Origin of the sequence: Bacteroides sp. 3_1_23 (genome assembly GCF_000162555.1) — a bacterium.
In the GTDB taxonomy this organism is placed as follows: Bacteria; Bacteroidota; Bacteroidia; order Bacteroidales; family Bacteroidaceae; genus Bacteroides; species Bacteroides ovatus.
The window spans coordinates 162,366-220,036 of the sequence record NZ_GG774949.1; the positions used below are offsets into that span (position 1 = coordinate 162,366).

Sequence of the window (57,671 nt, forward strand, 5' to 3'; positions counted from 1 at the left end):
TACTAATCACGCGCCATCCTTTTTGCGGGTAAGCAAACAAGTAATCGATCTTAATCACAGGTTTCCATGCCGGCATTCCAAAATCATCGTTGCTTGCAGCAAACCAGCTATCCATACCACGTATTGCCTCGGAGTAATGACGCGCGTTGAAATCACCTCCCAAAATTACAGGATATTTATAATTTTTGAAATGCCCGGTAATAAATTTTATTTGCTCCGCCCGTGTTTCTTGAGAGTTGACGTCCAGATGCGTAGAGGTAAAAACAATGGTATCATTACCCATTTCGAATAATCCCTCCAACATGGCCCGTCTCTCATGCTCTTTGACCGGATGGGGCAACATTATCTTTTGGACAGAAATATATGGATATTTACTTAACATCCCAATACCGTAATAACCGGTAGAATAGTCAATCGTTTTTCCGTAAAGCCCAAACATCCCTGTATGATAGGCAAGTTCGGATATAAAATCCTTCCCCTTCTGATGCGGGGTACGCTTACGGTCTGTTTTGCTATCCACTTCCTGAAGCGCCACAAAATCAGGTTTGAAGGATTTGATGTGATGAGCAAGTTCCTCTAAAGATGCCAGTTCGCCAAATCTTAAATTATAGGTCATTACCCGCACCCGTAGAGTATCTTGCGCATAGGCAACACCCAAAGTCAGGCATAAAAACAATAATAAATATTTCTTCATTGAATACATGGTTTCTATTTTTTAATGATTACTTTTCCCAGCCCGGATTTTGTCCTAACAGAGGATTCTTCTGACGCTCGGGATTAGGCACGGGCCACAAATAATGTTTCGTTGCGTCGAAGTAGCGTGCTCCGCCTTCCGCAGTAGACTTTTCGTAGATAACATCACCAAACTCATCTACTCCGGTATCGGGATATGGGTTAGCGCCCAAATCATTCATACAAACTTTCAGGCTGGGACCGGTGATGGCACGTCCAAAGCGAAGTTCGCCTTCACGCCAGCGCATCACATCGGCGTATCTTGTTCCTTCACCTGCCAACTCAATGCGACGTTCTCTTCTCAATTCGGTTTCGAGATCCATCCCCCATGCGCTAAGTTCGTCAAGGTTCATACGATGCATATTCACACGATCTCTAAGCCTGTTGATGGAGTAATCAATCTGTGTTTGTGTCAGTTTCTTGCCTTGTAGTTCGAAAGTGGCCTCGGCATAAATCAGCAAGATTTCGGCAAAGCGGATGACATTGAGATTTCCATGCCCACCCACACTTGAGCCGGCCAAATCAATATCGTTATACTTTTTCAGATAGAAACCTGTACGGCTATTTGCCCCCACACGGTTATTATCTTGCAATGAAGCAAAACGAGGCAGATTAAATATCTCGTTGGCCTTATCCGTATCAGGGTCACCGTCATCTCCTCCCGGCCATTTGTCACCCGGAGCATATAAAGTCATCTTCATTCTAGGATCTCTGTTCTGGAAGTAATCCACATAATGCTCTTCAGGCGACTTGTATAACGATGAGGTCTGCACACCGGTCTTTTTATAATATTCCAATCCGGTTTTTGCCGGTTTACCGTCCGTACACAGATAGGCATCCACTAATGACTTCGTTGGATTGAGACGTATATAGTCTGTCGGACTGCAAGTTTCATTGGGCAGACTTTGTGTACGGATTTCAGGTACAAAAAGGCTATATACGATGGCTTCGATATTTTTCGGATCATTCTCGACATCCCCTTCGTGATGAAATAGTTTTTCATATTCATACAGACCATAGGGACTGTTTTCGATGATATATTCACTCGTTTTTGCAGCCAGTTCCCATCTTTCGTTTTGCAAAGCAATACGTGCCAATATGGCTAAAGCGCCCCAGCGGTCAAGCCTTCCCAGCTTATCGCCTGTATACCTTTCTTCAGGCATGCGCTCTGCCGCCCATTTCAAATCCTCGACGAGCTGGTCAATGACTTTCTCTCTGGGAGTACGTTCGATATATGCATCTTCGGGCTGAATGACTTCTCCTACCCAAGGTACATCACCCCAAAATGTCGTGAGGTAAAAGTACATAAGCGCCCGGATAGTTTTTACTTCTGCGGCATAAACGTCCTTCTTATTTTGAGCTACCTGCGCTTTATTATAGTTGTCCAGAAAATTATTGCAGCGATAAATATAGCTATATGCTCCTGTCCAATAGGTAGTGAAGGGGAAGCCGTCAGTATAAGAGTGCTTGCCTCCCGAAACCTTACTTAGTCCACTAGTAATATTCCCCCACATAACAGTTTCGGCCGTCGATTCACTCCAATTCACGAGATAGTCTTTTTGTAAAGCTTCGTAACAGGGAGGCAAGGCATTTTTAAGCTGATCTTCATTTACCCAGAATGTTACATTGTCCGGCTCGTTAGGGTTCGTTCTATCCAGAAAATCGCTACATGAGGTAACTATACCAAAGAAAGCAATGATTAAAAAGTATTTTGAGTATTTCATCTTTATAGTCGTTTAATAGGTTAGAATGTTATTGATAATCCAAAAACATAGGTTTTTACTTGCGGATAGACATCTCCGCTGGTGGTTCTCACTTCAGGGTCATAAGCTCCGAAGTAATCGGTTTTAGTAAACAAGTTATCTGCCGAAGCATATACTCTAAGACTATTAATGCCAAGAGGTGCCACCATTCGGGCAGGAAAACGATAACCTATCTGAATATTCTTCAGACGCAAGTACGATGCATCCTCTTTCCAGTAGTCACTGAAGAGCCTGTTGTGCTCCTGCGACTGATAAAGTCTGGGATAAGAAGCATTTGGATTCATAGGCGTCCATCTGTCAAGATGCTCTTTTTTAGGGATTGAGTAGTCATTGATAAACGCATGCCGAGCCTCATCCTCAAGGTAACCGGCAACTTTGCCTACGCCTTGCAAATAGAAACTGAAATCAATGCCTTTCCATTCTAAACCACCCTTGATTGCATAGGTGTAATGGGGTTCTTTCTCGCCAAACACCACTTTGTCGTAGTCATCAATTACCCCGTCAGGAGTGCCGTCAGGACCACTGATGTCCCGATACTTAATATCTCCGGGCTGTACAATGCCGTTTTGTGATGCAACAAGAGGAAATTTTGGTTTCTGGTACTTACCTGTAGTTGTATTCACTGATTCAAAGTCATACACTTGCGCCAGCCCATCAGTCAGATAACCATAGAAAGCACCTATCGGATCACCTACCCGACGATACGAACCGGAAGCCGTACTGGTCAGCGACTCCGGAGTTCCACCCAAATCGGTAATCTTATTACGAGCGTCCGACAGATTGAACCCGAGATTGTAATTTACACTTCCGATCTTATCACGCCATGACAAATTAAGCTCCCATCCTTTGACATCAATCTTACCAAGATTGACATAACCTACGTTACTACTGGAAACCCCGACAATAGCCGGAACATCGGGACGAACCAATGCATCAATATTTTCTTTCTTATACCAATCAAAGTCCACATTCAGTCTATTGTTCAAAAAACTAAGGTCTACCCCGAAATTAAGCATGCGGATGGTTTCCCACTTGATGTCGGGATTACCGATTTTATTTTGCCAAAGTCCCATAACAGGTGTATTAGAAGCTCCGATAGGATAAGACTCTTCGGTTATGATAGGTGACAAGTAAGGGTAGTAATTACCGGGAATGTTCTGATTTCCCAACTCACCCCAGGAAGCACGCAGCTTACCCGAGCTCAATACCGAAGTAGCGAACTCCATGAATTTTTCACGTGAAAAGTTCCATCCTGCCGAGAACGATGGAAAATATCCCCAACGATTGCCCTTGGCAAATCTTGAAGTTCCATCGGCGCGCAGGTTAGCTTCAAACAGGTATTTACCGTCAAAAGCATAGTTGACACGACCAAAGTAAGAACGCAAAGCCCACTCGTCTTTTGTTCCGCTATTCATAAAATTAATCATTCCGGCACTAATAACGTGAATATCCTCAACCATCACATTATCACGCGTAGCACCCAGTGTGCTTCTGTTTTCCCACTCTTGCGAAAATCCCAACAATGCTCCCAACTCGTGGCGTCCTATGGTTTTATTAAAGTTCAGGGTGAATTGCAGCGTTTGGGTCATAACGTCAAGATGGCTTTGTGAGATATAGTCCTTGGCATCTTCATTTGCTTTCAACGGGCTACCGTCCGAGTAATAAGACAACATCTTCGGGTTAAACTCATCCACCTGGCGGGTATATATATTAGCAGAGTACTGCATACCTGCATTCAGTCCGTCTATAATTTTGAGATCTGCATTGAAAATACCATTGAGCACACGTGTTTTCCGTTCTTCCATTCCCGACTCATAGGCTACCTGCAAGGGGTTACGCACCGAACCGTACGACCAGTTCTCACTATCTACCATCCGGCCATTCTCATCAGGAATTTGCCACATGACGGGAAGTAACGGAGACATACGCTGTGACAGGCGAAATACTCCTGATGTGCCGCTATAACCTAAGTCCTTTTTATAGAAATCGACATAGCTCATCTGTCCGGTCAGTTTCAAACGATCATATACCTCCGTGTTTACACTGATACGCGCATTATGTCTTTTGGAACTATATCCGTCACCTACAACCAGTCCATCCTGATCCAGGAAACCATACGACATAAAAAATCCGGTTTTCTCGCTTCCACCCCGTGCGCTCACATTATGCCCCGTTTGAAAAGCCCGGCTTTTGTATATTTCGTCAATCCAGTCTGTATTGGAATATTCGTTGGGGTACAATCCCGAATCATATTTATCGAAAGCCTCTTGTGTATAGGGCTTGGAAAATCCGGCAGCACTCATGGCTTCATTGGAGAGTTCCATGTATTCCCTTCCATTAACAAGTTCGGGCAATGCTGTGGGAGTCTGGAATCCGGCATATCCGTTATATTGGAATACTACGCGCTCTTTCTTTTCTCCCTTTTTAGTCGTTACAAGAATAACACCGTTAGCGGCACGTGCTCCATAAATAGCTGATGAGGCGGCATCTTTCAGTACTGATACGCTTTCGATGTCCGAAGGATTCAATAAGTTGATGTCTCCCCCGGCTACTCCGTCAATCAAGATCAAAGGTGCTGTACTACTATTGATGGTTCCCGTACCACGAATGTTGATGCTGGGCACAGCACCCGGCTGCCCCGAAGAGGAAACGATACTAACTCCAGGCAACAATCCTTGCAGACCCGTAGTTACGTTAGTAATAGGTCTGTTCTCAATAGCCTCCGCTTTAACCATAGATACGGCACCTGTTACATTCACTTTCTTTTGCACGCCATAGCCTACAACTACTACATCTTCCAAGCTGACAGCATTTTCTTTCATCACTACGTTTACTGTCGTTGCTTTCGCTATGACGCTTTCTTCACGGTAGCCGACGTATGAGTACCGAAGTGTACTTCCATAGGGTACCTTAATGGAATACTGACCATTGACATCGGTGATTGTACCTGTAGTCGAGCCTTTTACCGATACGGTGGCTCCGATGATCGGCTCCGCATTCTCGTCAGTAACTTTACCTTTCACATACAGTTCCTTTTTCTCTCCTTGCGAATCAACAGGTTCAGTTTTATTTTGATATTCTTTATTATAAAATAAAATACTGTCATCCAGGAAACGGAACCCAATGTTAGTCCCTTTTAGCAAAAGAGTTAGCGCTTTGTTTACCTCTGTGTCTTTTACCTCCAATGACACTTTCCTACTCGTATCCACAAATTCTTTGCTATAGGCTACATTCATCGATGCCTTCTCTGCTATCTGACTGATAGCCTCTTTAAGAGGAAGCTCTTTGATACTAACCGATATTTTTTGCTGTTGTGCATAAACAAAAGCAGTGACAAATATGCACATTAGGGTTACAATACACCTTCTGCCGGTGGATGAAAAAGGAGAATCTTTTTCCATAATATTAGTCTTTAAAGTTAATAGTTCAATATCTATTAGCTAATACACAAGAGATATTAAAAAGTATTACGGCAAATAAGTTAATGAATATTAATTCGGAAAATATAGGAGAACTTGCCGGAAATCAATCCATACTTGATAAAAAGAAAGAAAACACTTCAAAGGTATCGTTTTTAATAGCAAAAATAGAAAGGGGTAGATAGTATTTTCTCATTTAATGCATAAATTAGTGTCTTTACCTGAAATAATTAATACCTTTGAGTGCACGAATTAACTCGTCGGACTATAGTTTATCTTTCGAAGAACTATAGTCCAACGAAAGGAATACTATAGTCAATGTTGCGTCGGACTATAGTCCGACGAACAAAATCATGCAGCCGGAGACTATATTTACTGAATAACTAAAAACAAAATAAAACATGAGTGTTTATTACGATCTTTATGCCAGTGGCAACCCACAAAAAAAGGATGAGCAACAGCCACTTCACGCACGAGTGATTCCATCGGGAACTCTTGATGCCAAGAAATTCATAGAGTTGGTATCTAAAAGCAATGGTTTCAGCCAAGCCACTATTGAAGGATGCCTGCAAGCAGTTACTGATGAATTACAGCATTGGTTAAAGCAAGGCTGGATTGTGGAAGTCGGAGAATTAGGCCATTTCTCTTTATCGCTGAAATGCGGACGACCAGTAATGGAAAAGAAAGAAATCCGCTCTCCTTCCATTCATCTGAACAAAATAAACCTTCGCGTCAACAAGAAATTCCGCGAAAACATGGAGCTGTTACAGTTGGAACGTATGGAATCTCCCTATCGCAACGATAGCAAACCCGATGAAGACAACTGCCGCGCTGTCCTTATACAACACTTGGAAAAACAAGGTTGCATCACCCGAGCTGATTTTATGAGATTGGCTGGAATAAACCGGGACAAGGCTATCGGACTATTAAATAAATACATAGAAGAAGGAATGATACGAAAGTATGGAGGAGGTAAGACGGTAGTATATTTAAAGAAATAAAGCGACTAAAAAATGTGTCAAAAGTGAAGCTATAGAAAAATGCTTCAGGCTTTTGACACATTCATTTTTTACTATTCAAAGCGAACTTCAGAGATACCTACGGATTTTCCCTGTTGAGCATCTATATTCAAGCGTATAGCCTCTACCTCAACATTACTACTCGGATGGATAACATTAAACCTGTCCTTACCCAACTGATAAGAATCCGTAACATATAATTCAAGAACTTTCCAGATTCCTTTTGATTTATATTCTACCTTCCAGCTTACAGGTAGCAGAACGTTTTCTTGAGGATTCTCCAACCAATATACGGAAAGAGAGTTTAAAGTATACGGAGTTTTAAAATCGAACGTCAATTGTTGTCCTTTTCCATTCTCTGCAGGAATAGAGACCCATCTCTCCAAACTAAAATCAGCAGAAGAAGTAGCCACTTTCCCATCGCAAACTGCCTGCTCTGATATTGCATTCCCACTTGCGACAGACGAAGCCGATATTTTCCCAATCGAATCCATATACTTCATTTCTCCTTGTTGCAACCCTACAGTCGAAACCTCCTTATTCAGCCAGACAAGCATTGTACGATTATCTCCTCTGTTACACCAGGCATAATAAGGCACTAAAGAAATTCCGCCCACTTTTATAAAATCAAGCCCCTTCAGTTCACCGGTTTCTTCAATCGTAACCTGTGCCTTTTCTTCCGTCGCATCGCCCAGGAATAATTGCTGAACAGGTCTTCCATTATCTATTTCTTCCGCACAATAAACCAATGGACCACGTGTCACAGCAGTTTTCCCCACATTATCCTTCACTTCCGGAATACAGTCGACAAAACGAACAGGCATTGGCAATTCAAGCTCTACTATATCGCCACTCACCCAGTCACGTTCTATTACTGCGAAACCTTTCTTCATCACATACTTCACTTTTTCTCCGTTTACACGCATCTCAACTGGCAGGTGCCGCTGTTCTTCGTAAGGATAAAGTCCGCCCGGCACAAATTCATCTTTCGTTGCCCAAGTAGGAATACGCATGCTTATTGAAAAACGTTCTTTCTTCTCCGGAATAACAACAAGGCGTACTTTTCCGTCAAATGGATACCCTGACTCTTGCTCCAAAGCAACTCTTCCTCCTTTCAAAGGAATCGTTGTCCTGCTTCCACCATAAAGAGTAAGATAGATATTATCTTTACTATAAGCATACATATATCCCGGAACTTGCAGGATGAGGCGAGAGATATTAGGAGGACAGCATGCGCATCCGAACCATTCGGCCCGGCCACCATTACCATGATTAAAACGCCTTTCTCCATCAGCTTCCAAAGGGTTCACATAGAAGAAACGATCCCCCTTCAAGTTAATTCCGGCTAAAGCATTATTGAATAAAGACAGCTCGGCAATATCCCAGAATTTCGCATCACCGCTACCTAGAAATAATCCTTGATTAAAAAACACATTTGCTACAGCAGCACATGTCTCGTTATAAGCTGTCAGATTAGGTAACTCATAAGGAGCACCGAAACCCTCCATACCTTCTACTGCCCCCAGCCCTCCGGTTATATGCATACGTGTTGTTACCAGATTATTCCATATAGCCTGAAGTGCCTTGTCATAATCATGGAGTCCGGTCAGTGCGTCCACCTGTGCCATAGCCGTATAAAGATAAGCCGCCCGCACGGCATGTCCCACCGCTTCCGTCTGTTGGCTGACCGGTGCATGTTGTTGTGCATAAGTAGCTGCCATCACCCCTTCTCCCTCCGGACGGTAAGTAACTCCGCGAATCTCCAGAAATTTTTTAGCCATATCAAGATACAATGGATCATTCGTCACCCGATATAATTTACAAAGAGCCAGTTCTATTTCCTCATGTCCGGGGGCCTGATTAACCGGTTTTCCATTATTATAATTTGGATCTCCTCCTTCAAAGAAAACCTTATTCACATGTTTGGCACTCTTAATAGCAACATTTAACAGTTTATCTTTACCCGTTGCCTGATAATAAGCAACAGCGGCCTCATACAGATGCCCTACATTATAGAGTTCATGGCTATGCACCAACCAAGAATAAGGTTTCTCTCCCATCTCACGAGGATCGGGATTACCACAAATATGAGAAATGTACAGATACCCGTCTTCTTGTTGCGAAGCAGCGATCAACTCTGTCACATCATCCATGAACTTTTCCAGTTTCTCATCCGGCTGTATCATAAGTGAGTAGGCAACTCCCTCCATTACCTTATATAAATCTGAACTGATGAAGCGATGTGTTTCCGGCAGTTCGGTGGGTTTACCTGCACGAAAAGCTGCACAACGCCTGAAGCGTTCAACAGCCGGTGCACTCTGATAAACAGAAAAAGGGACTGTAACGCTTATCTCTGTCTTCATTCTTTCTTTCCAAAAACCATCAGTCAACGTTACCTGATTAAAGGGGATGGGGATGATCTGCTGTTCTTCCTCCACACAAGCCGTCGACAAGATGCACAAACTAAATCCTACTAATAGATGTCTCATTCCTATTTCTTTTTAATTATTACTTGCGTATATTTATCCATGACTGGTATTTCCAGCCGACAAAACGGATGCGCCTGATTCATTATTTCAAAATCTTCCACTTCTTTTTGTCCAACTATAACAGTATACTTTCCTTCAGGAAGTTTACCTTCAAGAGTCATCTTTGTATGATGAGGTTTCCCAGAACGATTTTCGATGACAAAAGCAAGCTCATTTGTTTTTTTCAACGTAACAGGATAATCCTTTCTGAAACCATCCTGCTCTAATTCTACCGAAAATTGGACAGGTGTAAGAAACCGTATCTGTCTGCGTACTCCGTCATACGGAACCATACTAATTGTTCCTTCTTTATCCACAGCCACATTGCCTCCATAAGCTATCAGCCCAAAATCGGGATCATCCACTAAATAGACTCCGGCTCCATGAATTCCTCCCGTAAGCCCGTGATCTATTTCACCATCATATCGCCACGGTGCGCGTCCGGTTTTTATGTAACTCATATAGGTACGGGAATTCTGATAAGGAGAAAACGCCCAGCCCACAGCTCCATCATTTTCTTTCCCTTTATACCAATATCCAAAGTCAGTTTGTTGCGTACCTGTATTCATCAACGCCCATGAAGCTAACAAAGAATTATAGCCATAATTAATATACTTCTCCGGTTCACTGGAAAATTTATACGCATAATCCAGCAATGCCACACCCCCCATCTGCGTCATATAATCGAGATTTACGTACTGTCCGCTCCATGCCGTACCCAAATTGGCATATCCAGGTTCAAAAATTCCGCGCAAAGCAAGATTCCCATCCAACTGATTTTGCATGAAACGCTCTATGGAGACAGTGTCAAATGAGGTATACGAATACCATTTTTTCTTATTCTTATCATACCAGAATTGCTCCTCCGGTTGCATCGGATTCAATTTTGCATATTCGGCAATGTAATAGGAGGATTCAAAGGCAGTGCGATCAACAAACATCTCGGAACCGAACGGCCAGGGATCTTCATAAATCATATATGTCACCTTCTTTTCCCATTCGCGACGTAATCTAGCTGCTGCTTCTTTCCTGCCTGTATTTTCTAAAGCAGAAATAATATATAACAAATACCTTTCATGAAAATTTCCTTGCTTATAAGCCCAGTCAGTCCAACCGTGGAAAGCCCACTGCTTTCCCATCAATATATTGTATGGCACTTCAAAATAGGCCATCGCCGTACGGTAAGCCCGTTCTAAATATCCATTCGCATCCAGGTAAGTCACCATATCCGGATGATCTTTCGCAATCCTGTACAGATTATAATAAATAGCAAAATGAGTGGTATAATCAAACGTTCTCCACATGCGTCCTTTGCCTGAACCTCCATCCTCATATCCTCCATATTTACCACTACGATTCTGATACCAGTTTTCACTTCCATAGATACCATACGGATAAGGGAATTCCTTATCTGTACGTTGCAGTTTACCCCAAACAAAATTCTTCTGATAATATTCCAACGAAGCTATTTCATCCTTATCCGGATATATCACATTCTTCTCACTTACATAAATAGGCTTACTATTCGAAGGATCATCAGAACCTCCCACCATAAATTCTTCCCGAAGTTCTCCTAAATAGTCGGGTGAAAGCAGTTCTGCTTTTTTCATATCCCACAAACTATACAAACCATTATACCACTTCGTCGAATCCCGATGCTGCTGTTTGTCTACAATAAAACGGGCACGTTTCTTTATGAGCGTTTCTAAAGGTTCTGTTACAAAAAAATCCAAATAACACATTTGTCCGTTTCCATAGTTTACTGTTATCAGATTCTCACCTAAACGGGAAAAACGAAACTTATAAATATGCTTGTTATCTTTCGTCTTGCCTATATTAGTTACTTTGATTTGCCCCGGATGCTCAACAGTTAACTGCTCAACAGGCAACTGTGTCTGTAAAGCACAATACACTTCCATTTCAGGGGTTACTACCATTCCCGGAGCAACTTTCACCAAGACATTTCCTTTATCATACAATTTTCCCCTTAAATCAGTGTGGTCTTTGGCTACAGTAAAATTAAAGCCTGTGAGGTAACGCTGATAAGGGGCCACCGTCTTTGAGGTAGAGGGTATTCTCCAAGTATCATTCGCCCGATCGACAACATTCGTTGCATGCAAATAATACTTACCATCCCAAGTTGCATATTCCATAGCAGTCCCTTTTTTCATTGACATCAATAAAATGTCGCCTTGACCGGTATATGGTATCCAATAGAGAAAAGAAGAATTTCCATTTAAAGAGAAATGCCTATTCAGATTCTGACAAGCTTGTACGGATTCATCAATTGCTCCAATCGGCACTGTCAGACACATATCCAGAATATTAACCGCATGACGGCTACGATTGAAGAATTCAATATCCCATTCAATCTCTTCTCCACTAACAGCGAAGGTCTGATAAAGCCGGACTCCGGCAGGAAGTTGCCAGAATATCTGTATTTTTCCCGCCGTATTTTCCAGTATTTCAGACTGCAAATCAGAAACCTTAACAGAGTAAGTCTTATTGTCAACAAGGTAATTAAAATATAAATCTCCCAGAATCTTTCCTCGATCGACATAATTCCTGTGATGATCGCTTCCTTCGAAAACTAGTAATTTAAGCCCCTTTCCATCTGGATTGACCTCAATTCGTGGAACTACAGCTGCCACTGTACTCCCACAAAAAACTAGCCAAGCCAACAAAACGGTCATACAAAGCTTCATTCTCATAAGTTCAATTTTTCACTGTTATCTTGAATGTACTTAAAGATCTTTTGTGAGCATAATCGTTCAATGAATTACTTCTTTGATCGCTATAATCTATACCACTATAGTTCTTATCACCTACATTGGTAGCTACAACCGTAATGGTAAATTCACCAGGTTCGGTATAAATATACTTATAAGTTTTCTGAATTCCTCCAGTCGCATATACAGAGCCCAAAGAAACACCTGTATGCCACGGTTCATATTCGTCCGTTCCCATTTCGATAAACGAAAGGTATACGTCTCCCTGAAAACCTCTATACTTGGCATAATCTGCTTCGTGGACGGGCAAGCCTGTTGCAGGATTAAGTTCACATTCGTAAGCCTCATCTATTCCATCCCCATCCAAATCATATTTATAAGGTGAATCATCAGCCGCTGCATAAGTAGGACGCCCATTCACATACATATCGACTTGACGGAGCACTAGCTTTTCTCCATCATTCAGAAACTGCTGCAAATATGAATCACGGTTATACATCTCTCCAAGTTTATAGAAGCCTTCTGTCGGTCTGCCCGAAAGAGGATCATTTGTCTGAAATGCTCCGTAAGAACGTTCGTCCATAAGAGTGTTGTATTTATAACCGGCAGCATGTCCGGCAAAATCCGCCAGTTGCTCTGTATATAATCCAAAATAGGCAGCTACCCAAGGATCATTAGAATATTTTCGGATAGCACGGTCCGCATCACAAGCAACAAAGCGGCTCTCAATCACCGTATTACCAGGCTGATTATCAAGGCCTCCTAAAATATGAATATCCGGTTTCATCCGTATGCCTGAAGGAATCCTGCGATCTGATACTGTAAACTTCAACTGATTAGTCCCGATATAGCTCATTTCCATCAATGCTTCCGGAAAATCCCCTTTCTTATAAGGAATCAGTTGGATATTTTCTATCGCACCAAAAAATTCAAAATCCTTTTTCACCTCTTCAACAGTCTGATAATTTTTGAAGTACTTATAGAATAATGTCTTCTCTCCATTCTTCGCATAAGAAACCCGATAGCCTTTTTCATAGAAACTATTCCAGTCATTTTCCATGATTGCCTTAATGCGCGAACGTTCGAACATTTTTCCTTCATCTCCCGTAAAGAGAGAAAGATATTGGGCATCCGTAGAAATTGTAATTGTCACTTCGTCTCCAACTTTGGGATTCTCCGGAGATACGGTTACCTGAACGGACGGAGCTTCCACATCTGAACCAAACTTTTCACATGATGCCATAACAGACATCATTATTATCATAATTAAAATCGATTGATATGTTTTCATATTATTCTGACAATTAAGTTAATAGCCCGGATTCTGTTTCATTTCCGGAAAGAATGACAACTCTGTAAATGGTATAGGCATCAATACACGATATACTTTTTCGTCATTGAAAAGATGCCATAAATATTCTCCTCGAGCAGGGTCACCATAAGGTGCGTAGAATTGTAAAGGATCACGATAACGGCAAATATCTTCCAGATCTTTCATTGCAATGTCCGGAAAACGGGCTACATCGAGCCAGCCACAATCATCTTCAGCCGCAAGTTCCCTCAAACGTTCATACATCAATTCTTTCAATGCATTATTTGCACTTATATCCTCCGGAATCATCATAACAGAACCTTCCTGATAGGTATAAGAAGCATCACCCTGACTGGTAAACATGTCTTTTACAGTGCCTTGATTACAAGCTCTATTCCGGACAATATTCATCGCTTTCACTCCTTGCGAAACTGTCCCTTGCATAATCAGGGCTTCTGCTTTGAGTAAATAAATCTCGGCCAATCGTAAAACCGGATAATCAACTCCTGCATAATTAATATCAAAAGTCGAAGCGATCTCACTCGGATTCAAATTACGGAACTTGCCAAGTTGCCACCAGTTACAATTCCACAAGTTAGGTCTGTTTGCTCCATTGGCTTCATTTTGCCACCAGTTTCTTTCGTGTGTTTCCAGTGCCACTTCCATTACTTTCAATTGATCTTCAGAATAATGATTTCCTTTACCCGGCTCAATATAGAAATTCGAACCAAGTTCACGTCCGGCAGGTTCAAATACCCATAGTCCGACTGGAGCACTTCCACTGCTAGGACCGGTGACCCACCCTTTCACAGAGCTCCACATACGGCGGGTGAAATCGCCCGTAATTGTATATTTCCCTGTGCTTTCATACAGATTCTGTAAATCATTAGGAGTGGTTCCGGCTTTAGGAGATTCTGCATTAAATCTATCTATCTGCCCATAGTCACGACATACCTCCTTGAAACTATAATTATGTCCCCACATCGGAATATCATACAATAATGTCAGCCAGGAAGTCAGGTGCACACCATTGGTCGCTCCATACTTGGCTTCTCCTGCAAATCCCATCGGTATCTTATTACCGGTTCCATTACCTTCTTCTGCTAGTACACTGAACATAATTTCTTTATTGCGTTTCGTAAATACGGCTGGATAATAATCTTCCAACTCATAACTGCCATAAACTCCGGAGATAATATCATCACATAATTTAACTGCATCTGCATAAAGAGAAACAGTAGATAATTCCCCTGTTGTATTTTCTGCAATTTTATCTCCATACATTTCGGCACGACGAATATAGGACGCATGAAATATCTTCGTCTTTGCCAGCATACCAGCTACTGCTCCCCTAGTCACACGTCCATAAGCGATTCCCGAATTATTATCAGCACACTTACTCAAAGCATACTCCATTTCGTCATATAAAAATCTGAAAACTTCCTGCCGAGTAGCACGTGGCACGTAAGCAGGCTTGGGCCCCGTCGGTTTGGTTATTAAAGGTACGCCGCCATAATAACGGTAAAGGGTAAAATAAGCGTATGCACGTAAAAAACGGACTTCACCTATCAACATTTCAGTAGCAGAGCCTTGTATGGCAGCCTTCTCTAATGAGGAACTGCTTATACTGGAATCAATAGCGTCCTGATGTGCCTCCAAATTCTCTAAAATCTGATTAGCCTGGGCAATATAAGCATACAGTTTTGACCATAAATTCAATACGCTACCCGAACTAGCTGTCAGATCAAAAGGACCTTCGTTTATCAGAGATGGCATCATAAAACGGTCTTCCGTCATAATTCCATCATTGGTGTTACCGGCATTAGCATATAAAATTGCGACGTTACGTAAGGCAGCATCATAGGAAGTATAGAATGTCTCTGCCGGAAGTTCGGTTTTCGGCAACTGATCGAAGTAACCCTCGCACGATACCAGTACAAGAGATGATAAAAGGATAAATAATATTTTTTTCATAACAGTACCAGATTAATATTTAAAATTAAATGAAAATACATGTGATCTTGCATACGGATAGGATGAAATATCAACTCCCGGCAAAATCCGATTACTGATAGAGTTTCCACTACGTACTTCCGGGTCGTACCCTGAATATTTCGTGAGACAGAACACATTATTAATAGAATAGGTAAAAGACATATCTTTTATCTTCCAGGCATTCAATATCTTTTTAGGTAAATGGCAGGTAATTGCCAGATTATTCATCTTCAGGAAGGAACCATCTTCCACCATCTCGGAATTGGACGCTGCCCACATATATCCTGACCAGGAAATAGGACCGGGACCGGTAAACGTACCTGTCGGGTTGTTAGCAAACCAAGCATTTTTATAATAGACAGATGACTTATTACGAATATCACCGTTATTCATCAGATTATATATATTACCATTAATAATATCATTTCCATACGACCAGCTGAAATCCATAGCCAACTCAATAAACTTCCAGCGGAAATGTGTATTCAAACCTCCGATAAATACCGGATTCACGTCTCCAATCACAACGCGGTCTTCCATATTAATTTTACCATCCCCGTTTATATCGGCAAAGGACGGGAATCCGTAAGGCATCTCTCTCTCTGTTGCATACCACCAGGGAGAATCGGCACTCCCCACACCATTACTATCGGAATACCAGTTACTACGGATACCTTCCATTTGTAATCCGTAAAACAGTCCTAACGGATAACCCTCTTTGATAAGTACATTCTCCGTACCCGAAGCAGAACCGACAGGACGGCTTTCAAGCATTTGGTTCTCTGTACCCAAACTTAACACTTTGGACTGATTGGCACTAAAATTAATCGTAGCATTCCAACTAAAATCTTTTTTATCGATGATTAGCCCACCCACACTGATCTCAAATCCACGGTTACGAACAGAACCAATATTTCTCGTCACTTTACTAAATCCGGACATACGCGGTAAATTTTGTTCCAGAAGCATGTCTTTGGTCTTTTTAGTATATAAGTCTACAGAAATATTGAGACGATTATTAAACATATCCAAATCCAGACCACCATTAAACTCTTCTGTCACTTCCCAACTTATATCAGGGTTCGCCATGCGATTGGTATATAATGCAGAGATTGTACCATCACCAAAGACAGCTTGCCGACTACTTGACGCCAACGTCTGTGCATAAGCATAAGACGCAATCTGGTCATTACCAACCTGACCATAGCTGAAACGCAGCTTCAGATTATCAACATTCTTTTTCAACCATGACACATTCTTGAAGAAACTCTCATCCGAAACTCTCCAACCAATAGCACCTGAAGGGAAAAATCCCCACCGATTGTCCGGAGAGAACTTGGAAGAACCGTCCGCACGCATAGAGGCTTTGAGAAGATAACGGCCTTTATAAGAATAGTTTGCCATAAACACACCGGAAAGCATGGCTACCTTTTCATAACCAATCGTTGGAGACTTCACATGATTTCCACTCTTTGCATCATATATTCCTTCCCAACCCAAATCTGTATTAAACTGGGAATATTCCTGACCAAAGGTTTCATATTTATTCGTATTGGCTTCATATACAGCGTTTACAGACAAATTGTGCACTTCGTTAAATACTTTATTAAAGCCTGCTTGTACTACCCCTCTTAAATTCAGTGCATTTTGCGTCCCATAAGATGCCCATCCATTATTGTCATAACCTCGCTGAATAGTTTTAGGAACAAATTCTTTTATTTCCCCTTTAGGAGTGCGTACACCCATTCCCGCTTTCACAAACCAATTATCTGTGATGTTATAGACAAGTTCCGCCTGACCAAAAAAAGTATGATTTTTATTAGAATAATCAATATCCTTGAGTTTTCGATAAGGATTATCCATTTTACCTGTGTAATATAAATTATCATCTATTTCCTGAAAAGTCCATTCTTTGGGAACTAACGGAGAGAATGTCTGTATTTCATTGAAGATATTGCCTTCTGTCCAAAAAGCACCGCTGCGTATATTATGTTCATAAGATATATTTGTATTCAATGTCAACTGCGGAAGGAGTTTTATGCTGTTATTCGTTTGGAAATAAAAACGCTTAAACCCTGTATTAACTGCAATTCCGTCTTCATTCATAAAGGATAGAACCGTAGAATTTTGTATTTTCTCTGTTCCGCCTCTATAAGAAACTTCATAGTTTTGTTTGGTTCCATTTTGAAGACAAAGATCCGGATAGAACTGAAAACGGGAAGGATCTGTATTCCATATCTGGTCTTTATATTCCTGATAGAAATCTGCATTCTGCCATTGACCATTCATTACCATATCCCGCATATAAGCTCGCATATAGTCCTCCGCACCCAACATAGAGATAGAGTTTGCCAGTTTACTAATTCCATAGGAGGCTTTTACCGAAATCTCACTCATCCCCGCAGAACCTTTTTTGGTAGTTATCAGCACTACTCCGTTAGCACCTTGTGCACCATAAACTGCGGTGGAAGATACATCTTTCAATATAGAAATGCTTTCAATAGCATCAGGAGAGATGGTAGCCAGAGGGTTGTCAAGCGGATCATCCGAAATCGGGATGGGAAAACCGTCAACCACATAAAGAGGAGAACTTCCCGCTGTAATAGAACTGGCTCCACGCACCTTGATGGTAATTCCTCCCCCTGGGGCTCCATCATTGTTCATCACCTGAACTCCTGCAATTTTTCCCTTCAACGCTTGTTCCATACTTAATGGATTGGTTTTCATAAATTGTTCGGAATTTAAACTGGACACAGAACCTGTCAAATCAATTTTACGCTGTGTCTGATATCCTGTAACAATAACTTCATCAATCTCGATACCTGATTTCATCACGACATTGATCTGTTGCTGATTTCCCACAGTTTTTTCAACTGTTGCCATTCCAATCATTGAATATACGATAACCTGACCCGGAGTCACATTATTCAGAGTATACTTCCCATCTATATCAGTGATAGTTCCATTTTGTGTGCCTTTCACTTTTACATTTACTCCCACTAAAGGCTGCTCATCTGTTTCTTTGACGTAGCCATAGATACTTTTCTTTTCCTGTGCAAAGCTCCCGATCGATAGAGATAAAAACAGGCATAACAGCAGAAAGGACCTCGCCATATTCCCCATACCTGTTTTGAGTTTTGGTAGATAACTTTGATTCATAATATTAGTAATTTAGTCATTAAGATTATATTATTCTTATTTTAGAGAAGGTGTCAACTTTAAAAGGAAGGATATCCCGCTGACATGAAATAAAGAAGGTCTGTTCATAGGCATTATAATTAGTTGGTTTCGATGGCAAATGTAGAGAAAAAAGCTTCTAAACCATAAAACTATAAATTATTCACTTATACTTATGTTCACATTTGTACCACCAATGCACAGAGTGAACATAAATACCACTTTATAACCAATAGTTACAGTCTAATTCATTTTTATTTCAGACATTTGTGACGTACACAATTCTTATACGCATGAAAATATTTACATTAACCCTGATACTATTATTCTCGACTATTACTTATGCACAGCAGAATGAGTTCATTTTCCATAATTTGGGAAGTAAACACGGGTTGACCTATAGCGCAGTCAGGGATATTGTACAAGACAACAATGGATATATCTGGATCGCTACTTTAAAAGGACTTAACCGATATGACGGATATAATATCAAGCAATTTTATAAATCAAAAGACGGATTATCATCTAATTGCATTGAACGCATACTCCTCATCGGCAAAGACTCCTTATTGTTGGGAACTAATGAAGGATTATGTTTGTATGATGCACAAAAAGAAAAGTTCTCATCGATTCCTTCCCCAGACAATAGCAATTTTTACGTGTCAGACATGGCCGAAAACGGAACAAAAGTTTTTATAGCTTCCACGGCAGGATTACATATCTACGACAAACGTTCACAAAACATAAACCGCTTATTTAAAGGCAGGCTCCTCAAAATTTCCCTTGACATCAATAGCAATATATGGGGAGTAACTCCAGATACAATTTATTGCTTTCGCAATAGTGGATATATTATAAGGAAGTATGCGGCTACAGAAGTATCGCCACAATATTCCATCCAATTTTCAGCTATTTACAGGGATTCACAAGGAACTATATGGCTGGGAACTACCGAAGATGGACTATACCGTTATAATAAAAGCCGGGAAACCTTTCTCCCTGTTACTCTCTCATCTCAAGATAGAAAAAAAATCCGTTATATACGTTGTCTGAAAGAAGACATGCGCGGAAATTTATGGATTGGGACAGAAAACGGCCTCTTCATTTACGACTATACGGATGATAGTTACAAACACTATCTGCAAGATTCCAATCTATCACAAACCGGATTGTCTGACAATGCCATATATTCCATCTATAAAAGCCGGGAGGAAATGATGTGGATCGGTTCTTTCTTTGGCGGAGTGAACTACACAAGCCTCATTGATAATAAATTCAGCTATATACTGCCTGACAATGGGAAACAAGCATTGAAAGGAAAAGCAATCAGCAATATCATAAGAGATAGTAAAGGTGCTTTATGGTTCGCATCTGAAGATAACGGTATCTCTATCATATATCCCGACCAAAATATACAGCACCTCAATAAATCAACCTTTCCTAAATTGAATGGAAACAATGTACATGCATTAATTGAAGATCCTTCAGGAAATATCTGGGCAGGAAATTTCGTAGACGGACTGCATAAAATAGATGGCAACCGGCATGTCCAGTCTTACAAGAACATAACAGGAGACAGTATCGGGCTGTCAGATAATTCAATATACAAACTATATATCCATAATAACGATTCAATGTTCATAGGGACTAGTTCCGGCATAGATATTTACCATTTCAAAGATGACAGGTTTACTCGCTTTCTCCCCCATATTTTTAAAACAATACGCGTAGATGATATTCTTCGGGATGCTCATAACTGTCTATGGTTCGCAACACACTTTGATGGAGTTTTCATGTATAATCCGGACACTCGAAAGATTACTCAATACCGGAAAGGAAAGAAAGGATGCGAAGAAATAATCAGTGATAATATTTATTGCAACTTTATGGATTCCAGAAAAAGAATATGGTTTGGCACAAGCAACGGAGGACTTATGTTATACAATCGCTCCAACAACAGTATGGAGATATACGGCAAGGACAATGAACTGAAACAAAGAGATATCTACTCCATACAAGAAGATTTGTCGGGGCTGTTATGGATGAGTACAGATAATGGCATTTACTGTTTCAATCCCGACAACAAAAGCTTTACTCACTATCTGGTAGCCGACAATCTTATCTCAAATCAATTTAACGCATGTTCAGGATATAGAGACACTGATGGTACTATTTACTTTGGAAGTATTAATGGAGTCTGCTTTTTCCATCCGGAAGAATTAAACCAAACTAACACTACACAAAATATTCATATCACTTTCTCCGAATTTAAAATTTTCAACAAGCATATACAACCGGATAAAAACGGAATATTAGAAAACAACATCGACAACACCTCTAATATTGATTTAAAACATGACATGAATACACTTACTTTTGATTTTCTAATCATTAACTATAATGATAATTATCAATCACAATATATCTGCGAGTATCGTCTGGAAGGTATAGAAGAGAATTGGAATATTGCACAACAAATGCCACAGTCCATTACTTATACACTTCCTCCGGGGAAATACAAGTTCCATGTACGGGTCATTCATAAGAACGGCTCAATCATTGAACAACGTGAAATAAATGTTCATATCCAGCCCCATTTTCTCGCTAGCAAATTCATGATAGCTGTTTATTTCATTATAGGTATCTGCATAGCATATATGATCATTCGTTTCTACAGGACACGTATGAAAGACAAAATGGATATCAAGATAGAACGAATGGAAAAGAATAACTTACGAGAGCTGAATAAACATAAACTTAATTTTTTCACTTTTATAACCCATGAATTCAAAACTCCCTTATCCATACTCATGGCTATATTCGAAGATATATCCATAGGAAAAGAAAAACAATTGGAAAAAGAGGAAATTAATATCATCAAACGGAATATCCAGCGACTTCAGTTTCTCATCAATCAGTTACTGGATTTCCGCTCTGTGGAAACAGACCATGCCAGTATAAAATATGTAAAAGCAGACATCATGGGTTATGGAAAGGTTATATTCGATTTGTTTACTCCTGTTTTCAAGCAAAAACAAATACGATATCTATACAAATCAAGTCCGGAAGCTTTTTATACGATTTTTGACCAAGACAAAATAGAAAAGATTATCAGCAATTTATTAAGCAATGCTTTTAAACACTCTGATGTCCAAAGTGAAATAAACTTTAGTATTGAAGTGGATAAAAACACGGAACGGCTCATTCTTTCATGCCAAAACACAAGTTCTTATATCCATCCCGAACAACGCGAAGCTGTTCTGCAACCGTTCCATAAAACAGGTTCAAAAGATACGAAATATTCCAATACCGGGATCGGATTGGCACTGGTAAACGGATTAGTACAATTATTATCGGGTACTATCGACATAGAAAGCAAACAAGAAACCGGAACTACTTTTATTATTCAATTACCGTTAGTAAAAGATACAAAAGACATGATTGTGCCGGACAAAATGCCAAATATTGTGAATTCACCTGATATTGTCGCCGACACAGTCTATTTGCTGGACAACTCTATACAAGAAGAAGACATTAATTATCAGGAAAAAGAAAAAAAGTTATCGATACTTCTAGTTGATGACAATCCGGATATTAACAAAATCCTAAAAAGTAAACTTTGTAAAATATATAAGGTTAAAAGCGCCTATAACGGACGTGAAGCAGTTGAGATTCTTAAAAATCACATTATCGACATAGTTATCAGCGATATTATGATGCCTTTTATGGATGGATATGATTTAAGTAAATATATAAAAACATCACATGAATATTCACATATACCGGTTATTCTAATCACGTCACAACCTTCTAAAGAGAATGAATTGCAAGGCTTATCAGCCGGTGCGGACGCATATATCGAAAAGCCTTTCACTTTCGACGAACTGAACTTGAGAATTACTAATCTGCTAAAAGCTAAAAATAATATCCGTGCACATTATCAGGATATGAAAATATTCGAACTTAATGAAAAACTGAATAATAAAGATGAGGAATTCATCAATACTCTAACTCAATATATCCTGGAACACATACAGGAATCTGATTTAAATGTCAACCATTTAGTAGAACACATGCAAATCAGTAGAACACATCTATACAATAAGCTCAAGAAACTGCTCAATTTAAGTATCACAGAGTTTATCAACAAAATAAAAATCGATGTTGCCAAGCTCAAAATTATTGAGACAAATCTTTCTTTTGCGGAAATCTCATGGCAACTGGGATTCAATAACCCAAGCTATTTCAGCAAAACATTCAAACGCTTTACAGGAATGACGCCAAACGAATTCAAGAATAACCGAAAAAGAAACACACCTATTGAATAATTATCGGTCAGGCACAATATAATTAACGAAACGTATATTTTATCAAAGAAAAACATAATGCCGACACTGAAATATAATAAAATTGCCCAACAAACTATCCTCATAAAAAAGGAGGCCGAGCCTATGTAAATATTACAGAACACACAAATACTTATCACACAAAGTTTTATTTCAATATTAATTATTTTATTAACGCACTTCTTCAAAATCGCTTGCACAGCAAATTCCGATACCATATCTTTGCAACGTGATCACAAAACAATAACTAGATTTACTAACGATTAAAACTATTAAGAATTATGGCACTGAAATATGTAGTCAAGAAAACAACCTTTGGCTTTGATAAGGAAAAAGCCGAAAAATATGTAGCAAGACCATTCAACGTGGTTACTGTTGATTTTAAAATGCTATGCGATCAGATAACAAAAGTAGGATTCGTTCCACGCGGTACTGTAAAATCAGTACTTGACGGATTGATAGATTCACTGATAACCTATATGGAAATCGGAGCTTCAGTAAGCCTTGGAGAATTCGGAACGTTTCGTCCATCTTTCGGGTGCAAAAGTCAGGATAATGAAAAAGAAGTGACTACGGACACATTAAAGAACCGTAAAATAATTTTCACTCCAGGAAGTATATTTAAAGGCATGATAAAATCAATAAGTATCCAGAAATTGGATAGTTCTAAAACCAATAGTCCTATCACCCCTGATGATGGAAAGGGAGACGATAAAGGAGAAGGAGGTGGTAGCGGGGAAGCACCGGATCCGGCAGCATAAGTAACGCAACATCATTATTTTTTTGAGACAAATCCGGTTTAAACTCGTTTAAGCCGGATTTGTTAATTTCTAAAATAGCTTGTTTTTCTCACAGAAAATCCCGATTATTGCAGCCTAATACTAATTGAAAGGGCTTCCATGAAAAGAGTCGATTCTGTTATATCTCTTATATATTCTCTATCAAAATCAGAAAAAAAACACTTCTCCTTGCAAGTCATCAAAGACAAGGAGGAAAAAGACTATCTGGTGATTTATGACATTATTACTAAGAGTAAACAGCCAAATGGGAATATAGTAAAAGAGGAGTTTTATAAACGCCGCCCCAATGGTTCTTTTGAAGTATCTATTCAATATCTATATGAAAAACTAGTAGATACTTTGCTCACTCTGCGCAAAAAGAAAGATGTTTATTATGATCTGCTGAACGATTTGTGCAAGGCTCGTATGCTATATGAACGTTCATTATTTGAAGAATGCTTCGAAATCTTATCCGATACAATAAAACAGGCGCAATTTTACGAAAACAATGAAATATTGACAATTGCACAAAAGTTAGAATTAGAATATTTGCTTCGACTAAACTTCCCCAACATGACGGAGCAGGAACTTTTCCATAAACATTTCATCCAAAACGAAGCACTAAAAAAGATCCGGAAAATCACAGAACAATCTTCTTTACACAATTTATTAAAATATCGTCTTTCGCACATTGGCGTCATCCGAACAGCTAAACAAAAACAAGACATGAATGACCTGATGGTCAACGAACTTTATATAGCAGCTTCCTCCGAAGCGGAAGGGAACTTTGAATTGACACGAAATCATAAACTTTTTCAAGCAAATTATTTAATGGGAGCAGGGGACTATAGAGCTGCCCTGAACTCTTACAAAGAACTGAACCGTCTATTTGAACAGAACCAACAATTCTGGTCAAACCCACCCATTTATTATTTATCCGTACTTGAAGGAGTACTCGGAAGTCTACGATCAGTAGGCAACTATGATGAGATGCCCTACTTTATTGAAAAATTAAAAGAATTGATAGCAGAAGACTCGTCACTTGAGTTCAAAGTGAATGCTACCTGCCTGCTCTTTCAATACGAACTGTTTCCTTATCTGGATAAAGGTGACTTCCTTAATTGTACAGAACTCATGAACCACTATCAGGATTCGCTCTACGACAAAGAAGCATGGTTAAGTCCCATACGTAAAAGTGAATTATTACTTTATACAACCCTCGTACATATTGGTAACCAAAACTATAAAGCAGCAAAGAAATATATAAGTAACGCTATCATCGACCACAATATTAAATATCTACCACTGATGAGAACTATTCGCTTGGTTCGCCTCATCGCCTATTACGAAACACAAGAATACGAACTGATCAGACACGAATCACGCTCCATCACCAGAAGTCTCTCCTCTCCTAAAGAGCAAACATTTAAAACCGAACGAATTATTCTATGGTTCCTGAATAAAAGGAATCTCCCTATTCTGCTTAAAGACCGGGAAGCTTTTTGGGAAAAGCTATCCCCGGAAATACAAGAATTATATAATGATAAATACGAAAACCAACTTTTACGCCTCTTCGATTTTACAGCATGGATAGAATCAAAAATCCGGAAAGAGAAACTGTCAGAAGTCCTTAGATGGCATACAAAGACTAAAGAACTTTAAAATAGAAGGTTATTAATGCCTTTTATCATCACAAAAAAGCTGTATTCAAATTCATTTTTTCTCTTTGTAATTATATAAATAGACTTTATATATTTATCCTATCATTCCTTGCTATTCAAATAAAAGATCACATTATATCACTTTTGAAATTATATAAACCAATTATTAATGTAGAAAACGATGCATTATTATTTCTTTCATTTGTATCGTCTTAATTTTTAATACCATGGAAACTGTATCTATTCATAAACCCAAAGTAGTAGTGATTGGAAGTTGCAACACTGACATGGTTGTAAAAGCCAACAGACTACCAGTACCAGGCGAAACCGTCTTAGGCGGAACATTTTATATGAACCCCGGCGGCAAAGGAGCCAACCAAGCTATCGCTGCATCCCGACTAGGAGCAGAAGTTACTTTCATCTCCAAAATCGGATATGACTTATTCGGATTACAAGCTTTGGAAATATATAAATCAGAAAAGATAAACACTGAATTTATCTTCACTGATCAAAAGAGCCCATCAGGCGTAGCACTTATTTCTGTTGATTCTTTCGGAGAAAACAGTATTATTGTTGCACCAGGTGCAAGCCGCTCTCTCTCAATAGAGGACATCAATAAAGCGGAAGAGAAAATCAGGGAAGCGGATATCATACTTATGCAACTTGAAGTTCCGATAGAAACTGCAGAGTATGCAGCTACTATCGCCAATAAGTACAACAAAAAGGTAATACTCAATCCTGCGCCTGCATCTACCTTGAGCAACGCATTTCTTAGAAACATACACACCATACTTCCTAACCGAATTGAAGCCGAAATGCTATCCGGAATTAAGGTCATGGATATAGAAAGCGCCCATCGAGCCGCCAAAACGATAGGGGACAAAGGTATAGAAAATGTTGTCATCACATTAGGTAAAGATGGTGCTTATGTAAAGGAAAAAGATAAATATGCAATGATTCCCGCTAAACAAGTAGAGACAATAGACACTACCGGAGCCGGAGATGTATTCTGCGGTGCATTTAGTGTTTGTCTATCCGAAAAGCATTCATTGACAGAAGCTGTCGAATTTGCCAACGCAGCAGCGGCAATTGCCGTTACCCGTATTGGTGCACAGAGTGCCATCCCTTATAAAATGGAAGTTACTTTATAAAACATAAAAGACCTAGGTTAAATATAAATCTGATTCACATGAAAGTAGTAGTTATTGGAAGCTCAAACATCGACATGGTTGCCCAAGTCAACCATTTACCGGCACCCGGCGAAACTGTCGGCGATGCCTCTTTTATGCAATCCCTTGGAGGAAAAGGAGCAAACCAGGCCGTGGCTGCAGCGCGACTGGGAGGTTCCGTCATTTTTGTCACTTCATTAGGGAATGATATGTATGCCGATATACTCAAAAAGAATTTTGAAAAAGAAGGAATCACTACGGATTACATCATCAATGATAACCAGCATCCTACAGGAACAGCATTAATCTTTGTAGCAGATAGTGGGGAAAATTGTATAGCCGTAGCTCCGGGAGCAAACTACTCTTTATCTCCCGAATCAATCAATCACTTTTCCAAAGTAATTGATGAGACGGAAATAGTAGTAATGCAAGCCGAGATTCCTTACAATACAATTAAGAGTATTGCCCTATTAGCACAACAAAAAGGTAAAAAGGTTTTGTTTAATCCCGCACCTGCCTGTCTGATTGATGCAGAGCTGATGAAAGCTATTGATATTTTGGTAGTCAACGAAGTAGAAGCAGCTTTTGTATCAGGTATCAAACATACAGGAGACAATCTGGAAGAAATTGCCGAAGCATTGATTACGGCAGGTGCACAAAATGTTGTGATAACACTGGGAAGCCATGGCGTATATATGAAAAACGCTTATACAAGCGGCAGGCTTCCCAGTTACAAAGTGAATGCTATTGACACAATTGCGGCAGGCGATACATTCTGTGGTGCTTTGGCTGTAATGTGCGCTCAAAAAGAGATAGATATTGAAGCCCTCAAATTTGCTAATGCAGCGGCGGCAATTGCCGTCACTCGTTCAGGGGCTCAACCATCCATCCCTACTCTCGAAGAAGTGAACCACTTCATCCTAAAAAACGAATTACCTTATCGCTCAACTTCTAAATTTAATGAACATGAAAACCTACTCGAACCGACGATTCATTCTATCAGGTAGAAATCTTCTGTCAGCAACTGACGGTATAAGACATAGACTTATACTGTTACTTAGCTGTCTATTCATCTTCTCAATGAATATACATGCGCAAAACACTGTATCAGGTACTGTTAAAGATGGTAATGGGGAACCCCTACTCGGAGTTTCCGTTATCGTTAAACATGGAAAAACAACTACGGGAACCGTCACAGACCTCAATGGACATTATCAAGTGAAAGCAGAACCGAACGCTACTATTGAGTTCAGCTTTATTGGATTCAAATCAGTAACAGTACCGGCCAATCAGAAAATGATTAATGTGACCCTACATGACGATAATCAATTGCTGGATGAGGTAGTCGTTGTCGGCTATGGAACTCAAAAGAAGGTTAATTTGACAGGAGCCGTTAGTCAGGTCACAGCCGAAATACTGGAAAACCGCTCCACATCTTCCGTTACGCAAATGTTGCAAGGAGCTATGCCAAACGTCAACATTCAGGTAAATACCGGTAGCCCCGGAGCAGGCGGAACAATCTCCATTCGTGGAATGGGTTCCGTGAATTCCAGTTCTCCTCTTATTCTGGTAGACGGTATTCCCGGTAGTATAGATCAACTGAATCCGAATGATATAGAATCTATCTCCGTTCTTAAAGACGCTTCTTCAGCAGCCATTTATGGTGCGCGTGCAGCATTCGGCGTAGTCTTAGTTACCACTAAGAAAGCAAAATCCGGAAAAGCAAAAGTTTCTTATGATGGTTATTTCTCTTGGTCGAAGCCGACAGTCTCCACCGACTTTGTTACTTCGGGATATGACCACGCTTATATTTACGATACTTCATACATGGGACAAAAGGGGTTCATGGGAGCTGCTACCGGATATACAGAAGAAGATTATAAAGAGCTGGAAGCACGTCGGTATGATACAACAGAGCATCCGGATCGTCCCTGGGTAGTTACAACAACAGAAAGTGATGGCAGACAAAAATACAACTACTATGCCAATTTCGACTGGTGGAACTGGATGTATAAAGAAAGAATGCCATCCCAATCTCACAATGTCAGCATCTCCGGGGGCACCGACAAAATCCAATATTATGTATCCGCAAATTTCTATTCAAAGGATGGTATGATGAAACGGGTAGACGAGAAATATACGCAATACACTTTAACTTCGAAATTCAATGCAGAAATCAAATCATGGCTGAGAATTGGAAACCAGACGAACTATTTTGACAGCTCGCACACTTATCCTGGTGAAAATGCTGCCAATGCAGCTTTTGCCAGAACCATGATCAACTGTGCACCTTACTATGTACCCATCGGACCGGATGGCAACTATACCGGTTTGATGAAAAATGGAAAAGTCATCAACGAAGGTCGTGTAGCAGATATATATGGAGGCGTCTCCAAAGGGAATGTAGGAAAAAGACGTTTCCGAAATACATTCTCTGTTGAAATTACTCCCATCAAGAATTTATCCATAAACGCTGATTATACATTCGGATTCACGATGGATGATAACTGGAAACGCCAGGGATTAGTATATATCTCTAACGGGTATGCCAACGAAACGCAGTTAAGCACCACTTCCACTCACAAAAAAGACTATATACAGAAATCAATGTCTTATGACCCTTCACATGTATTCAATGCATACGCTACCTACGGTAACACTTTTGCAAAAGTTCATAACGTATCGGCAACAATAGGTATGAACTACGAAAAACAGCAAACACACGATTTACTTGGCTACCGGACAGATGTATTATCTGAAACATTGAATGATTTGAATCTGGCAACAGGAACAGGCGCATCAGACCTCAAAGCTACAGGAGGTGCATCCGCTTACGAACTATTCGGCCTTTTTTTCAGAGCCAATTATAATTATAAGGAACGCTATTTATTAGAAGTAAACGGAAGATATGACGGTTCTTCCAGATTCCTCTCCGGAAACAGATATGGTTTCTTTCCCTCCGTATCTGCAGGATGGAGAATAAGCGAAGAGCAATTTATGAAAGACCTAAACATCTTCGATAACCTGAAGATAAGAGCTTCATATGGTGTCCTCGGTAATCAATTGGGAGTAAGCATGTATCCCTATTCTACAATTACCCAAAAACAGTCTTCTTATATTGTTGGTAATTCGCTTGCCTATTACTTGACTACCCCCGCTCCCGTAGCAGGTGACTACACGTGGGAAAAAGTAGGCACCCTTAACATGGGTATAGATATCAGCGTATTGAATAACAGATTAAACTTCAGCGGAGACTATTTTATCAGAAAAACATCAGATATGTTCGTTGACGGTATTACACTTCCTGCTGTTTATGGCGCGAATCCTCCCCGACAAAATGCCGGAGAAATGAAAACAAAAGGGTATGAAATAACCGTAACCTGGCGTGACAATTTCAAATTGGCTGGAAAACCACTGAATTATGAGGTTTTCGGTTCTTTGGGTGATGCTACCTCTGAAATTACTAAATATCAAGGAAATGACACGAATATCTTAACTGATTATTACGTAGGAAAGAAAATCGGAGAAATTTGGGGTTATAAAACCGGTGGATTATTCCAATCGGATGAAGAAGCAACTGAATGGACAAGTAAGATAGACCAGTCGGCAGTAAACAGGGATATTTTAAAGAGCCAGGGAAAATGGTCTGTTGCTCGTGGAGGAGACGTAAAATTCCTCGACAAGGATGGTAATAATATTATCAACAATGGAGCAAATACACTTGACGATCATGGCGACCTTGAAGTTATCGGCAATGAAACACCACGTTATAATTATGGGTTTGGAGCAAATATCAACTGGTATGGGTTTGACTTTTCTATCTCATTCCAGGGTATTGGAAAAAGAGATTTGTATCCGAACAAAGAAATGGAAAAATTCTGGGGTTCATGGGGGCGTGTCAACAGCGCTTTCCTTCCCAAGGGAATTGCCGAACAAGCATGGTCGGAAGAAAACAAAGGTGCATACTTCCCTCGCCTCGAACGTGGTAGTGCAGCATACAATGATGATGGACAGATGCAAGTTGTCAACGATAGATACTTACAAAATCTGGCATATCTGCGTTTGAAAAATCTCTCGATAGGTTATACACTGCCGAGTAAACTTACAACTAAAGCAGGAATCGAACGATTAAGAATCTATTTCGCTGGTGAAAACCTATGTTATTGGTCACCTTTCAAGACTGACTATATAGATCCAGAACAAGCGATGTCTGCCAACGATGCACGTATTTATCCGTTCTCTAAAACGGTGTCCATTGGTGTAAACCTGACATTCTAAATTCCCCAAACTAAACATCTATTAAGTATGAAAACAACAACGATTATAAAGAAAGCCTTTTTGATAAGTTCATTATCGCTTTCGTTTTGCGCTTGTGATTTAGATCAGTTACCGCAAGATCAAATGACTCCGGAGAACTCTCTGAAGAATGAAACGGAACTTAAGTTATACATCAACGGACTTCTGCCCATGCTGTCAGGAGCATCCAATGTAGATAATGGAGCCAGCGTAGCCGCCGGAAGAATGATGGAAAAGACTGACGACGTGATATGGCCCACACTTCCCGATTATATGACTGGCAAAAGAAGCTCAACGCAATCAGCCGGAAGCTGGGACTGGGACAATCTGCGAAAGATTAACATCTTCCTAAAATATTCTGTAAACTGTCCGGATGAGACTATACGTGAAAAATACAATGCAATGGCCTACTATCTGAGAGCACAGTTTTACTATGACAAACTGAAGACATTCGGTGGAGTGCCTTGGTACGATACTGTACTCGAAGATAATAGTCCGGAATTGTACAAACCGCGTGACTCTCGCGAAACGATTGCGAACAAGATTCTGGAAGATTTGGATAAAGCCATAAAAAACGGTGTGGAAACCAAAAGTCTGAATGAGATAACCAAATGGACTGCATTGGCTCTGAAGAGTCGTTTCTGCTTATTCGAAGGAACGTTCAGAAAATACCATAACATAGAAGGAGCAGAGGATTTTCTGAAAGAATGTGTATCGGCTTCTGAGGCACTAATGACTTCGGGGAAATACACTATTGACAAAGGAGAAGGAACGGATGTTGCTTACAGAGATTTATTTGCACAACCTGTTACAAACAATGCCAGTGACGTAGAAGTTATAACCGCCTATGCTTATAGCATTTCATTAGGCGTAAAACATAACACCAACTATTCTATCATTAACGCCAGTGGAAACCAGATTGGACTTAGTAAAGCATTCATGGATTCTTATCTGATGAATGATGGTAGCCGTTTTACAGACAGACCAGGCTATGAGACTATGATTTTTGGTGAAGAATTTGAAAACAGAGATCCACGTATGTTTCAGACAGTCAGATGTCCCGGTTACGCCCGCATTGGCAAGACCCATGATGTAAATAGGCTCTATGAGGCCATGCAAATCTCCGCCACTGGATACATGCCGATTAAGTATATACAATCTGGCGATTATGATAAACAGACCAGCAACGAAAATGATATCATCCTGTATCGTTATGCAGAAGTTCTGTTGAATTATGCCGAAGCAAAAGCCGAGTTAGGTACGCTTATCCAGACAGACTTGGATCAAAGTATCAAACTAATACGGGATCGTATCGGGATGCCGAATATGAATATGGCAGCTGCAAATGCTAACCCGGACCCAGTGTTGGCAGTACAGTATCCACTTGTATCAGGAAATAACAAAGGAGTAATTCTTGAAATCCGAAGAGAACGCAGAGTTGAAATGGTTATGGAAAATCTGCGTTATGATGATCTGATGCGTTGGAAAGCCGGCCATTTATTTACCGAACAATTCAGGGGAGTTTATTTTTCAACAGTCACCGCTCCTTCTACCAAGTATGATTTGGATAAACCGGCATATACAGTTAGAAACGCCAACTTTTACATTTATATAGGTGAACGTCCCGCCAATCTTACCGAAAAGAACTCAATCGGGCTAAATGTAGGTATCTTCTTGAGCAATGGCAATTCTGGTAATAAAGTACTCAATACAGATAAAGTAAAAACCTGGAATGAGGAACGTGACTACCTGGCTCCGCTACCAAGTTCCGCCCTTGTTATCAATCCGAATCTAAAACAAAATCCGCATTGGGACAGTCCTTCAGATTAACTAATCTATAAAAAAATAGCAAATAAATGAAACGACGTGATTTTATAAAAAACGCAAGTCTAGCATTATCTGCTGCATTTGTACCTAATATAGCATTCCCCTCTTTCTTAAGGGGGGGGGCTCCTCTAAACAATGTTCTGTACAACGGTGTCGCATTACCTGACGTTTGGCCTCCCAGAAATATTGGCATGAATTACGATCCTATGCCAACGCCTTATTTAATCAACCGACCGGAAATCATTCCAATCGACCTAGGAAGACAACTTTTGGTTGACAATTTCCTGATTGAACAGACAGATATGGAACGCAGGTCATATACACCACGTAAAATGAGTTTCAATCCGGTACTCAAACCGGAGACAGAATTGGAACAGGGTATTTACGGCATTCCCGGAGCCAGTGCCAAAGATGGTGGTGTATGGTGGGATCCGAAAGAGCAACTCTTCAAAATGTGGTATGAAGCTGGCTGGTTACACAGAATGGCCTACGCTACAAGTAAAGACGGAATATATTGGGAGCGTCCCAATCTTGATATAGTGCCGGGCACTAATCAGATTGTACCGGAAATCGTAGCAGACTCATCTACTGTGTGGCTGGATCATTTTACCCAAAATGATGAAGAGCGTTTCAAAATGTTCCTACGCTCTCCTAATTCTATTCCCGGTTCCACAGAACGCTTTAATTATGGATTCAGTATGGTTTCTCCAGATGGAATTCACTGGGGTAAACCAGTCAAAACCGGACCATGTGGAGACCGGAGCACCATGTTCTACAATCCTTTCCGCCAAAAATGGGTATACAGCCTCCGGAATCCGGAAAATATAAACCGTGTACCTATCGGACGCTTCCGCTATTACCATGAACATTCCAATTTCCTGGAAGGAGCGAAATGGACAAAAGAAGACCTTATTTTTTGGTTGGGAGCAGACTATCTGGATGATCCGGATCCATATATCGGTGATAAAGCACAACTATATAACTTGTCCGCAGTACCTTATGAAAGCATTATGCTGTCATTACCTCAAATACACCTGGGACCATCTAACGAAAGATGTAGAGAAGCCGGAGTCCCTAAAATAACCGAGTTAAAAGTTGCTTACAGCCGCGACGGTTTCCACTGGGATCGTACCGACCGGCATACCTTTATTCCCGCTGAACGAAAAGAAGGTTCATGGGACAGAGGATATGTACAATCCGTGGGAGGATTATGCGCAATTGTGGGGGATCAACTCTGGTTCTACTATATAGGATTCGAGGGAAACAGGAAAAAGAAAAGTTCGGTTTACGAAAAGAACGGAATGCATGCCAATGGAAGTACCGGCATAGCTGTATTACGCAGAGACGGCTTCGTATCTTATTCCACTTCAAAGGAAAAAAGTACATTATTAACCCGTCCAGTAACATTCACTGGCGAATACCTGTTCGTAAATGTAAATTGTCCAAACGGAGAGTTAAAAGTGGAGGTGTTAGATACTGACAATAATGTAATTCCAGGGTTCTCCGCAGGTGACTGTAAGCCTCTCTCAATAGACAGCACGATTGCACAAATAAAATGGAAAAACAAAAAGGATCTGTCTATTTTAAAAAACCAACCAGTCCGATTCAAATTTTATTTAGCCAACGGTGATTTGTATTCATTCTGGGTAAGTCCCGATATAGAAGGTGCCAGTAACGGATACAACGCAGCAGGAGGTCCGGGTTTTAGCGGAGGTATAGACATTGAAGGCAAAAAGGCCTATAAAAAAGCTGAAAATTTCCCTAACCTGTTAGAAAGATGTTAAAACAATTAATAAATAAAATAATATAAATAACGATGGATAAAAAATTATTTGAAGGCGTGATTACCCCAATGGTGACCCCCCTTATTGACAGAGAGAATATTGATATTAAAGGTTTGGAAAAATTGCTGGATCATTTGATAAATGGCGGAGTCAGTGGAATTTTTCTTATGGGTACTACTGGTGAAGGAACAAGTATTTCTCTTCGAATGAGAAAGGAACTCATTAAATATTCAGTAGCATATGTAAATGGCCGTGTACCTGTATTTGCCAGCATTGCTGATTGTTGTATTGAAGAAAGTCTGAATATGGCATGTTATGCAAAAGAATGTGGAGTCAGCTATTTAGTATCCGCACTACCTTTTTATCTGGGATTAACTCAAAAAGAAATAGTCGACTATTACACGACGATTGCCGACAATGTATCCCTGCCTCTGTTCTTATACAACATTCCGGCACAAACTAAATTAATGATTTCCGTAGAAGCAATCAAGACATTGGCTAAGCACCCGAACATCATCGGAATAAAAGATAGTTCTGGTAACGGTACTTACTTCAATACGCTACTTGCGGAAGTGAAAGCTGAACATTCTGATTTTACCATTCTCGTAGGACCAGATGAAATGTTGGCTTCTACAATGGCATTAGGTGGCAATGGAGGTGTAAACTCCGGTTCCAATCTATTCCCTGAACTTTATGTCAACTTGTTCAAAGCGTGTAAAGCTAAAGATGCGGAAAAAATATTCAATTTACAGAAGCTAGTAATGAAAGTTTCTACCAAGATTTACTCGGTTGACAAATCAAGCGTGTCTTTCCTCAAAGGGTTAAAAGCCGCATTATTTACAGAAGGCCTAATAACCGATTACATCTGCGAACCCCTACAAAAAGTAAATGACACTGACCTGGAAATAATCAGAAAAAATGTAGCGGAATTGAAGAAACTAATTATTCAGGCATTATGAAAACAACCAGCAAATTAATCACTTTATTAATGATCATTACTATGACTTGTTCCTGTGGAAACCCTAAAAAGAAAGCTGAAACTATCACTTCTGACACTGATTCTACAGAAGTAGACTGGAAATATGGTTGGCCGATAGTTGCCAGTCCGACACTCGACATGAATGCTTTAAAGAAACATCAAGCCCAATACCCTGAAAGATGGAAAGCTACATTCGAGTATCTGAAAAGTACAGAATTAAGTAAATTAACTCCTGGTGAATATGAAATTATAGGGCGAGACATATATGCCATTGTTAGTGAATATGCTCCTAAAGAAGAAACAGAATGTAACTTTGAAGCACATCGCAAATATATCGATCTCCAATACCTGATCAATGGAAAAGAGAAAATGGGAGTAACAACATTGGATAAAGTAGTCCCTGTTTGCGAATATGACGAGAAAAAGGATATTGTTTTCTTCAAACCCGATGCACCGGCCATATATGAAGTGGCAACTCCCGGTTTTTTTTATGTTTTCTTCCCTAAAGATGCTCACCGTCCCAGTATAAAAGAGGAAGATGGGATGATTGTGAAGAAAATAGTTATTAAAATCAAAATATAGATATGCTGAAAGATAAGAAATTTTATCCATGGATGGTAGTAGGGATGCTCGTCGTAGTGTCTCTACTCAACTATTTAGATAGACAGATGCTAGCTACGATGCGGCCGTTCATCATGGTAGATATCAAAGAGCTGGAATCTATCACTAATTTCGGACGACTGATGGCTATATTCCTCTGGGTATATGCTATTATGAGCCCCATATCAGGAATGATTGCAGACCGCTTGAACCGTAAATGGCTGATTGTCGTCAGTTTATTCGTATGGTCTACCGTCACTCTTATGATGGGATATGTGCATGATATTAACCACCTGTATATATTAAGAGCATTAATGGGTGTTAGCGAAGCATTTTACATACCTGCCGCTTTATCTCTCACAGCCGACTACCACCAAGGGAAAACAAGATCTATTGCTATCGGCGCACTGACTTCCGGTATTTATTTAGGGCAAGCTATCGGTGGCTTCGGAGCTACAGTAGCCGCTCACACTTCCTGGCAATTTACTTTCCACTCTTTTGGGATGGTCGGTATCATTTATAGTTTTGTGCTTATCGCACTGCTGCATGAGAAAAAAACTTATGTAGTAAATACAGAACAAAGGAGAAGTATAAAGGAAAATCTTTCAATGACCTTCAAAGGATTGGCAGTATTGTTTAGTAATATTGCATTTTGGGTAATGCTATATTATTTTGCGGCACTTAATCTCCCTGGATGGACCACCAAAAATTGGTTGCCGACAATGGTCTCCGATACATTAAATATGGATATGGAGTTTGCTGGTCCGCTTTCTACCACAACTTTGGCCCTTTCTTCTTTTGTCGGGGTATTCCTCGGAGGTTTTATCTCCGATAGATGGGTACAGAAGAATATCAAAGGAAGAGTTTACACCAGTGCCACCGGATTGTCACTGATTGTTCCCGCTCTTTTAATGATGGTTTACGGAAACAATATTATATTTATTGTTGCAGGAGCCATACTCTTCGGACTTGGCTTCGGTATGTATGATACCAATAATATGCCTATTCTTTGCCAGTTCATCCCTTCCCGATATCGCGCTACTGGTTACGGACTCATGAATTTTGTTGGAATAGCCGCCGGAGCCATTATCACAAACGAGCTAGGCAAAGCGTTCGAAGCTAATTATAAGGATCTTGTCTTTTTGATAATGATCTTCTCTGTATGTCTGTCCATATTCCTTCAGTTAAAAGTGCTAAACCCAAAAACTACGGATATGACCGATGAACTAATGACCAAGTCAAAAAATAAATAAAAAACGTAAACTGAACGATTATGAAGTATACATACTCACTTATTAGGTCAATAAAACCATATGTAAACATTATCATGTTTTTACTGTGTTTGGTATCTTATAGTTGCGGCGGTTCAGATGATGGTATATCCGGTCCCCCCGGAAAATTCCGGAACTGATCCGGCCCCCGACCCTGATGACCCGTCAGACGATTGGAGAACTCTCTACAATGGAATCATTCTGCCCTCTGTATGGCCACCAAAAGATATAAATATCAGTTCATATGAACCGATGAAGGTTCCCTATCTACAGACGCCTCCGGAAGTAATTCCCATTGATGTAGGCCGTCAGTTATTTTTTGATAATTTCCTGATAGACAACACCGATCTGGTACGCAAATTCTATAAGCCCAAGAAATACGCACAGAATCCTATACTAAAGCCAGAAACAACTTTGGAGACATCAAATATTCCTGGTGCTTCTGCCAAAGATGGCGGAGTATGGTGGGAACCCAGAGAACAGATCTTCAAAATGTGGTATGAAGCCGGATGGCTCAACAAAATGGCTTATGCAACAAGTAATGATGGTGTCAACTGGGTACGTCCAGATTTGAATAACGGTTCGAATGAGCTATTGACATTGTCCAGATTCCCCGCAAATTCATGTGCTGTCGTATTGGATTATGAGGCATCCGACAATGAAAGATATAAGATGTTTTTACGTTCACCAAACGCTAATGCAACAGATAATGCTGGTTACTGCATGATATCTTCGAATGGAAAACAATGGAGCTGGTTCACAAAAACAGGTCCTTGTGGTGACAGAAGTACAATGTTCTACAATCCTTTCCGTAAAAAATGGGTGTTCAGCATACGAACTCTAGGTGTGCTAGGCAATTCTCCTCATGGAAGAGCCAGATATTATCGGGAACATTCTGATTTTCTGACTGGAGCAGTCTGGACTAAAGCAGATGTAGTATTCTGGTGTAATGCGGATAATAAAGACACTCCAGATCCGGAATTCAATCTACCACCCGAACTTTATAATTTGAATGCTGTAGGTTATGAAAGTATTATGCTGGGGTTGCACCAAATTTTATTGGACGAGAATGAAATTGCCAAAGCTGCCAACAGACCGAAAATCACAGAATTAAAAGTTTCTTTCAGCCGTGACGGCTTCCATTGGGACAGACCTTACAGAGAGGCATTTATTCCTGCTACCCGAGTACCTGGCAGTTGGGATCGTGGATATGTACAATCGGTAGGTGGTATTTGTACAGTAGTAGGGGATCAATTAAGGTTCTACTACATCGGATTTAAAGGTGGAGACCCCTCAAGCTATATGCATTCAAATGGTGCCACCGGCATGGCTATTCTACGCAGAGATGGATTTGCTTCCATGTCTACAACGGGAGAAGGCAGCCTTACGACTCGTCCTGTCACATTTACTGGTAAATATTTGTTCGTCAATGTCGATTGTTCGTCCGGTGAACTTAAAGTTGAGATTCTGGATAAAAATAATAAGGTTATTGATGATCTTTCAGCAGATAAATGTAAAGCCGTTAGTATAGATTCTACTATTCAACAAATAGAATGGAATGGAAGCAGTGACTTATCTTCATTGGTTGGTCAAGAAGTAAAGTTCAGATTCAAACTTAAAAATGGTGATTTATATGCATTTTGGGTAAGCCCGAGTACCAATGGCGAAAGTAATGGATATGTAGCCGGTGGTGGTCCCGGATATATCAGCAATAAGGATACAGAAGGAAAAAAAGCATATGAACAAGCAAGTGGTCTCCAAAAATTCTAATTAATGTAATAGAAACATTTAAAGAAACTGCAGGACAAATCATCAATCTGATCTCAATCCTACATGAAAAAGCCACAGGAAAACAATCAATAACCCTGTGGCTTTTATCTTATGTGACCTAATTCATATTCAAACTGTCATATCCAACAAAGTTTCTCCCTTCGTATTCAATACTTTTATTCTTAACACCTCTTTTTTCTTTTCCAGAATTATCACCGTAGCACTGTCCATCTTATATCCTCCACCAATAATAACCGGATAATTATTACCCAGTTCCCCTCTTGGATGGTAAGCGTATTTATGAGTATGTGCGTTCAGGCTGATATTGAAAGGTGCTTTTTCTAATAATTTAGTCCAAAGATTCGCACAGAGATTCTTTTCATAATTACCGTAAAGCGGAATATGATGAATAAGGACACGTTTCTTTGCTTTCTTGAATTCTTTGGCAGACAGTTCTTTTTTCAGAAAATCAACCTGTTCATTACGCAATTGAGTAAAATCGTTCAAGCCATAATATACCCAATGGTCGTCCGGTTTATCTTCTCCACAATCCAACATGACGATACGGGTGTCTCCCCAGTTAAAAGAGGCATAAGTTTTATCTCCCACATAATCAAAATGGTCACGCAAACCGATAGAATAGGCATTGCGGATTTCATGGTTGCCACGCATAAAGAAAGTCGGCATGCGATCGCCACACACTCCTTCGGTCAGTTCACTGATAAATGTGGTTGCCTGCTCGTGATCCACAGGATCATCCACACAGTCACCATTGAAAACAACAAAATCATATTTAACATCCTGTATTTGTTTACACAGAGTACGGAAAGTATTGGCATGTTGATGCAAATCATTAAAAACAATAGCGGTAAAAGACTCTGTATCAGCAACAGGAAGAGTAAATTCACTGAAGGTCGATTGTGCAGTATTTCCAAATACCTTTTTATATGCCTGATAAAGCAACATCTCTTGCGAACACACACGATAATAATATTTCTGTCCGGGCTGTAAGCCATCTATACGTATTTTATGCAGCTTGTTATTGCAGACCACCTGACCGTCAACAATCATACGCGCACGTTCCAGCCGGGTAGTATCTGTGCCATATTCCACCCAGCAATAAGAAGGAACGGTTGTTTCCCACATCACAGTAATGCCATTACCCACAGGATTCTGCAAATAAGGTTTAGTACGGAATATCTTGTCTGCCTTTTCAGCAGTACGCAATTCCACAAGTATGGGACGATGGTCGGAAGCCATTGGTTCATTAACTACTCTCGCAGATATGACAGCAAATCCGGTAGCGTTTTGCTTTGATGCGGCAATATAATCAATGGTTTCTTTTGGGGCGGGAGCAGGATAAGTATGCTTTTCCGGATTGGAGAGTATTTGAAAATCCTTTTGCAATTCTTTGATGAAATCGGATTCAGGTTCAGCATTCATATCCCCGGCTAGAAAAAGAGGCTTTTTATAGGAAGCAATCAATGACTTCACTATTTCCAAAGATTTCATACGGTCTTCTTCCGTTAATGACAGATGAGTACAACAATAAATATAATCCTCAAATTCTGCCAGAATCAAGGTGCGGGCCTCTTCTCTACCAGGTAAAGGGATAGTTTGTAAACGTAGCGGAACTTGCTTTGTCAACAGTCCGATTCCATATTTACCTCCTTCAAACTCTATAGCAGGTGCAAAACAGGCATGCATCTGTGTACGTTCAGCTATTTCACCCAGCACATATTTCTGTCTGCTCCGACGGGTCATACTGTCTACCTCTTGTATAGCCACAACATCAGGAGAAGCATTATTTATCACATTGGCTACCCGTTGAAAACTACAAATATCATCCATGCCGTTCGCATTTTTAATATTATAAGTCATCAGTCTCAATGTATGTTGAGCCTGTACTGGAAAAATAAATAGGATGACGGAAATGAGTAAAAAGATCTTTTTCATGTTCTTCATTTTTGGGGGTTATGTTAAGTTTCCCCAAAGGTAAGAAAAAAATAAAAAGCCACAAAGATATGGATTCATACCTTTGCGGCCTCTTATTGTTAAGAATAACTTTTCTCTAAATGGGGGGATGAGAATAAAGCTATATTATTTACAAGGTCGATTTATTATCTTATTATTTCTTTTGCCACTTTGCGGTAGTATCCCACATTTGCGGATCTACGCTATTAAAGTGCCAAAAACCGATTTGAGAGATTCCCAGTTCATCAGCTAGTTCAAGTAGCGCTTCCGTACTTCTGGCATCACTTGCATAAAACAGATGCCGATTACCATCAGTGCCATCATACAGATACATGTTTACCTTTTCATAACATAACCAGGTAGGAGAAGGCAAAATTCCATTTATACTGTCAGGCACAGATTGATAAACCTGCCTTCCTTTGATGCCGCCAGTTACAGCATAATCATTTGCATAAGCAGGTAGCGCCATCACTAATTTATCATTTGGAATATGTTTCATCCAGAAAAGCATCGCCTCTCTAGTCCATAGATAATTAGACGTAGGCCCAATGCCCATACAATCATCCCTATGTTTGAGCTCGGGCTTATCTATCCCAGGTGCAAAATACATATCGTAACACATCACTCTAACTAAGTCGCAAGTAGTATTCAAAACTGCCGGATCGTGAAACATCTTAGTTTCGTTATCCTGATACAAAGCCGGATAAAAACTAACGCAATGGCTTAATTTCTTTCCAACAGCATGGAGTTCTTTTGAAGCCAGTTTCAGGAATTCGGTATATGCATCCTGAATATCAGGGTTCAAATGTTCGAGATCAAGATCTATTCCATCATATCCGTTTGCATTGCAATCACTTACATACTTCTCAACAAGCGCCTTTCTTTTCTGTGGCGTATCAATCGTTTCTTCATTCCCACCTACAGCCTGATATACTTCGATATGATTCTGATGACATTCATCGATAAATGATTTCGGAGGATTCCCGAAAACGCTAATGGAACTAATAATCTCTTTCACTGGCTCTATATCCTTAAAAGAGCTTCCATCTATATAGACATACCAAGGAGCTACTTTCTTCTCCTGGGTGGTGGAAGAGAGTGTTTCCTGCTTGCAGGAAACACTCGTCATTACCAACATTACACAGCATATAGCTGTTCCAATTATACTTAAATACCTCATTGAATGTAAAGTAAACTGTTATTCTTCATCATAATTATACTTCTTATATTCTATATAGTCATATTTGACTGTATATGTCTTTGCAGTAGGCTTATCTCCTTGCCAGCCACCTCCATCAGCAAAGGTCATCATTGAGAATCCAAATTTAAACTGTGCCGGAGTATACCAAGTAGTAAATGTTTTCGCCACTTCACCATCTATAATCCATGCCGCCCAATATGCACCATCTGCATTAAGTCTAAGGTCAATAGTCAAAGTGTGTTTACCCGGATCAATAGGTACACCGTAAACTCCCATAGCTTCCGTATAACAACGTACCAGCATCTGACCAGGAACAGGAGGAACCGTACAAGCCGCACGATCATTTTCAGTACCCGAGAAAACAAACATAGAGAATGACCTTTCTTCAGCGTTAGTTGCAGCGATATTACCACCTGCCAACCACTTTTCACCTACTCCTACCAAAGGAACATCTATTTCCCATGTATATTTTCCAGCTCCCACTTCCGGACCATAAACGAAGTTATTCCCGTTAGATAGATTCAAACTTCCATCCGCAATCGTTCCTCCATTGTTAGTCCATCCAACAGGAACAAAACCAGCTTCCTCAAAGTCCCACTTCACTGTTGTTCCCTCTGGTTCGGGAGGAAGTTGACCTTCGATAATCGGCTTCATTGAATAATCATAAGGAACATATTCAAGATAATCAAATAAGGCATAATTTTCTTGAGTTGCCGCATGATCGCCCATACCATAAAGATTCTCGACACTAGATATAGCACGGAAATAAGCCTCTTCACCATAATCTAATTGTGCCCTCTTTAAAACTTTACCATCAACCGACCACTCCGCCAGATATTTCTTATTTTCTAACTTCAAATCCAATACAAACGTATGCCAAGCATCCCCCTTAATAGGCGTGAATTCAGAGAAAAAAGGATTAGCCTGACTCGTCACAAGGCACAGCATATCATCTGGTCCGGCACTATGTGCTGCACGGTCTGCAGCCGTACCGGAACAAATTTCAAAATCCAATTCATGCCCATCGTCAAAATATAAAAATGCTCCAATACTAGCCCGGTCATTCATTCCGAATTTAGGGACATATACCCTCCATTCATAACGACCTGATCCGAATTGCGTTGTTGTCTGCACCTTGAAACGGTCCCCATTAGTACCTTCATACTCTTCACCTGCCCGGGTATAGATTCTTAACGCTTTTCCATCTTCACATTCGTCATTATCTACGATAGTGATCGGATTGATCCCTGCCACAAGCCCCGTCTTTTGCAATCCAGTAAAGTCACCATAATTATAAATGGTTCCTTTATAGCCATCCTGAATAACTGTGATGGTTCGAAGTTCAGCACCTTTCGCCGCTATGGTCAAGGTTGCACTACGTTTTGGGCCGTTATTCTTATCAGCAGCAATTGTTAGCGTACCATTACCAGTTCCTTTCAAAGGAGAAACAGTAAGCCAATTACCACCTGCCTGATCCACTGCTACTTCCCAAGCTGCTTCTGACGTAATATCTACAGTCTGAACTTCAGTAGAGGAGACTCCGAATGTCAAAGCATTTGTGGAGATTCCGCATGCAACAATCTCTGTTTTCTCTTTGAAGCTATCGCCGCATGATACTAAAGAGGCATTACATAATACACCTATTGCTAAATATAAATATCTTAGTTTCATAATGATTGTTTTTATTGTTTCATTCAGTTCTTCAAATTCGGATTAATAGACGAATCTACAAAAGGACGGGGAAGATACATCTTACTGTCATTCCACGTACCTGATACGGAAACAGCTTCTTTCCTGAAGACTCCGGGAGCCACTTCAATCTCCGGATTTAATTTTCTGTATTCAAAATGATCTTTAATGCGATTCATGCGAAACATATCCCTCGCTCTAGTGGCAATATTTCCCCAATAATATCCGGCTATTTCCCAGCCATGTTCATTATAGGCAGCTTCTGCCAGATCATCATACGACATGGTTGTCTTATAGATATCCCGGTCTGCAACAACAGATCCATTGGCACGATTACGTACCTCATTCAATAAGTTGACAGCTTCCGTGATACTGCCTGTTTTTGAACGACCCACAGCTTCGGCATACCAGCAATATACTTCTGCCAAGCGAATAATCTGATGCGTCTTTTCTCCATTCTGATTCATCGAAATCTTCGGATTCGTATAATCGAATTCTTCTCCAGTGGTCGTTTCTACTTTCTTCATGAAACAGGGAGCAACAACCACACGCGGCGCTTCCGGATTGGGGTCTTCCCACCAATCACGCAACTTAGTTTCATTCTTCAATATGATTTTCGGGAAATAAGATGCATCTTTGCGTGAGCCTTCCGGGAAATCATACCAGAATTTAATTTCTCCGTTCGTATCTCCCCATCCACCGCCACCATAAGCATAGTCTGCCAGGAAATCAGCTAAAGGGGCATTGGTAAGTGCATCTATTCCCAAATTATAGTAAACGCCAAGCAATACTTCAGGATTATTCTTATTATACTCCATCGAATATACTTGCTTATAATCAGGTAATAACTTGTAGTAATAAGTACCTTTCTTCGAAGCATCGATTACTTCCTTTGCCTTTGCAGCGGCTAGTTGATAATATTCTGTTCCCTTGTTCAACGGCCATCCTGCCATTGCCATATACACATAAGCCAATGTTGCTTTTACAGCTCCTTGACTAACAGCAATGTTTACCCCGTTTCTTGCGTAGGGTTCTTTAGTATAATTGGCAGGGACCATTGTCTCTGCCTTTTTCAGGTCAGAAACAATCAGTTCGTAAATTTCAGAAACGGTTGCCAATGGCATGTTATAATTGATTTCATCTTTCACAACCATAGGTACCTCTCCCCAAGCCATTACAAAATAAAAGTAAGAATAGGCACGCCAATAATAAGCTTGTCCAATGGCCGCATCTTTCTCTTCCTGGCTCACTTCCGGAGTTCGTCCGGCATTATCTATAATGAAATTAGCCGCTTTTACCAATCTCCAACGAGCACCCCACAATTCAGTCACCCAAGTGTTGTTGTCCGAAACATTATAAGTATCTACCTCACGCAGCCCCTGCTTATTAGCTGCAGGGTGTGTAGAAATATCATCACCCATCACTGATTCGAAACCTGCCCAAATATTTGCATACATATCACTTGCAACTTTGGAATACATTCCATTCAGAGCCAAGTCCAGATCACCTTTTGAATTGAAGAAATTAGTTACCGCCAACTGCCCTTTAGGATCTTCTGTCAGTAAATCCTGGCAAGACACCATCCAAAGTGCTATCAATGCTAGTCCGACAGATTTGAATATTCTATATATTGTTTTCATATCCATGTATAGTTAAAAGATTAAAAGTTAAGTTTCATACCAAAAGTGAATGTTCTTGGAACAGGATAAGATCCCATATCCACACCATTAAAGCCATAATCGGATTCACTGTACACTTCTGGGTCCATACCTGTGTATTTCGTTAATGTAAACAGGTTTTGAGCACTGACCGACAGTTGAATATCGGCTACTTTCGTTATCTTCTTAGGAATATTATACGTAAGGCTTATATTTTTCAGTTTCACAAATGATGCATCTTCAAGCCAGAAATCGGAATCAGGATAGTTTCTATTATCTGAATTTTTATGACTTGCATACACAGCATCTGCTTTATTGGCTACTTTATCCCAACTTTTGTAATAAGCATCAGATAAAGAGATGAAACGATATACACCTGTCATAGATCCCATCGCATAGCGGCTTACATTCAGTCTATCTTGTCCTAATGCAGCATTGATAAAGAGATTGAGCGTCCAGTTTTTCCAAGTAAATGTATTATTCCATCCGAAAGTCCAATTAGGCTCGGCCTGCCCTTTAGTAACCAGATCGTCAGCACCCGGATTGGTTGTCAAACTTCCATTAGATTGATGTTTATACAAGTTGGCGCCCTGGTCATTAAAGTTTGCCCATTCATAAAGATAGAAAGAACCAATCGGATACCCTACTTTTTTAATTTGAATGGGACCACCGCCAATACTTGTATAATTCTCCCCAACGATAAAATCACTACCTGCCAGATCGATTATCTTATTCTTTAAATAAGATGCATTCAGCGATGTTTCCCAACCAAATATATCTTTGTCTGTCAAAGGAGTAGCTGTAATGGTGAATTCAACACCAGAGTTTCTAACTTCACCTTGGTTGACCCAGAAAGAGCCACCTCCGTTATACTGAGGAGCAGGTTTGCGAAGCAACAGGTCCTTAGTATCCTTTCGGAACCATTCGGCTGTAAAACTCAAGCGACCGTCTAAAACACTGGCGTCCAAACCTATGTTATACTGATAGGTGCTTTCCCAAGTTACATCCGGTGTAGCGAGATTTCCAGTCCAATAACCGGTATGGATTGCATCGCTACCATAACCGTCATAATTTGTAGGAGCCAACATACCCAATGTTGTGTAAGCACCGATACTTTGATTACCAACAACACCAAAACTGGCTCTTAGTTTCAATTGCTGGACAATGTTTTGTTTGCTCATAAAGTTTTCTTTAGCAACATCCCAAGCAACAGCTGCTGACGGAAAATATCCCCATTTATTCTTCTTCTGAAACTTAGATGAACCATCGGCACGGAAAGTACCTGTCAGCATATACTTTCCTTTGTAATTGTACATAATTCGACCAAGCCCGGACACAATAGCTTCTGCGGAATAGCCATTCTCTCCATCGCGTGTCTTTGCATTTTTTGCATTCCAATAACCAACAAACTCATTGGCTAAATCACTTCCGGTCAGTTTTAGATTTCTGCCTTCGGCACCACTTGCTTCAAATACAGCTGTTGCAGTCAAATGATGATCGCCGAAACTTGTGTTATAAGTCACATTATTGGTATTCTGCCAGAATAGATTCATCCTGCTCGCATTTTCCATACCACTAATTTGTCCGGGTTTTGCTAACGACGAGGTGAAAGAGTAACTCGGAACATGAGAGTAATTAGCAGCACCCTGTACAGACAATGTCAACCCTTTCATTATTTTGAAAGTCAAATCCATATTAGTATTCAAAGCATACACATATGAATCGCCATAATTTGCCACACGGGCACCATAAGGGTTTCCGTTTACTGAATTATAAGGGTCCATATTATAAACGCCCGTCACCGGATCTTTCATTTCCATCGTAGGAGAATAGTTCAGAAAGTTCATAATGTCAATGCCCCCGTTATGACTGTGAGTACGTGAAGCATTAATTTTGGTAGAAAGTGTCAACCACTTGGTGAGTTCATTATCCAAATTTATCCGTAACTGTGCACGTTGATACTTGGTCGTGATGGTCATGGCTGTCATATTCAATACATTGGCTGAAATAAGGTACTTGTTTTTAGCCGTTCCACCCGAAATGCCTAATTTATAGTCTTGACTAATACCAGTCTGCAACATCAAATTCTGCCAGTCAATGCCCTTGGAGCCATTCTTATAGGCTTCCATCTCATCATCTGCAAATGAGATACCATTATACTCCTTTAGTGCAGTCGCATATTCATAAGCATTCAGTAAGTCATATTTTTTAAGGATGTTCGATACGCCTATAGCCACATCTGCATAAATCTGCACTTTACCTTCCACCCCTTTTTTAGTAGTTACCAACACCACACCATTAGCACCGCGTGAGCCATAAATAGCTGTTGCCGAAGCATCTTTCAGAACTTCAATAGATTGAATGTCAGCTGGATTTACATCCAGTCCACCAGACATAATACCATCAATGACATACAGGGGGTCATTGCTGGTATTAAGAGAAGTGGTACCACGAACACGAACTTTAACTGTACCACCAGGTAAACCATTTACGCTCGTCACTGCCACACCTGCAGTACGTCCTTGCAGAATATCTTCCACCCGCTTTACCGGCTGATCCTTAAATTGTTTGGAAGAAACAGAAGCCACAGCACCTGTTATATCTGATTTTTTCACTACACCATAGCCAATGACCACTACTTCACTCAATTGGTTCTGATCTTCCTGCATTGTAATCTTCAAACTGGTATTCGTTCCCAGTTTAACCTCTTTAGTCACGTATCCGATATAAGAAAATGATAGTGTAGAGCCAACAGGAGCACTAATCGAGAACTTTCCGGAAATATCCGTTACGGTACCAGTTTGTGCATCTTTAAGGGTTACGTTGACACCGATGATAGGTTCATTGCTGTCGGCATCCATAACAGTACCCGAATACTGTTTTGCAACCTGTGCATAAGTAGATGTAACTGCTGCAAAAAGAAATAGTAGCAAGCAGCCAAGCGTTTTTCTTAGATTATCCATATACTTTTCATTTAGTTAGAATATAATAATATTAGATTTTTAGGAATTTTAGATACAAGTCAAGGCATTCAAAATGTTCCCAACATTACTCCGCCACCTCTTCATTCTACAGTTTTAGGATGTATTCATAGTAAATAGTCTTTTTTTTAAGGTTTAATACTATTCCGTATTTAGTGTCAACTATGCAAATATAGGTGCAAAGCGTGGAAATAGAGATCAAATAACATCCATAATTAGTCCGCTACTGTTCAAAAGGAGTATTCTGAATATCCTTTCGAGCTATCTAATGAGCTTTGTGGACAAAAGAAGATGAAATCTATTGTACAGTTTCATAACTTCTTTTATATTTGCTCTATCAAAAGAACATAACTATGTCAAAAGCACACGTACTAAAGAGGTATTCTTTTCTAATCTGGATATTATTCTTTGTTCTTTCTACCAAGGCTGAACAACAAGACTACTACTTCAGACAAATTTCTTTGGAACAGGGATTGTCACAATCAAGAGTGCAGTGCATTTACAGAGATCATTTAGGAGTCATATGGATAGGTACCAAATGGGGATTAAATAGTTATGACCAATCTGAACTGAAAAGTTATTTTCATGACCGGGAGCAGCCCAACTCATTGCCCGACAATTTCATTCGTTTTATTACAGAGGATCGTTTAGGCGATTTATACGTTTCTACCAATAAAGGAATTGCCATCTACAATAAAGCAGAAAATCAGTTTCAGCCATTGAAATATAACGGGAAGCCATTTAACGCTTGGTCTTATCTTCAAATAGGTGACAATTTCCTGTTTGGAGGAGAAGAAACTTTATACCAATACAATCTGACGGATAAAAGTATTACGACGATCTTCCCCGACATCGATGGAGACAAGTTAAAATGTATCAACCGCATCTTTCAGTGGAGTCCCGATGTGCTGATAACCAGCAGTAAAAAAGACGGGCTTTGGATGTACGACTTGATAAAAAAGAAAATGTATCGATGTCCATTTGTAAAAGAGCGCGAGATAAACACCATATTTGTTGACTCTCAAAACCGGCTTTGGGTATCATTCTATGGCAAAGGAATAGCCTGCTACTCGAAAGAGGGGAAAAGGCTTTTCAGTTTATCCACCAAAAACTCCGGGCTCAACAACGATATCATTTTTGATTTTCTTGAAAAAGACAACCAACTTTGGATAGCTACTGACGGAGGAGGTATCAACATACTTGACTTCCAGACTATGAAGTTCTCTCATCTTAAACATATTTCCGATGATGAACAATCCTTGCCGAATAACTCTATCTACCGGCTGTATAAAGATCAGATGGACAATATATGGATAGGCAGTATACACGGAGGATTATTCGCCATTAAGAAAGTGTTCATCAAAACCTATAAAGATGTTCCACTGAACAATCTCAATGGAATTAGCGAACGTACCGTGGTTAGCATCTTTGAAGATAAGGATACATTGCTTTGGATTGGAACAGACGGAGGAGGTATCAACTCATTTGACCAAAAAACGAATACATTTCATCATTACCCTACTACATACGGGGAGAAAGTTACCTCTATCACAGATTTTTCTGAAAATGAGCTCTTATTATCATGTTTTAATAAAGGGGTCTTTACCTTTAATAAGAGAACCGCACAGATGCAACCTTTTCCCATTATCAATGACTCTATTTCGAAAAGAGAATTTTCATCCGGTGATTTGGTAAATCTATATGCTACAAAAGATAATATTTACATATTAGGAGCAAAAGTCTATATCTACAACAAGCATACCCGGCAAACATCTATTCTCTACGCACCCCAAATAGACATTCAACGCCAAATAGCTATGCAGGCAATTTATTCCGACGATACGCATCTGTATCTAATGGGAACCAATAACCTGTTTAAACTAAACTTCAAAACTAACGAACTATCTTCATTAGTCAATATGAAAGAGGGAGATGATTTCACATCGGCCTGCCGGGATGATAAAGGTAACTTCTGGATAGGAAGTAATTTCGGACTGCTCTTCTATAATAAACAGACTGGAAAAACAGAAAAAATACATACCAACTTGTTCAACAGTGTATCCAGCCTTGCCTATGATAAAAAAGGAAAAGTCTGGATAGGAGCGCAGAACATGTTCTTTGCGTATATTATCAACGAAAAACGTTTTGTTATCCTGGACGAATCCGATGGAGTTCCTTCCAACGAATTGATATTTACCCCTATTCCTGCTCTTCGTACTCCCAATCTGTATATGGGAGGTACTATGGGACTGGTACGCATTAATACGGATATTATTTTCGAAAGTAATTCGTCTCCTATTCTCAAGCTACTTGAAGTAAAACTGAATGGTAAATCAACTCTGAAACAGGTTAATAATAACTGTATTTCGATTCCTTGGAATCATTCATCGTTCAACATTAAAGTGATTGCTGACGAAAAGAACTCCTTCCGAAAACACCTTTTCCGGTATGTCATCACAGGAAAAGACAAAATGGTGATCGAGAGTTATCTCCAGACACTCGAATTGGGTACATTCGCATCAGGAGAATATACCATCAGCGTATCCTGCGACACCTCCAACGGTGAATGGAGCCAGCCGATAGAGATCTTAACTATTATAGTCTCACCTCCTTGGTGGAAATCTATCTGGTTTATTATACTATGCATTTTCTTTGCATTTTTAGTGGCAGGAGTGGTCTTCTTTAGTTTGATAAGAAAAAAAGAAAATCGGCTGAAACGTGAGATGCGGGAACATGAGAAGAAGATATATGAAGAGAAAATACGCTTCTTAATCAATATCAGCCATGAGCTACGTACCCCTTTGACACTCATCTATGCTTCCCTGAAACGAATTCTAAATAAAGAGGTGAAGCAAGACGAGCTACCGGAATATCTACAGGGGGCATTCAAACAGGCGAATCAGATGAAAGATATTATCAACATTGTGCTTGATGCACGCAAAATGGAGGTAGGACAGGAAGTGCTACACATCTCTTCGCATCCTTTGCACAAGTGGATACAGGAAGTGGCAGAAACATTTCAAACTGCATCTAAAGCCAAAGAAATTGAAATTACATACGACTTTGACGACAGTATACAATCTATCGCGTATGATGACACAAAATGCAAAGTTGTTCTTTCCAATCTGATTATGAATGCTTTGAAATATAGTCCTAATCAGACTCGTATTGTTATAAAAACCATCCGTACAAATGAAAGTATACAAGTACACGTACAAGACCAGGGAATCGGATTGGATAATGTAGATATAAAGAAACTCTTTACCCGTTTCTACCAAGGCAAACATAATGAGGGAGGAAGTGGTATCGGTTTATCTTATGCTAAAATGTTGATTGACTTACATGGAGGTAGGATGGGCGCTTTCAATAATAAAGACAGAGGGGCCACATTCTTTTATGAAATACCGGCTAATCTACAAGAACAAGAAGTATCATGTCCTCAACATTCCTACCTCAACGAACTTTTAAGTTCTCCGGAGGAAGAAGAGAAAATAGAATCCGGGGCTTTCTCTCTACAAGGATACTCACTGTTGATTGTAGAAGATAAACAGGACTTAAGAGAATTCTTAAAAAATGCTCTTAAGGATAAATTCAAGAAGATCTATCAGGCAGAAAATGGATTGGTAGCGCTGGAAGTTATTAAGCAACAGCAACCGGACATTATAGTAAGTGATGTAATGATGCCACAAATGAATGGCTATCAGCTATGCAAGGAAATTAAAGAAAATCTGAATATTAGCCATATCCCTGTCATTCTGCTTACCGCCAGAGCCGATTCTGAAAGCCAGATGTTAGGATACAAATTAGGAGCCGACGCCTATCTACCTAAACCTTTTGAAATGGAAATGCTCCTTAGCGTGATCCAGAACCAGATGAGAAATCGTGAATATATTAAATCCAGATACAGGGGCAATCAATTCATTCTGTCTCCGCAAGAGGCTACTTTCAGCAATGCGGATGAACAATTTATGATTAAATTGAATGAAATGATTGATCAGAATCTGTCTCAACCAGATCTGGACGTAAAATTCCTGACTGCTCAAATGGCTATGAGCCGGACATCCTTATATAATAAGGTCAAGGAACTGACCGGCATGGGAGCAAACGATTATATCAATCGTAGAAGAATCGACAAAGCAATCATTCTTTTAACTCAGTCTGACATGAGCATTACTGAAATATCAGAGCAGGTAGGTTTCACTTATCAACGATATTTCAGTACGCTATTTAAAGAAATGAAAGGAATGACTCCTTCTCAATTCAGAGCACAACACGGTTCTACCCAACAACAATCAGAATAGATTCAGCACTTTAGTTTATCATTTATATAGAAATTATACTCCCCGGAACAGAGCGATTAGGATTTCCAGTGCAGATTTGGACGTTTCATGATTTGAAATGACTAAAATCTGATGAGTAGAATAAAGCATTCGACTACTTTTGCAGCAAGCAATTGATAGAAAACGAATACACTTAAATTCAATTATTATGAGAAACTACTATTTAACTCTGTTACTAATATGCATTTGCGGCCTTTGCTTTGCACAGCAACAGACCAATGACATCAGTACTAAAAATCCGCCAAACAAAGAATGGAATTTCAACAATCTGGATGGATGGAAATACGGACATCAGGATAACAACCCGGATAATCAATGCATATTAGAGAATGGTTACTTACGGATCTTTACCCGGGCTAACTCGGTGGATCGGAAAAAGGTTCATACTGTAGAACGGATTTATACAACAGGAAGATATACCTGGCGTACTCATATCCCGCAAATGGGAATAGGAGATCAATGTAGCGTGGGTTCGTGGATATACCATGACGACCAACATGAATTGGATTTTGAAGTCGGATATGGTAAAGATACAGTTCGCAAGGAGTTAAATGCAGCTCCGGACGAAATGATTGCTTATATGACATCGCAGGCATATCCTTTTTCTTCCGTTCCTGTAGTAATCAAGACCGGATGGCATCTGTTCGAAATTGATCTGACATTAAAAAACGGGAACTATTACATCACCTGGTTAATAGACAACGAGCCCAAACATGAACTTCAACTGGAATTTGGGAAAGACATTGCATTCCATATTTTTTGCAGTGTAGAGAATCTTAAATTTATTGGAGACCAACCGGCACAGCAGGAAAATTCCGGATTGTTTGATTTCGTCAGATATACATATCATGACTAAATAAATGAACTTAACACACATTTCTTAAAAGCCCAAAAATTTAATGCCATGAGAACAACGTTCATTTCACTTTCTCGGATATTCATGAACATTTGTCTCCATGCACAGGATAGAGTAGTCGATGAAGGTCATGCTCTCTAAATATAAAATAGCCCTCGCTACAAATTTGTAACGGGGGTATTTTTTAGAGGAGTTATTCCTCCTCCTGCTAATATTTTGTTTATGTGCTTTTTATATCTGAATACATCAATCAGATAATCCCTCTCACTCTATCGTCAAATGCAGAAAGCGCAGCTTTCGCTCCTTCGCCCATAGAGATAATAATTTGCTTATAAGGAACCGTAGAAACATCTCCGGCTGCATAGATACCCGTCACATTCGTACGGCAATGTGCATCAATCATGATTTCGCCCGGACGGTTGGTTTCCACTATGTCGCGGAATACACTGCTATTCGCAGAAAGCCCGATTTGTACAAATACACCATCCAACTCAACCAAACGTTCTTCTTCCGTTTTGCGATCTTTGATGCGCAGGGCAGTCAGTTTATCACCATTTCCTATCACTTCCGTAGTCTGTGAACTTACAAACACTTCCACGTTCGGCAATGATTTAAGTCGATCTTGAAGTACACTGTCTGCTTTCAACTCATCCATAAATTCAAAAACAGTGACTTTGGAGCAGATACCAGCCAAGTCAATCGCTGCCTCAATGCCGGAATTTCCTCCACCTACTACTGCTACATGCTTTCCCTTATAAAACGGCCCATCACAATGAGGGCAGAAAGCAACACCACGACCGATATACTCCGCTTCTCCCGGAACATTCAGTTTACGCCAGCTTGCACCGGTTGCAATAATCAGTGCCGGAGCCAGGAATTTCTCCCCAACAGAGGTAGTGATCTGCTTTTGTTTTCCAACCACTTCTACTTTTTCTACTTTACGATGCTCCAGCAAATCCACCGGATAACACAACAAGTGAGTTTTCAGATTATCGGCAAGTTCATTTCCTGTCGTTTCCGGAACAGAGATTAAATTCTCAATACCTACCGTTTCTTTCACCTGTCCGCCAATACGCTCGGCCACAATAGCTACACGCAACCCTTTACGAGCAGAATAAATAGCTGCCGATACTCCTGCAGGTCCTCCACCGGCTACAATCACATCATATTCTTTCACCTCTGCATTCGCTTTGGTGTCGTCAATACCATATTGTTCTTCCAACTTGGCAAGCAATTCGCCAAATTCACCACGGCCTACATGAAGTAATTTTCCATCTGCAAAGACAGAGGGTACTCCTTGTATCTTCAGTGCATCTACTTCATCCTGATAAAGCGCACCGTCTACCATTTCATGCGTAATAGCCGGATTCAAAGTAGTCATTGCATTCAGAGCCTGCACTACGTCAGGGCAGTTCGTACAAGTCAACGAAACATAAGTGGTCAAATGTATCGGGCCTTTCAGTGCTTTCACACGGTTGCAAACGGCCTCATCGGGAAAGTTCTTTCCTTTGCCATCCAGATTCAGAATAGCCAAAAGCAATGACGTGAACTCATGTCCGTTAGGAATACCCCGGAATGTAATTCCGGTGCGGTCGCCATTCTTCAGTAAAGTAAACTTCAATGCGTCTCCCTCATTCACTACACAAGTGATATGATCGGAACAATCCGCTACATCTCCCAGCAGCTCCAATAATTCTGTTTTGTTTTCGTGGCTGGATGATACGGATATATCAAAAGTAAAGTTTGCCTCCAGCCCAGCAAAAATACCCTTTAGTTGTTCTTTTAATGCAGATTCTAACATATCTTTTTTCCTTTCATTTTTTTAAAAGAAAGGCCGGCAGCGTCTCCCGTTACCGGCCTCCCATAATCACCATTATCAAGATCTATCAAATCTTACCTACCAGGTCAATGCTTGGTTTCAGGGTAGACTCACCCTTCTTCCATTTAGCCGGGCAAACTTCTCCGTCATGGCTGGCTACAAACTGTGCAGCTTCCACTTTACGAAGCAATTCACTTGCATCACGGCCAATATTGTTATCATTCAGTTCCACCACTTTAATCTTTCCTTCCGGATTGACAACGAATGTACCGCGATAAGCCATACCTTCTTCTTCGATATATACACCCAGTGCACGGCTCAAAGCGCCAGTCGGGTCTGCCAACATCGGATATTGAATCTTGCGAATACTTTCAGAAGCATCATGCCAAGCTTTGTGCACGAAATGAGAGTCAGTACTTACCGAATAGATTTCTACACCCATCGCTTTGAACTGGTCGTACTTTTCAGCCATATCCACCAATTCAGTAGGACATACGAAAGTAAAGTCGGCAGGATAGAAGAAAAGAATCGCCCATTTACCTTTCAGGTCATTGCTGGTTACAGTCTTGAAAGCTCCGTTGTGAAAAGCCTGAACACTGAATTCAGGAAGTTGAGAATTTAAAATTGGTTCCATAATCTTTATTGCTTTTATTGTTATTAATTGATTTGACTTATAACATCAGAAACAACGTTTTGTTTTTTGTTTCTGATACAAAGATAAAGGCAGAAACCCCGCCTTTGCAAAAAAAGCCCAATCGAATATTTCTATGCACTGATAGATGAAATTAATAAAAGCATTTTATACCTTTGCATGCATAAACAAAAAAACTGGAAAATATATACGATTATGGAACATCCTCTTGACCAATTCTTATATTGCCCTAAATGTGGTTCCTCTCATTTTGAGATTAACAACGAGAAATCTAAAAAATGTGCAGATTGCGGCTTTGTCTATTATTTCAATCCTTCTGCCGCCACAGTAGCACTCATCTTGAATGAGAAAAATGAACTGCTTGTCTGCAAACGTGCCAAAGAGCCAGCCAAAGGGACTCTCGATCTTCCCGGCGGATTCATCGATATGAATGAAACAGGCGAAGAAGGTGTTGCCCGCGAAGTACTGGAAGAAACAGGGCTGAAAGTTAAAAAAGCCGTTTACCAGTTCACACTTCCCAATATTTATGTTTATTCAGGTTTCCCTGTACATACTCTCGATATGTTTTTCCTCTGCACTGTAGAAGACATGAGCCATTTCTCCGCCATGGATGATGTAGCAGATTCTTTCTTCCTACCTCTCTCCGAGATTCATCCGGAAGATTTTGGGTTGGATTCTATCCGTCGCGGACTTAGCTTGTTTCTAGCTCAATGCCGCTAAGATAATCTCATCAGCCTGATAGATTGAGAGTATTTCATCTATAGTTATGTCCCATTTTTAAGATATTCCTCCAAAACATCAGATAAAAAAATAATGATCTGGAGAATAAAATGCATAAAAACATGCAACTGTATGCAAAATCACAGGCTAATACCGTATAAATTCAAGTCGAATATGCATCTTTTTCTATCAAGAAAAGATTCGTTGGTTTAAAACCAAGGAGTTCTTCCCCACCGAGGAACGCTTCCTTTCTCACCGACGAAGCAGCTTTTGCTCGGTGAGGAAGACAAATAAGGGAAAATTAAGACCGTTTTTCTTCTATTTCATCACAAATATCGAAAAGGCAACAAACAACAAAATGCCAGTTTCTAACCACATTTCAGTTTACACAACAAGTGAAAAAGAAGAAAAGCATTACAATTTAATCGACAAACATCTCATATAACAAAAAGAAAGAATTTCGCACCTACAAATCTCTGCGTTTTTTTATATTTCTCAATCCTCCCAGTAATTACGCCTTTTATTCTCGTTTAAATATTCCTTTTCTTAAGATGGGCCATTTTTCAGTAGCCAATTGATGTATTTGTAAAATAGAAGTTCATCTCAACCAAATAGATCAAAGTAA

The 57,671-nt window shown here is 40.0% G+C and carries 31 protein-coding genes (1 of these 31 only partly in view); 16 read left to right on the forward strand and 15 right to left on the reverse strand.

Annotated features, from left to right (window positions below; all coding sequences use genetic code 11):
- The 3 genes in view from HMPREF9010_RS23170 to HMPREF9010_RS23160 are tightly spaced (at most 20 nt apart) and all read right to left on the reverse strand, a layout consistent with a single transcriptional unit that may run on beyond the window.
- On the reverse strand, positions 1–703 hold the 5' portion of the coding sequence (locus HMPREF9010_RS23170; RefSeq protein WP_004310723.1) for an endonuclease/exonuclease/phosphatase family protein. 89 nt of this gene lie to the left of the window's left edge; only the first 703 of its 792 coding nucleotides appear in the window; it begins with the start codon at positions 701–703; its stop codon lies off the left edge, out of view.
- A gap of 19 nt (positions 704–722) precedes the next feature.
- Positions 723–2,456 (reverse strand): RagB/SusD family nutrient uptake outer membrane protein, encoded by a 1,734-nt coding sequence (locus HMPREF9010_RS23165; RefSeq protein ID WP_004310724.1) that lies wholly within the window; start codon positions 2,454–2,456, stop codon positions 723–725.
- 20 nt (positions 2,457–2,476) lie between these two features.
- Positions 2,477–5,896 carry a TonB-dependent receptor gene (locus HMPREF9010_RS23160; protein WP_032852401.1) on the reverse strand — a complete coding sequence of 1,140 codons (3,420 nt, stop codon included), beginning with the start codon at positions 5,894–5,896 and terminating at the stop codon, positions 2,477–2,479.
- Between the two features lie 419 nt (positions 5,897–6,315).
- On the opposite strand from HMPREF9010_RS23160, the gene HMPREF9010_RS23155 reads away from it, so the two are divergent.
- A complete protein-coding gene (locus HMPREF9010_RS23155; protein ID WP_008646414.1) occupies positions 6,316–6,915 on the forward strand; it encodes an HU family DNA-binding protein in 600 nt (199 codons plus the stop codon).
- Positions 6,916–6,986: 71 nt separating this feature from the next.
- On the opposite strand, the gene HMPREF9010_RS23150 is transcribed toward HMPREF9010_RS23155, so the two are convergent.
- From HMPREF9010_RS23150 to HMPREF9010_RS23130, 5 genes are read right to left on the reverse strand one after another with little or no spacing between them, the layout of a single operon-like run.
- Positions 6,987–9,422 (reverse strand): beta-L-arabinofuranosidase domain-containing protein, encoded by a 2,436-nt coding sequence (locus HMPREF9010_RS23150; protein WP_008646416.1) that lies wholly within the window; start codon positions 9,420–9,422, stop codon positions 6,987–6,989.
- 2 nt (positions 9,423–9,424) lie between these two features.
- Entirely contained in the window at positions 9,425–12,172 is a 2,748-nt protein-coding gene (locus tag HMPREF9010_RS23145) for a DUF5695 domain-containing protein (protein WP_008646417.1), read from the reverse strand.
- A 4-nt stretch (positions 12,173–12,176) separates the two neighbouring features.
- Entirely contained in the window at positions 12,177–13,481 is a 1,305-nt protein-coding gene (locus tag HMPREF9010_RS23140) for a hypothetical protein (RefSeq protein ID WP_008646418.1), read from the reverse strand.
- Between the two features lie 18 nt (positions 13,482–13,499).
- A complete protein-coding gene (locus HMPREF9010_RS23135) occupies positions 13,500–15,476 on the reverse strand; it encodes a RagB/SusD family nutrient uptake outer membrane protein (RefSeq protein ID WP_008646419.1) in 1,977 nt (658 codons plus the stop codon).
- 12 nt (positions 15,477–15,488) lie between these two features.
- The gene (locus tag HMPREF9010_RS23130; RefSeq protein ID WP_032852402.1) at positions 15,489–18,620 is read right to left on the reverse strand and encodes a SusC/RagA family TonB-linked outer membrane protein; all 3,132 of its coding nucleotides are present in this window, start codon (positions 18,618–18,620) and stop codon (positions 15,489–15,491) included.
- A gap of 347 nt (positions 18,621–18,967) precedes the next feature.
- On the opposite strand from HMPREF9010_RS23130, the gene HMPREF9010_RS23125 reads away from it, so the two are divergent.
- From HMPREF9010_RS23125 to HMPREF9010_RS23070, 12 genes are all read left to right on the forward strand, one after another.
- On the forward strand, positions 18,968–23,002 hold the full coding sequence (locus HMPREF9010_RS23125) for a two-component regulator propeller domain-containing protein (RefSeq protein WP_008646421.1): 4,035 nt from the start codon (positions 18,968–18,970) through the stop codon (positions 23,000–23,002).
- Between the two features lie 299 nt (positions 23,003–23,301).
- Entirely contained in the window at positions 23,302–23,781 is a 480-nt protein-coding gene (locus tag HMPREF9010_RS23120) for a DsbA family protein (RefSeq protein WP_008646424.1), read from the forward strand.
- A gap of 138 nt (positions 23,782–23,919) precedes the next feature.
- The gene (locus HMPREF9010_RS23115) at positions 23,920–25,461 is read left to right on the forward strand and encodes a hypothetical protein (RefSeq protein WP_008646429.1); all 1,542 of its coding nucleotides are present in this window, start codon (positions 23,920–23,922) and stop codon (positions 25,459–25,461) included.
- Between the two features lie 226 nt (positions 25,462–25,687).
- Positions 25,688–26,611 carry a ribokinase gene (rbsK, locus tag HMPREF9010_RS23110; protein WP_008646431.1) on the forward strand — a complete coding sequence of 308 codons (924 nt, stop codon included), beginning with the start codon at positions 25,688–25,690 and terminating at the stop codon, positions 26,609–26,611.
- Between the two features lie 38 nt (positions 26,612–26,649).
- Complete coding sequence (gene rbsK / locus HMPREF9010_RS23105) at positions 26,650–27,636, forward strand: ribokinase (protein ID WP_008646433.1); 987 nt, start codon at positions 26,650–26,652, stop codon at positions 27,634–27,636.
- Positions 27,637–27,709: 73 nt separating this feature from the next.
- Positions 27,710–30,907: a SusC/RagA family TonB-linked outer membrane protein gene (locus HMPREF9010_RS23100; RefSeq protein ID WP_232284303.1), complete on the forward strand. Its 3,198-nt coding sequence runs from the start codon at positions 27,710–27,712 to the stop codon at positions 30,905–30,907.
- 27 nt (positions 30,908–30,934) lie between these two features.
- A complete protein-coding gene (locus HMPREF9010_RS23095; RefSeq protein WP_050428246.1) occupies positions 30,935–32,755 on the forward strand; it encodes a RagB/SusD family nutrient uptake outer membrane protein in 1,821 nt (606 codons plus the stop codon).
- 26 nt (positions 32,756–32,781) lie between these two features.
- The gene (locus HMPREF9010_RS23090; protein ID WP_008646436.1) at positions 32,782–34,536 is read left to right on the forward strand and encodes a glycosyl hydrolase family 32; all 1,755 of its coding nucleotides are present in this window, start codon (positions 32,782–32,784) and stop codon (positions 34,534–34,536) included.
- 32 nt (positions 34,537–34,568) lie between these two features.
- Positions 34,569–35,495, forward strand: coding sequence for a dihydrodipicolinate synthase family protein (locus HMPREF9010_RS23085; protein WP_008646437.1), 927 nt, complete (start codon positions 34,569–34,571; stop codon positions 35,493–35,495).
- The gene (locus tag HMPREF9010_RS23080; protein WP_008646441.1) at positions 35,492–36,097 is read left to right on the forward strand and encodes a YhcH/YjgK/YiaL family protein; all 606 of its coding nucleotides are present in this window, start codon (positions 35,492–35,494) and stop codon (positions 36,095–36,097) included. Before HMPREF9010_RS23085 ends, HMPREF9010_RS23080 begins: the two co-directional genes overlap by 4 nt.
- A 2-nt stretch (positions 36,098–36,099) precedes the next feature.
- Positions 36,100–37,368 carry an MFS transporter gene (locus HMPREF9010_RS23075; RefSeq protein ID WP_008646442.1) on the forward strand — a complete coding sequence of 423 codons (1,269 nt, stop codon included), beginning with the start codon at positions 36,100–36,102 and terminating at the stop codon, positions 37,366–37,368.
- 117 nt (positions 37,369–37,485) lie between these two features.
- The gene (locus tag HMPREF9010_RS23070) at positions 37,486–39,156 is read left to right on the forward strand and encodes a glycosyl hydrolase family 32 (protein WP_008646447.1); all 1,671 of its coding nucleotides are present in this window, start codon (positions 37,486–37,488) and stop codon (positions 39,154–39,156) included.
- A gap of 129 nt (positions 39,157–39,285) precedes the next feature.
- On the opposite strand, the gene HMPREF9010_RS23065 is transcribed toward HMPREF9010_RS23070, so the two are convergent.
- From HMPREF9010_RS23065 to HMPREF9010_RS23045, 5 genes are all read right to left on the reverse strand, one after another.
- Positions 39,286–41,112, reverse strand: a complete 1,827-nt coding sequence (locus HMPREF9010_RS23065) for an endonuclease/exonuclease/phosphatase family protein (RefSeq protein WP_032852403.1) — start codon at positions 41,110–41,112, stop codon at positions 39,286–39,288.
- Positions 41,113–41,284: 172 nt separating this feature from the next.
- Complete coding sequence (locus HMPREF9010_RS23060) at positions 41,285–42,268, reverse strand: glycosyl hydrolase family 18 protein (protein ID WP_008646450.1); 984 nt, start codon at positions 42,266–42,268, stop codon at positions 41,285–41,287.
- A 60-nt stretch (positions 42,269–42,328) separates the two neighbouring features.
- A complete protein-coding gene (locus tag HMPREF9010_RS23055) occupies positions 42,329–44,002 on the reverse strand; it encodes a BACON domain-containing protein (RefSeq protein ID WP_008646451.1) in 1,674 nt (557 codons plus the stop codon).
- A gap of 23 nt (positions 44,003–44,025) precedes the next feature.
- Positions 44,026–45,660, reverse strand: a complete 1,635-nt coding sequence (locus tag HMPREF9010_RS23050) for a RagB/SusD family nutrient uptake outer membrane protein (RefSeq protein WP_008642575.1) — start codon at positions 45,658–45,660, stop codon at positions 44,026–44,028.
- Positions 45,661–45,680: 20 nt separating this feature from the next.
- On the reverse strand, positions 45,681–48,641 hold the full coding sequence (locus HMPREF9010_RS23045) for a SusC/RagA family TonB-linked outer membrane protein (protein WP_004302470.1): 2,961 nt from the start codon (positions 48,639–48,641) through the stop codon (positions 45,681–45,683).
- Between the two features lie 371 nt (positions 48,642–49,012).
- On the opposite strand from HMPREF9010_RS23045, the gene HMPREF9010_RS23040 reads away from it, so the two are divergent.
- Positions 49,013–52,960 carry a two-component regulator propeller domain-containing protein gene (locus tag HMPREF9010_RS23040; RefSeq protein ID WP_008646453.1) on the forward strand — a complete coding sequence of 1,316 codons (3,948 nt, stop codon included), beginning with the start codon at positions 49,013–49,015 and terminating at the stop codon, positions 52,958–52,960.
- Positions 52,961–53,147: 187 nt separating this feature from the next.
- Positions 53,148–53,855, forward strand: coding sequence for a hypothetical protein (locus HMPREF9010_RS23035; RefSeq protein WP_004302474.1), 708 nt, complete (start codon positions 53,148–53,150; stop codon positions 53,853–53,855).
- A gap of 250 nt (positions 53,856–54,105) precedes the next feature.
- Here the strand turns inward: HMPREF9010_RS23035 and ahpF are convergent, their stop codons facing one another.
- Together ahpF and ahpC are read right to left on the reverse strand one after the other, a co-directional pair.
- The gene (gene ahpF, locus HMPREF9010_RS23030) at positions 54,106–55,656 is read right to left on the reverse strand and encodes an alkyl hydroperoxide reductase subunit F (RefSeq protein WP_008646455.1); all 1,551 of its coding nucleotides are present in this window, start codon (positions 55,654–55,656) and stop codon (positions 54,106–54,108) included.
- A gap of 85 nt (positions 55,657–55,741) precedes the next feature.
- A complete protein-coding gene (gene ahpC / locus HMPREF9010_RS23025; protein WP_008646457.1) occupies positions 55,742–56,308 on the reverse strand; it encodes an alkyl hydroperoxide reductase subunit C in 567 nt (188 codons plus the stop codon).
- Positions 56,309–56,521: 213 nt separating this feature from the next.
- Between ahpC and HMPREF9010_RS23020 the strand changes: the two genes are divergently transcribed.
- Complete coding sequence (locus tag HMPREF9010_RS23020; RefSeq protein WP_032852560.1) at positions 56,522–57,046, forward strand: NUDIX hydrolase; 525 nt, start codon at positions 56,522–56,524, stop codon at positions 57,044–57,046.
- Positions 57,047–57,671 lie beyond the last annotated feature (625 nt).

Coding starts and splice junctions, on each gene's coding strand:
- HMPREF9010_RS23165 (WP_004310724.1), bottom strand. CDS start 2,456: ATGAAATACTCAAAATACTTTTTAATCATTGCTTTCTTTGGTATAGTT.
- HMPREF9010_RS23160 (WP_032852401.1), bottom strand. CDS start 5,896: ATGGAAAAAGATTCTCCTTTTTCATCCACCGGCAGAAGGTGTATTGTA.
- HMPREF9010_RS23155 (WP_008646414.1), top strand. CDS start 6,316: ATGAGTGTTTATTACGATCTTTATGCCAGTGGCAACCCACAAAAAAAG.
- HMPREF9010_RS23150 (WP_008646416.1), bottom strand. CDS start 9,422: ATGAGACATCTATTAGTAGGATTTAGTTTGTGCATCTTGTCGACGGCT.
- HMPREF9010_RS23145 (WP_008646417.1), bottom strand. CDS start 12,172: ATGAGAATGAAGCTTTGTATGACCGTTTTGTTGGCTTGGCTAGTTTTT.
- HMPREF9010_RS23140 (WP_008646418.1), bottom strand. CDS start 13,481: ATGAAAACATATCAATCGATTTTAATTATGATAATAATGATGTCTGTT.
- HMPREF9010_RS23135 (WP_008646419.1), bottom strand. CDS start 15,476: ATGAAAAAAATATTATTTATCCTTTTATCATCTCTTGTACTGGTATCG.
- HMPREF9010_RS23130 (WP_032852402.1), bottom strand. CDS start 18,620: ATGGGGAATATGGCGAGGTCCTTTCTGCTGTTATGCCTGTTTTTATCT.
- HMPREF9010_RS23125 (WP_008646421.1), top strand. CDS start 18,968: ATGAAAATATTTACATTAACCCTGATACTATTATTCTCGACTATTACT.
- HMPREF9010_RS23120 (WP_008646424.1), top strand. CDS start 23,302: ATGGCACTGAAATATGTAGTCAAGAAAACAACCTTTGGCTTTGATAAG.
- HMPREF9010_RS23115 (WP_008646429.1), top strand. CDS start 23,920: ATGAAAAGAGTCGATTCTGTTATATCTCTTATATATTCTCTATCAAAA.
- rbsK (WP_008646431.1), top strand. CDS start 25,688: ATGGAAACTGTATCTATTCATAAACCCAAAGTAGTAGTGATTGGAAGT.
- rbsK (WP_008646433.1), top strand. CDS start 26,650: ATGAAAGTAGTAGTTATTGGAAGCTCAAACATCGACATGGTTGCCCAA.
- HMPREF9010_RS23100 (WP_232284303.1), top strand. CDS start 27,710: ATGAATATACATGCGCAAAACACTGTATCAGGTACTGTTAAAGATGGT.
- HMPREF9010_RS23095 (WP_050428246.1), top strand. CDS start 30,935: ATGAAAACAACAACGATTATAAAGAAAGCCTTTTTGATAAGTTCATTA.
- HMPREF9010_RS23090 (WP_008646436.1), top strand. CDS start 32,782: ATGAAACGACGTGATTTTATAAAAAACGCAAGTCTAGCATTATCTGCT.
- HMPREF9010_RS23085 (WP_008646437.1), top strand. CDS start 34,569: ATGGATAAAAAATTATTTGAAGGCGTGATTACCCCAATGGTGACCCCC.
- HMPREF9010_RS23080 (WP_008646441.1), top strand. CDS start 35,492: ATGAAAACAACCAGCAAATTAATCACTTTATTAATGATCATTACTATG.
- HMPREF9010_RS23075 (WP_008646442.1), top strand. CDS start 36,100: ATGCTGAAAGATAAGAAATTTTATCCATGGATGGTAGTAGGGATGCTC.
- HMPREF9010_RS23070 (WP_008646447.1), top strand. CDS start 37,486: ATGATGGTATATCCGGTCCCCCCGGAAAATTCCGGAACTGATCCGGCC.
- HMPREF9010_RS23065 (WP_032852403.1), bottom strand. CDS start 41,112: ATGAAAAAGATCTTTTTACTCATTTCCGTCATCCTATTTATTTTTCCA.
- HMPREF9010_RS23060 (WP_008646450.1), bottom strand. CDS start 42,268: ATGTTGGTAATGACGAGTGTTTCCTGCAAGCAGGAAACACTCTCTTCC.
- HMPREF9010_RS23055 (WP_008646451.1), bottom strand. CDS start 44,002: ATGAAACTAAGATATTTATATTTAGCAATAGGTGTATTATGTAATGCC.
- HMPREF9010_RS23050 (WP_008642575.1), bottom strand. CDS start 45,660: ATGAAAACAATATATAGAATATTCAAATCTGTCGGACTAGCATTGATA.
- HMPREF9010_RS23045 (WP_004302470.1), bottom strand. CDS start 48,641: ATGGATAATCTAAGAAAAACGCTTGGCTGCTTGCTACTATTTCTTTTT.
- HMPREF9010_RS23040 (WP_008646453.1), top strand. CDS start 49,013: ATGTCAAAAGCACACGTACTAAAGAGGTATTCTTTTCTAATCTGGATA.
- HMPREF9010_RS23035 (WP_004302474.1), top strand. CDS start 53,148: ATGAGAAACTACTATTTAACTCTGTTACTAATATGCATTTGCGGCCTT.
- ahpF (WP_008646455.1), bottom strand. CDS start 55,656: ATGTTAGAATCTGCATTAAAAGAACAACTAAAGGGTATTTTTGCTGGG.
- ahpC (WP_008646457.1), bottom strand. CDS start 56,308: ATGGAACCAATTTTAAATTCTCAACTTCCTGAATTCAGTGTTCAGGCT.
- HMPREF9010_RS23020 (WP_032852560.1), top strand. CDS start 56,522: ATGGAACATCCTCTTGACCAATTCTTATATTGCCCTAAATGTGGTTCC.